The organism is Microscilla marina ATCC 23134, from assembly GCF_000169175.1.
Lineage (GTDB): Bacteria > Bacteroidota > Bacteroidia > Cytophagales > Microscillaceae > Microscilla > Microscilla marina.
On sequence record NZ_AAWS01000006.1, the window covers coordinates 230,687 to 288,357 of the forward strand.

General features: G+C 38.0%; 49 protein-coding genes (2 of these 49 running past the window's edge). 26 read left to right on the forward strand and 23 right to left on the reverse strand.

The genetic code is table 11. The features are described 5' to 3' along the window. A protein-coding gene (locus M23134_RS07075) for a hypothetical protein (protein ID WP_045113147.1) crosses the window boundary here: on the forward strand, window positions 1–650 show its 3' portion. The gene continues 4 nt to the left of window position 1, outside the view; the window shows 650 of its 654 coding nt (coding positions 5–654); its start codon lies beyond the left edge, outside the window; its stop codon occupies window positions 648–650. A 46-nt stretch (window positions 651–696) separates the two neighbouring features. On the opposite strand, the gene M23134_RS07080 is transcribed toward M23134_RS07075, so the two are convergent. Further along, window positions 697–1,581, reverse strand: coding sequence for a MerR family transcriptional regulator (locus M23134_RS07080; protein ID WP_002694925.1), 885 nt, complete (start codon window positions 1,579–1,581; stop codon window positions 697–699). 189 nt (window positions 1,582–1,770) lie between these two features. Then, on the reverse strand, window positions 1,771–2,193 hold the full coding sequence (locus M23134_RS07085; RefSeq protein WP_002694926.1) for a Fur family transcriptional regulator: 423 nt from the start codon (window positions 2,191–2,193) through the stop codon (window positions 1,771–1,773). Between the two features lie 431 nt (window positions 2,194–2,624). On the opposite strand from M23134_RS07085, the gene M23134_RS07090 reads away from it, so the two are divergent. From M23134_RS07090 to M23134_RS07110, 5 genes are all read left to right on the forward strand, one after another. Further along, window positions 2,625–4,013: an ammonium transporter gene (locus M23134_RS07090; RefSeq protein WP_002694928.1), complete on the forward strand. Its 1,389-nt coding sequence runs from the start codon at window positions 2,625–2,627 to the stop codon at window positions 4,011–4,013. A 450-nt stretch (window positions 4,014–4,463) separates the two neighbouring features. Next, window positions 4,464–4,964 (forward strand): RNA polymerase sigma factor, encoded by a 501-nt coding sequence (locus M23134_RS07095; RefSeq protein WP_002694930.1) that lies wholly within the window; start codon window positions 4,464–4,466, stop codon window positions 4,962–4,964. Then, window positions 4,951–5,541 (forward strand): hypothetical protein, encoded by a 591-nt coding sequence (locus M23134_RS07100; protein ID WP_002694932.1) that lies wholly within the window; start codon window positions 4,951–4,953, stop codon window positions 5,539–5,541. The genes M23134_RS07095 and M23134_RS07100 overlap by 14 nt, the downstream gene beginning before the upstream one ends. 44 nt (window positions 5,542–5,585) lie before the next feature. Then, window positions 5,586–6,104, forward strand: coding sequence for a hypothetical protein (locus tag M23134_RS07105; protein ID WP_002694934.1), 519 nt, complete (start codon window positions 5,586–5,588; stop codon window positions 6,102–6,104). A 1-nt stretch (window position 6,105) separates the two neighbouring features. Further along, window positions 6,106–6,618: a hypothetical protein gene (locus tag M23134_RS07110; RefSeq protein WP_002694936.1), complete on the forward strand. Its 513-nt coding sequence runs from the start codon at window positions 6,106–6,108 to the stop codon at window positions 6,616–6,618. Window positions 6,619–6,916: 298 nt separating this feature from the next. Here the strand turns inward: M23134_RS07110 and M23134_RS07115 are convergent, their stop codons facing one another. The 5 genes from M23134_RS07115 to M23134_RS07135 all read right to left on the reverse strand — a co-directional run bounded on the left by M23134_RS07115 (window position 6,917) and on the right by M23134_RS07135 (window position 13,866). Next, on the reverse strand, window positions 6,917–11,494 hold the full coding sequence (locus M23134_RS07115; protein ID WP_002694938.1) for an AsmA family protein: 4,578 nt from the start codon (window positions 11,492–11,494) through the stop codon (window positions 6,917–6,919). A 136-nt stretch (window positions 11,495–11,630) separates the two neighbouring features. Beyond that, on the reverse strand, window positions 11,631–12,212 hold the full coding sequence (locus M23134_RS07120) for a hypothetical protein (RefSeq protein WP_002694940.1): 582 nt from the start codon (window positions 12,210–12,212) through the stop codon (window positions 11,631–11,633). A gap of 35 nt (window positions 12,213–12,247) precedes the next feature. After that, a complete protein-coding gene (locus M23134_RS07125; protein ID WP_045113148.1) occupies window positions 12,248–12,622 on the reverse strand; it encodes a DUF1987 domain-containing protein in 375 nt (124 codons plus the stop codon). A gap of 21 nt (window positions 12,623–12,643) precedes the next feature. Beyond that, on the reverse strand, window positions 12,644–13,183 hold the full coding sequence (locus M23134_RS07130) for a SiaB family protein kinase (protein WP_002694942.1): 540 nt from the start codon (window positions 13,181–13,183) through the stop codon (window positions 12,644–12,646). Between the two features lie 356 nt (window positions 13,184–13,539). Continuing rightward, entirely contained in the window at window positions 13,540–13,866 is a 327-nt protein-coding gene (locus M23134_RS07135; protein ID WP_002694944.1) for a 2Fe-2S iron-sulfur cluster-binding protein, read from the reverse strand. Window positions 13,867–14,034: 168 nt separating this feature from the next. Here M23134_RS07135 and M23134_RS07140 point away from each other — a divergent pair, with 168 nt between their 5' ends. Continuing rightward, a complete protein-coding gene (locus M23134_RS07140) occupies window positions 14,035–15,111 on the forward strand; it encodes a hypothetical protein (RefSeq protein ID WP_002694946.1) in 1,077 nt (358 codons plus the stop codon). Between the two features lie 170 nt (window positions 15,112–15,281). Here the strand turns inward: M23134_RS07140 and M23134_RS07145 are convergent, their stop codons facing one another. The 4 genes from M23134_RS07145 to M23134_RS07160 all read right to left on the reverse strand — a co-directional run bounded on the left by M23134_RS07145 (window position 15,282) and on the right by M23134_RS07160 (window position 22,149). Then, window positions 15,282–18,779, reverse strand: coding sequence for an efflux RND transporter permease subunit (locus M23134_RS07145; RefSeq protein ID WP_002694947.1), 3,498 nt, complete (start codon window positions 18,777–18,779; stop codon window positions 15,282–15,284). 85 nt (window positions 18,780–18,864) lie between these two features. Beyond that, window positions 18,865–20,094: an efflux RND transporter periplasmic adaptor subunit gene (locus M23134_RS07150; protein WP_053337263.1), complete on the reverse strand. Its 1,230-nt coding sequence runs from the start codon at window positions 20,092–20,094 to the stop codon at window positions 18,865–18,867. A gap of 47 nt (window positions 20,095–20,141) precedes the next feature. Then, the gene (locus M23134_RS07155) at window positions 20,142–21,527 is read right to left on the reverse strand and encodes a TolC family protein (protein ID WP_045113149.1); all 1,386 of its coding nucleotides are present in this window, start codon (window positions 21,525–21,527) and stop codon (window positions 20,142–20,144) included. Further along, on the reverse strand, window positions 21,520–22,149 hold the full coding sequence (locus M23134_RS07160) for a TetR/AcrR family transcriptional regulator (protein WP_157558378.1): 630 nt from the start codon (window positions 22,147–22,149) through the stop codon (window positions 21,520–21,522). Before M23134_RS07160 ends, M23134_RS07155 begins: the two co-directional genes overlap by 8 nt. Window positions 22,150–22,663: 514 nt before the next feature. Between M23134_RS07160 and M23134_RS07165 the strand changes: the two genes are divergently transcribed. Then, on the forward strand, window positions 22,664–24,247 hold the full coding sequence (locus M23134_RS07165) for a polyamine aminopropyltransferase (protein WP_232296782.1): 1,584 nt from the start codon (window positions 22,664–22,666) through the stop codon (window positions 24,245–24,247). 355 nt (window positions 24,248–24,602) lie between these two features. Continuing rightward, on the forward strand, window positions 24,603–25,103 hold the full coding sequence (locus M23134_RS07170; protein ID WP_002694955.1) for an NADH-quinone oxidoreductase subunit C: 501 nt from the start codon (window positions 24,603–24,605) through the stop codon (window positions 25,101–25,103). Window positions 25,104–25,123: 20 nt separating this feature from the next. Here M23134_RS07170 and M23134_RS07175 read toward each other — a convergent pair whose 3' ends face one another. From M23134_RS07175 to M23134_RS07190, 4 genes are all read right to left on the reverse strand, one after another. Further along, window positions 25,124–26,089: a DUF1152 domain-containing protein gene (locus tag M23134_RS07175; protein WP_045113179.1), complete on the reverse strand. Its 966-nt coding sequence runs from the start codon at window positions 26,087–26,089 to the stop codon at window positions 25,124–25,126. A 168-nt stretch (window positions 26,090–26,257) separates the two neighbouring features. Further along, window positions 26,258–27,610: a right-handed parallel beta-helix repeat-containing protein gene (locus tag M23134_RS07180; RefSeq protein WP_002694957.1), complete on the reverse strand. Its 1,353-nt coding sequence runs from the start codon at window positions 27,608–27,610 to the stop codon at window positions 26,258–26,260. A 121-nt stretch (window positions 27,611–27,731) separates the two neighbouring features. Then, the gene (locus tag M23134_RS07185) at window positions 27,732–27,977 is read right to left on the reverse strand and encodes a hypothetical protein (RefSeq protein ID WP_045113150.1); all 246 of its coding nucleotides are present in this window, start codon (window positions 27,975–27,977) and stop codon (window positions 27,732–27,734) included. Between the two features lie 326 nt (window positions 27,978–28,303). Further along, window positions 28,304–28,831 carry a hypothetical protein gene (locus M23134_RS07190; protein ID WP_002694961.1) on the reverse strand — a complete coding sequence of 176 codons (528 nt, stop codon included), beginning with the start codon at window positions 28,829–28,831 and terminating at the stop codon, window positions 28,304–28,306. 428 nt (window positions 28,832–29,259) lie between these two features. On the opposite strand from M23134_RS07190, the gene M23134_RS07195 reads away from it, so the two are divergent. The 7 genes from M23134_RS07195 (at window position 29,260) to M23134_RS07225 (ending at window position 37,781) form a co-directional block, all read left to right on the forward strand. After that, window positions 29,260–30,675: a hypothetical protein gene (locus M23134_RS07195; protein WP_045113151.1), complete on the forward strand. Its 1,416-nt coding sequence runs from the start codon at window positions 29,260–29,262 to the stop codon at window positions 30,673–30,675. A gap of 279 nt (window positions 30,676–30,954) precedes the next feature. Further along, window positions 30,955–31,944 (forward strand): aminotransferase class IV, encoded by a 990-nt coding sequence (locus M23134_RS07200; RefSeq protein ID WP_002694967.1) that lies wholly within the window; start codon window positions 30,955–30,957, stop codon window positions 31,942–31,944. A gap of 719 nt (window positions 31,945–32,663) precedes the next feature. Continuing rightward, window positions 32,664–33,116, forward strand: a complete 453-nt coding sequence (locus M23134_RS07205; RefSeq protein ID WP_002694970.1) for a TlpA family protein disulfide reductase — start codon at window positions 32,664–32,666, stop codon at window positions 33,114–33,116. Window positions 33,117–33,652: 536 nt separating this feature from the next. Further along, window positions 33,653–34,690 carry a hypothetical protein gene (locus M23134_RS07210; protein WP_045113152.1) on the forward strand — a complete coding sequence of 346 codons (1,038 nt, stop codon included), beginning with the start codon at window positions 33,653–33,655 and terminating at the stop codon, window positions 34,688–34,690. After that, on the forward strand, window positions 34,668–34,892 hold the full coding sequence (locus tag M23134_RS07215; protein WP_002694974.1) for a hypothetical protein: 225 nt from the start codon (window positions 34,668–34,670) through the stop codon (window positions 34,890–34,892). The genes M23134_RS07210 and M23134_RS07215 overlap by 23 nt, the downstream gene beginning before the upstream one ends. 261 nt (window positions 34,893–35,153) lie before the next feature. Continuing rightward, a complete protein-coding gene (locus tag M23134_RS07220) occupies window positions 35,154–36,527 on the forward strand; it encodes a PcfJ domain-containing protein (RefSeq protein WP_002694979.1) in 1,374 nt (457 codons plus the stop codon). A 420-nt stretch (window positions 36,528–36,947) separates the two neighbouring features. Then, on the forward strand, window positions 36,948–37,781 hold the full coding sequence (locus M23134_RS07225; RefSeq protein ID WP_002694981.1) for an SDR family NAD(P)-dependent oxidoreductase: 834 nt from the start codon (window positions 36,948–36,950) through the stop codon (window positions 37,779–37,781). A gap of 60 nt (window positions 37,782–37,841) precedes the next feature. On the opposite strand, the gene M23134_RS07230 is transcribed toward M23134_RS07225, so the two are convergent. Next, window positions 37,842–38,381 (reverse strand): outer membrane beta-barrel protein, encoded by a 540-nt coding sequence (locus tag M23134_RS07230; RefSeq protein WP_002694983.1) that lies wholly within the window; start codon window positions 38,379–38,381, stop codon window positions 37,842–37,844. A gap of 460 nt (window positions 38,382–38,841) precedes the next feature. On the opposite strand from M23134_RS07230, the gene M23134_RS07235 reads away from it, so the two are divergent. Beyond that, on the forward strand, window positions 38,842–39,300 hold the full coding sequence (locus tag M23134_RS07235) for a hypothetical protein (protein WP_002694985.1): 459 nt from the start codon (window positions 38,842–38,844) through the stop codon (window positions 39,298–39,300). Here M23134_RS07235 and M23134_RS37670 read toward each other — a convergent pair. Both M23134_RS37670 and M23134_RS07245 read right to left on the reverse strand, forming a co-directional pair. Further along, entirely contained in the window at window positions 39,290–40,756 is a 1,467-nt protein-coding gene (locus M23134_RS37670) for a leucine-rich repeat domain-containing protein (protein ID WP_002694987.1), read from the reverse strand. The two genes, M23134_RS07235 and M23134_RS37670, sit on opposite strands and share 11 nt — an antisense overlap. Before the next feature lie 31 nt (window positions 40,757–40,787). Continuing rightward, window positions 40,788–42,689 carry a leucine-rich repeat domain-containing protein gene (locus tag M23134_RS07245; RefSeq protein WP_002694989.1) on the reverse strand — a complete coding sequence of 634 codons (1,902 nt, stop codon included), beginning with the start codon at window positions 42,687–42,689 and terminating at the stop codon, window positions 40,788–40,790. Window positions 42,690–43,035: 346 nt separating this feature from the next. Here M23134_RS07245 and M23134_RS07250 point away from each other — a divergent pair, with 346 nt between their 5' ends. Beyond that, a complete protein-coding gene (locus M23134_RS07250; RefSeq protein WP_002694991.1) occupies window positions 43,036–44,598 on the forward strand; it encodes a SulP family inorganic anion transporter in 1,563 nt (520 codons plus the stop codon). Between the two features lie 67 nt (window positions 44,599–44,665). Here the strand turns inward: M23134_RS07250 and M23134_RS07255 are convergent, their stop codons facing one another. From M23134_RS07255 to M23134_RS07265, 3 genes are all read right to left on the reverse strand, one after another. After that, a complete protein-coding gene (locus M23134_RS07255) occupies window positions 44,666–45,664 on the reverse strand; it encodes a glycosyltransferase family protein (RefSeq protein WP_002694993.1) in 999 nt (332 codons plus the stop codon). 131 nt (window positions 45,665–45,795) lie between these two features. Next, window positions 45,796–46,635 carry a UDP-2,3-diacylglucosamine diphosphatase gene (locus M23134_RS07260; protein ID WP_002694995.1) on the reverse strand — a complete coding sequence of 280 codons (840 nt, stop codon included), beginning with the start codon at window positions 46,633–46,635 and terminating at the stop codon, window positions 45,796–45,798. Window positions 46,636–46,794: 159 nt separating this feature from the next. Continuing rightward, window positions 46,795–47,364, reverse strand: a complete 570-nt coding sequence (locus M23134_RS07265; protein ID WP_002694997.1) for a Uma2 family endonuclease — start codon at window positions 47,362–47,364, stop codon at window positions 46,795–46,797. A 112-nt stretch (window positions 47,365–47,476) separates the two neighbouring features. Here M23134_RS07265 and M23134_RS40985 point away from each other — a divergent pair, with 112 nt between their 5' ends. From M23134_RS40985 to M23134_RS07280, 3 genes are all read left to right on the forward strand, one after another. Further along, on the forward strand, window positions 47,477–47,641 hold the full coding sequence (locus M23134_RS40985; RefSeq protein ID WP_002694999.1) for a Lacal_2735 family protein: 165 nt from the start codon (window positions 47,477–47,479) through the stop codon (window positions 47,639–47,641). Between the two features lie 97 nt (window positions 47,642–47,738). Further along, a complete protein-coding gene (locus M23134_RS07275; RefSeq protein ID WP_002695001.1) occupies window positions 47,739–48,308 on the forward strand; it encodes an RNA polymerase sigma factor in 570 nt (189 codons plus the stop codon). Beyond that, entirely contained in the window at window positions 48,305–49,144 is an 840-nt protein-coding gene (locus M23134_RS07280; protein ID WP_002695003.1) for a HEAT repeat domain-containing protein, read from the forward strand. The genes M23134_RS07275 and M23134_RS07280 overlap by 4 nt, the downstream gene beginning before the upstream one ends. Window positions 49,145–49,181: 37 nt before the next feature. On the opposite strand, the gene M23134_RS07285 is transcribed toward M23134_RS07280, so the two are convergent. Beyond that, window positions 49,182–50,390, reverse strand: coding sequence for a proline dehydrogenase family protein (locus tag M23134_RS07285; protein WP_002695004.1), 1,209 nt, complete (start codon window positions 50,388–50,390; stop codon window positions 49,182–49,184). Window positions 50,391–50,533: 143 nt separating this feature from the next. On the opposite strand from M23134_RS07285, the gene M23134_RS07290 reads away from it, so the two are divergent. Then, entirely contained in the window at window positions 50,534–51,115 is a 582-nt protein-coding gene (locus tag M23134_RS07290; RefSeq protein ID WP_002695005.1) for a hypothetical protein, read from the forward strand. Window positions 51,116–51,412: 297 nt separating this feature from the next. Then, complete coding sequence (locus tag M23134_RS07295) at window positions 51,413–53,608, forward strand: peptidase domain-containing ABC transporter (RefSeq protein WP_002695007.1); 2,196 nt, start codon at window positions 51,413–51,415, stop codon at window positions 53,606–53,608. Window positions 53,609–53,714: 106 nt separating this feature from the next. Here the strand turns inward: M23134_RS07295 and M23134_RS07300 are convergent, their stop codons facing one another. After that, complete coding sequence (locus tag M23134_RS07300) at window positions 53,715–55,130, reverse strand: HlyD family efflux transporter periplasmic adaptor subunit (protein WP_002695008.1); 1,416 nt, start codon at window positions 55,128–55,130, stop codon at window positions 53,715–53,717. Window positions 55,131–55,315: 185 nt separating this feature from the next. On the opposite strand from M23134_RS07300, the gene M23134_RS37675 reads away from it, so the two are divergent. From M23134_RS37675 to M23134_RS07315, 3 genes are all read left to right on the forward strand, one after another. Next, a complete protein-coding gene (locus M23134_RS37675) occupies window positions 55,316–55,753 on the forward strand; it encodes a DUF4199 domain-containing protein (RefSeq protein ID WP_002695009.1) in 438 nt (145 codons plus the stop codon). Between the two features lie 120 nt (window positions 55,754–55,873). Further along, complete coding sequence (locus M23134_RS07310) at window positions 55,874–56,899, forward strand: glycosyltransferase family 2 protein (protein WP_002695011.1); 1,026 nt, start codon at window positions 55,874–55,876, stop codon at window positions 56,897–56,899. A 7-nt stretch (window positions 56,900–56,906) separates the two neighbouring features. After that, window positions 56,907–57,671, forward strand: the 5' portion of a protein-coding gene (locus tag M23134_RS07315) for a glycosyltransferase (protein WP_002695013.1). 213 nt of this gene lie beyond the right edge of the window; the window shows 765 of its 978 coding nt (coding positions 1–765); it begins with the start codon at window positions 56,907–56,909; the stop codon falls past the right edge of the window.

The following is a 57,671-nucleotide window of genomic DNA, read 5'->3' on the forward strand; positions in this document are numbered from 1 at the left end:
CAAATTTATTATTACCAAGCGATATAAGTTGGCTTACTATAAAACACCATTCTTTAGAAGATATTCTTCAGACCCTTCAGCTAACCGATCCTATGCCGTTATCCTGGAATACGGGCGTGTGTACGATTCTATCTGATTATTGGGACACACGCCAAACCCCTGACAGCACACTTACCCGTGTTTATGTTAGCGCCCCCCTTGATGGGTGGGTTTTTGTTTTTGGTGACGGTATTTTTGTCAAAGATATAGAACACCCTATCATTGCTACTGAAGACCGGTCTGATATTATTCAGTCATTGGCTCAGCAACTCAGTACTGTATATGGTTCTGTAGCTTATTTTACATCACAACCTCGTCGCGATTGGTTTGAGTGGATGTGGTTACAAAAGGGAGAAGTTAAACGATACTTTGAGTGGAATGATGGGGACCTACAAGTACAAGGATCCCCCATTTTAGACAATGAAACAACACTTATCGAACAAGCTACTGCCAACGACTCGGTATATTGGGAGGATGTGGTGTTTGAGGTTTTAGAGAAAGTTTGTATAAATCCTGAGACAGTCAATCAAAGAGTAACAAAGGGTGTGCTTGCTACTACACCTTATGGCAAAAAAGTGGGAGTACCTCCACAACCCGTACTTGATTTATAGTCAATAAAAAAGGTGAGCGTTGACTCACCTTTTTTGGTATTCATATCTATTGGTTTTCTTCTATAAAATCTATCAAGTCAGCCATTTTCTTAAAGACATATACGTTTTCTGGAATGTCTAAAGGTTGGGCTACTACTTGCGAACCACTCAATAAAATGGTTTTATCTGAAAAGTCACTAGCCAGCTTGTCAATGTATTTTTGTACATCTTTACGAACGGGGTAAGAAGTAAAGATACTGACCATATAATCTGGCTGATAGTGTTCTGATGTTGTTATTAGGTCATCGTAAGGTAAACTAGTACCCAGATAAATTACTCTTTGGCTACGTACCCTCACCAAATAATTTGCAAATAATAACCCCAATTCATGGTTTTCATTATTGGGTAAAAACATCAAGTACTTCTTTGCATTTTTGTCAGTACTATTGATTTGTCCATCAATTGCGACAATGGTTTTTTGTCTAATCAAGTTAGAAATAAAGTGCTCTTGGGCAACATTGATAGAGCCCGCTTGCCAGAGTGCTCCTATTTTTACTAAAAATGGGTAAATAATGTTGACTACTGTTTTTTCAAAACCAGCCTGAAGAGTACTTGTGGCAATGATTTTTTCGAAGCGCTCTTCGTCCATATCTATCATTGCTAGTGTAAGCCCCTGTATTTGGTCTGTATAACGGTCGCTTTTTTGAGTAATAGATAAGACCTCCTCTTTAATCTCATCTTTCTGCATTTTGGCAATGGTCGATATTTTAAAACCATGCTCTTTTAGCAGTGAGACATTCAGAATAAGCTTTAAATCATTGTCGTTATAATAACGAATATTGGTATCAGTTCGTTTGGGTTCTACCAGTTTATAGCGCTGCTCCCATATACGTAGCGTATGCGCTTTTATACCTGATAAATGTTCAAGATCTTTTATTGAATAATGAATCATGCTGTTATTGTATCTTCTGTGAAATTCAAATGATAAAATGGTCAGATACACATAAATATGATGCGTGATCTGATGCCTCAAGGTTAGAATAGGAGGCAGGTGTGCTTATTCCATAAAAAGAGATGAACTATAAAAAGATGAAGTTCTTGATAGGACAACAATAAAGCTAGGGAAGTGTTTAAAAATTGCTTAATTTTTTTGGCAGTTCTTGCAAACTCCCTGCATCAAAATATTTACTTCATTGGCTTTATAACCTTTGGGTAAGCTAATTTGTGGAATCTTAATTTCCTCCAAACAAGTAGTGAGCCCACAGCTTACACACTTAAAGTGAATATGTTCGTGATTATGGTCTGTATCTTGGCACTCATCACTACAAAGCGCATAGCGGGGTGTACCACTGTCATCTAGTACTTTATGAATAATGCCTTTATCTACAAAAGTACGTAAAGTCCTGTAAACGGTTACCCGATCGTGTTCCTCTGATATTTCTTTTTCAATCTCTGCGTTTGACAAAGCATAGCCTGAATCTAAAAACAATCCCAGAATCTCACTTCTCGAATGTGTACTTCTTAGCTCGTTACTTTTTAATATGCCTCTAATAACCTCTTTCATAGCAAAATCAAGTCTATTGTTTTTAGTTAAAGTTACAAACTCTTACCTAAGTACGCAAAATATTTAACTGCTGGTTCATTTTTTTTACTTACCACACTCCTCTATGGTATGCTTTACTATTTGTTTGTTGTTGGGTTTTTTATTTGAAATATTCAATTTAATGAATGCTTGTTGTTTTGTGTGTCTTGGTTGTTTTTTTAGCTTATTATTTGTGAAATATATCGAATTTATTGTTTGATAGTTTATATTTAGTGCCATTTTATGGTTTTTTACATTATTTTATTCTTTTAATGATTTTATTTGAAGGTAATATGTGTTATAATTGTTATAAATATGTTATTGATGATTATTAGATAAGTACATTTATTACTTGATAGCAGAGAATATTATTACCCAGTTCAATATTACAAGACTTAAAAAGATTATCAGAGATGAAAGAAGCACTTTTTACCGTCCATAACCTGTGGATGATGATTGCCACTATTTTGGTATTTATTATGCACCTTGGTTTTGCCACTCTCGAATCGGGTCTCACCCAATCTAAAAATACGGTCAATATTTTATTTAAAAATGTATTGATTATAGCCATTGGCTTGCTTACCTATACCTTCATTGGTTTTAACCTCATGTATCCAGGAGAAGCTTTTTCAGGAATGTTTTTTGGTTTTAATGGCTTAGGGGTAGCGTTGCCCACAGGGGGGGACACAGCTCAATATGGAGCAGGTCATTACACTTATTGGACAGACTTTATTTTTCAGGCAATGTTTGCTGCCACTTGTATTACCATAGTGTCAGGGGCAGTTGCCGAACGAATCAAACTAGAGGCTTTTCTTTTGTTTGCGGTATTTTTTGTAGCAATCATATACCCTATGGTTGGTATGTGGAAATGGGGAGGAGGATTTCTCGAAACATTGGGCACCGATAAAGGTCTTTTTACTGGTCTTTTAGCAACGGTTGAAAAAGGTAAAAATGTAGGTACTCCATTTTATGATTTTGCTGGATCTAGCATTGTCCATTCGGTAGGAGGTTGGGCTGCCTTAGCTGGAGTGTTGCTATTAGGAGCCCGTAAGGGTAAATATACAGACGGTAAGATCAATACCATTCCCGGTCATAATATGCCATTGGCAGCAATGGGAGTATTTTTATTGTGGTTTGGTTGGTTTGGTTTCAACGGTGGATCAGTACTTTCAGCAGAAGCTGGCAATGTTTCCAGGGTTTTTGTTACTACCTCGCTGGCGGCTGCGGCTGGGGCGCTGGGAGCATTTTTCACTTCATTTTTCATCCTCAAAACACACGACCTTACCATGAGCCTCAATGGTATACTAGGGGGCTTGGTAGGTATTACTGCCGGAGCTGATGTGATGTCTGTGTCTGATGCCGTCTTGATTGGGCTTATTGCTGGTATTTTGGTAGTGCTTGCCGTATTATTCTTTGACCGCAAACGTCTTGACGACCCAGTGGGTGCCATTGCCGTTCATTTGGTTTGTGGGGTATGGGGCACAATGGCAGTAGCTATACTTGGAGCCAAAGCCGGATGGGGGCAGTTTGTGAGCCAATTGATTGGCATTAGTGCCATTGGCTTATTTTCTTTTGGCTCTGCTTATGTTGTTTTTTATATAGTGAAAAAGACCGTAGGCATTAGAGTATCGGAAACTGAGGAATTGGAAGGGTTGGATTTACATGAACATGGAATGAGTGCTTACCCTAATTTTACAATGACCACTGCTGCTTCAGTTGCATCACCTGAACAACATCAAGTGGTTACCAATGCTACCCAAACAACAAATCAAACCAAAGATATTGCTTTAATCAAAACCTAAAATATTCCATTGTACTTGTTGCTACTTATATACGTAGTGATTTTTCTGATAAATTCGGAAAGGAGTTTGGCAATGCTGAACTCCTTTTTTGTTAACCTAAACTTAAGGCTTGCAGCACTATCCATTGTCATAGGAGAGAGGTATTTATTATCGAATAGTTGATAGAATATTTTTAAAATTCTGATAATCAGTTGGTTATATTAATTGTTATAATAAATACCTGAGCTCAGCGTTCTGAATGAAATAATGAGTAATATATATCATTAGCCATATTTAGTTACCAATCAAAACCCTCTTATACATAGATTGTAGGCGGGTTTTTTCTGTTTTATCTCTCCTTACTAACTACCTATTCACGAATCTGACCTAGGTTTTACAACATTTTTTTTTGAGGGGTGTAAGTTTTACGCCTTTGGGTATACTTATAAATAAAACAATGGACTACCAACCTTGGAACAAGTATTCACAAAACTGATCACCGAAAATCAAGGAATTATACATAAGGTTTGCAATATATACTGCAAAAATGAAGGAGACCGTGCCGACCTGTTTCAGGAAATTATATTGCAGTTATGGAAATCTTATGGATCTTTTCAGGGGCGTTCAAAAATAAGTACCTGGATGTACCGAATTGCTTTAAACACTGCCATTACGAGTTTTCGAAAACAGAAGAAAAACAAAGTCCAACAACAACTTTCCATTCAAGAATTTCAGATTCCTGATGTGCGTCCTGACGAAGATTTTGAAGAAAAACTAGCTACTCTATATCAGGCCATCAGGCAACTCTCCAAGGTAGAGCGCGCTGTGATTATGCTTTATCTCGAAGACAAAAGCTATCAGGAAATGGCTGAAATATTGGGTATCTCAGAGTCAAATGTAGGAGTAAAACTCAACCGGGTTAAAAAGAAACTTAAAAAGATTATTAAGCCAGAATTATATGGAGTTAGATGAACTAAAATCTCTGTGGCAAAACCAACAGCTAGTAGGAAAAGCACATAGCGAGCAGGACATTCAAGCCATCCTGAAGCAAAAGACAAATCCAATTTTAAAGAGAATTTATGACAAGTTTTTTCTTGAAATGGGTATCTCTTCAGTGATCGTAGCTTTTATAACAGGAGTATACATCTACCAGCAAGACTATGCATTAGCTATGATGTCTATCTTAGTTTCTGGGCTTATAGGAAGTGTTTATTGGCTGATCTACAAACAGGTAAATATTAATTTTAGCCTTGATAGCCTTAAGGTAGCTCTTTCTAAAATGGAACGATTGTTTAACATTTATGACAAGCTCCTCAAATATGTCCGCTATATGTTAGGCATAGGGTTTTGTATTGGCATTACAATAGGTTATTTCATCAATAAAAAACCTTTTGAGTTCAACCTTAAGTTTTTTGTTTTGTTGACCACCATTGTACCTGTAAGCATTGTTTTGTCATATCCTATGAAATGGCTTATTGACTACATGTATGGGCAACATATCCAAGAGTTGAAAGGGGCTTATTTAGAACTGAATGATTTGGAAAAGTAAGGGGCCTCAACCCTTTGTTTTATCAATAATAATTTGTTAGCACTATGAACATTATTAAAAAAATCAAAGCTTTTTACCAAAGACACAAAACTACAATGAACAGTGTATCGCCAGAGGATGCGATAGTTATTGCTCAAAGTCACCAAGGACGCCTTACAGCTGGACAGTTGGCTCGTAATAGCTCATTAAACTATTTGCAGGCTTCGCTCAAGCTACATTGTTTGAGCCAAAAAGGGTACTTTCGTACTGCCCTCACCGACGCAGGAGAGGTATACTTACTAAAACAAGGAAAAGAAGCAGGTTCATTGAGTCATTTCTCCAAAAAACACCTTCATCTCACCGATGCAGAAGTACTCAGTGCTGCAATAGAGCATAGTGGAAGTTTAACCCCAACTAGGCTATGTGTGGCTACAGGTAGTAGCATAGATGTAGCCCAAAAAAAGTTAGAGGAATTGCACCTAAAAGGTGTGTTTGAACTTGAGGTAACCAATAGCGGAGTCATTTTATATGTTTTAAATGAGACTGATTGGAGAGAGGATTCAAGCACTAAAAAAGTAGGTTAAAATGAAGATTTTTAGAAAGGTAAAAGAGGTGTATAAAAGACATCAAAAGGCTATGCATAGTATGTCTGACGATGACATACTGACCATTATCAGAAACAATAATGGGCGCATAACCGCCACTGGCTTAGCACGTCAAACAGTACTTACTTATATACAAGCTTCGCTCAAGTTACAAAGCCTTTATGACAAAGGCTATTTAAAGATTACTTACAGTAATAGTGGGATGACGCAAATTATGGTGTTAAAAGCACAAACTTTGCCTACTATAGCATCATCATCTAAATTAACTGATGCAAAAGTACTGCAGGTTGTTATACAAGCAGGTGGTAAGATCACCCCAGCAGCTTTGTGTGTGGCTCTTGAGTGTAGCATTGATGAAGCGCGCAAAAAACTTGATGAACTTCAAATGAAAGATGTTTTTGATCTTGAAGTAACTGATAAAGGCGCTATTTTATATGTGCTCAATGATATAGATTGTTTTCAAGATTCAAAAGTCAAAAATTTACCTAAATAATATTATTATGTTAAGTTAAATGTTTTTAAAACTCTCCATCTTACGTCATTGTAAGTAAGTGTGTAAAAATAAAACTTTAAAAAAGTAAGTACATTATTTGATTGTAGTGGCAGAATAGATGACTTTATAAGGCTACCAACAAGATGTGTTTTAGAAGCTGTTTACAGCAACCTCAACCTTTGGACATTTTGGGAGAAAAGCCTTATATTGTTTGGTTGTAATTTTGTAGCAACAAAAATAGTGGAGGTTTTATCATTCTATTATTACCTTTTGCTTACCATTAATTTGAGCATCTACCTTATTTAATGGTATCAACCAAACCAGTAGATAAAGCCCGCCAAAGTATACCAATAAAACCGTTTTTGTATTCCCCTTTTTTTCTAAATTGATACCTTACCTTACCTTTTTTATATCGTTTTTTTGTAAGATTATTGGTGTGTTTGATAATCAGGTTGGCAATAAAAGTAATGAACCCACGTTTTCGCTGATGATTTTTCTTACGTAATACCTGTATCCTTAATTTGCGGTATCCCGCCAGTAGTTGACCAGTAGCCCAATTATCTTTAATAACTACTCGAAACTTCACTTTACGAATTCGCCCTCGTTTTATAAAAATATGGTCATTGGCTGTAATCATCGTATTAAAAAACTTTGCGTCCATCTCTCCCATTTGCCCCCGGTAGACACATTTAAACTCTGGATCTAATAATGGAAGCTTAATGGTCGTTTCTAAGAAACCTCTGCCCATCAAACGAGTGTTTGCCCTGATAGTAGTCATGGTATTTTTGGAACCTCTTGACTTTAAGTTGGTAACCCTGGCATTAATTGCTGAGAAAAAAACTTGCCCAAAACCTATTCCGCCAGGCACTTTTTCGCCATACATTACAAAAGAGTTAGCCATTTTGACTGTATCCACTGTCAATAAGAATGGTATTCTCTTTATTTGTTGATTGGGCATGAGTACTTTGCGTGGATTGGGAGGCTCACGACGATCACGAAAAATGTCCATAAACATTCGTTTAATATTAACCGACTGTATTTTCACTTGTCCATGGCGAATTAAATGATTGTATGCTATATTGTTAAATTCGACTTGATCAGTATTGATTTTAAAGCGGTCTTGTTGTACTTGGTAGTGGTCTTTAAACTCTTGTTCTGTAAGTGGTGATTTCAGTGTGATTTTATCTAATATTAGGTTTTTCTTGAAAGTAGATCCACTAATTTGTTTTGCACTGATGTTGTAGACCTCATTGGGAGTTTTTGTACGATAGTTATTTAATTTGAATGCTACATCATCTGCAAACAATACTTTTTGAATTGCTGGGTTGTTTCTCAACGCTTTATTTACCCCAAAGTTTCGTATTTCCAAAGATATGCTATCTGCCTGATGCCGTAAGATTTTATCCTTTTTAATCAATCGTAAGTTTACTGATGAATTGCGTAATGTAAATGAATCAATAGAAATAAAAAACGGAATTTGAGCAATGAGTTGCTGTAAGTTTTTGGGTTTTACACCGGCTTTTCTGGGTAGGTTATTATTTTGATACAAATCTAAGTGTAACTTGTTGAGCATCAATTGTTTCATAGCAATACCTTCTCCATCAAAAAGGCGACGAAAATCAATGTGTTTGGCATGAAAAGTGGCCAGTTCAGCATCAGTACGTAGTGCTCTAGATTGTTTGATACTATCAAACAACGCCTCAGATACCCTGGGCTTCATGCTTAAATGATTGATTTGTAATGATGAATCGTTGAGAGCTGCTTTCATATTATGGAAGGAAATCTCGTGGATGTTATCTGGTGTAATAAAACGGTATTGAGACATTTTTACAAATATGTCCTTGGTAAACAACAAATCTTTTGATTTACTGCGCACTATCAAGTCTTCATCCAGTGTAAACTGCTGGGCAATCACACTAATATCTTGCGCCAAGTGATGACTCTCCCCCATTTTGCCTAACTCCCTCATTTTGAAATTGGCATGATAAATCAATACTGAGCCTATATGTACTGGAACAGGTGTTTTTTGTAATGTTTCATGGATAGTTTTGCGCACTTTAGTCGTATCTTTTGTCTTTAGTTTGTTTACATACATATCTATATTTGGGCGGTCAAAGCTTAAGGCATTCAAGTCTATTTTGCGCTCAAATATCAGTTTTTCCAAGTCTATTTCACGCGCACGAATGCTTCTTAGATCAATTGTCCACAAAGGTTTGCGAAACTTTTGTCGTTGGTCAAACTCCTTTTGAGTTATCAAAGGCTGTAAGCGCACATCTTTTATTAAAAGCTGAGAATCAATAAACGAGCTTTGCACATTTTTTAGAGAAAACTTATAAACACTGTTTTTTTCTCTAAATTCATAATCATCCAGTTTTACTACAATATGAGGTGAATAAAAATCATACTGAATAGAATCCTTTACCGATGCTTTACCCAACCTGATTTGTGGAATCATACAATTAAATTGCTTGACCTGATGAGAGTTTACACCAGTAGCATGTTCTGACGCATCTTCTATCTGCTCACGGTACGACAAACGGGCATCTTTGATAGCAAATGTGTCTATTTTGATAAATAAAGGTAGGTTTCTTAATGCTTTTTGCAAACTAGTTGTATCCAATATTGCAAGTGTATTAGTCAGCAAAGTAGTATCTGGTGGGTCAAGTTTTGGTGCTGGTTTTTTGGGTTTACGTTTGTCCACAAACACATCCAATATTGGTTGGTTCAGGTACAATTTTCCCCAATCAATTTGCTGGTAAAGCAATAACTTATCAAAATTAACCTCTTTGGCCTTTAGGTTTGACAAAGCAATGCTTAATAAAGGCTTGCGATAAGTAGTAGCATGTACAAATGCAGAGTCAGACAATAATGGTTTGAGTAACAAACTATCTATTTCTATTTGTGCCTTGGCTGATGACACCTCCAAATCATTAAAGTGCAACTCATACAGCCCATCGGAGGTTTTGAAACGATAGTTTTTTACACCTACACGCAGACTTTTAGTGTCTAGTTCTGCCAATGCTGAACTTCTCAAGGCTTTGCCTAACTGAATGCTTTGTACCAGTACATTCAACTGGTTGGCAGTATGTGTTGCTAAGCCGTTTCCTGTCAAAGCATCTTTAGGTTGTTGTTCTACATACTCTAATGAAGCATCTTTAATAGCAAATGTGTCTACCTCTATGTGTAAAGGCAATGACTGAAGCATTTGCTCAAAGTTTTGGTATTTTTGCTGGGGACGTTTGGGGCGCCGCTTATCTGAGTAAGCTTTAAAGCGAGGCTTGTTGATATATAGCCCTCTCATAATGAACCTCTGATGGTAAACCAGACTTTCAATGTCGAGATTGGTAAAGTTTAAACTCTGTACTTCGGCGTCTACCATTACTGCTTGGTAAAACTTTCGAGTTGTAAACTCTTGACGGGAAGTTAACGGTTTTAAGGAGGCATTTTGAATAGACACTAACGACTTGCGTGAAGAAAAAAAGGCTTTATCAAGCGATATTTTATACAAGCCATCAGGAGTCAAATGCTGGTAATGATGCATTTCAATATCAACACTTTCTGAGTACAACAGCTTTTTTTTGGTAGCAGAGTCTGCTGCTTTGCCCAAAGCCACTTGCCGTAAATATAAGTAAATACTATCGGCCTTATGAGCTACATTGTGAGTATTGTTTTGTGCGGGTAATTTTTGTTTGTAAACAAAAGAGGCATTTTCCAGAGCCAAGGTATCTACTCGGATATATATTGGTATCTTGGCTAATAACTGTTTCAAGTTTTGCTTTTTCTGACGAATTTGGTGAGGCATTCGCTTGTCTTGAGAAAGTTCAAGCTGTAAACGGCGCATAAATACTGCTCCCAAATCAATCTCTTTTTGGGTAATCAAACGAAAAAAATCCACCCGGTTTGCCATCAAACTATCCAACCTTACATTCACAAAGGTTGCTTTATGAGTTTTTAAGTTAACTAATCGGTTTTCTTCAGCAAACTGAGGAGTAACTTGCACACCAACAAGTTGCAGGGTTGAATCGTGCGAACTTAGTTTGAGCTGTTGTAATGCTATTTCATATACTTGATCTGGTGTGGTAAATCGATATTTGGTTGCACGAAAACTAAATCCAGCTACTTTGATGGCTTGACTATCAGGTAACTGTGGTGTAGGATTCAAGCGTATTTGATCAATCTGAATATCAATCTTAGTAGCCTGATGTCGTGCTGTCCCCTTTCGTTGTTTATGCAGCAAGTCAATTTGCCCATCTTCTATCTTTATTTGTTCTACAACTACATGAGTAGCCATTTTTCGAAGGGCTTTTTTCAATGCGTGCACAGGTTTGAGAGGAGGTTTTTTGTACCGTGCTTTTTTCTTTGGCTTACCGCGAAGCTTGATCTTGGGTCGCTGAAATATAATTTTCTTTATTTTTATTTCGCTGGTTTTTAAAAAATGAAACCAGCGAATACCTGTAATCTTAAACTTATCTAAACGAGCATCTATATCCAAATAAGTAGAATCAGGATAACGCTGCCGAAACCTCGCCCATTTATCACTATTTTTATATAGGTGTGCTTGTTTTAATTGAATCGATGAAGTGAATAGGTTGACCCCAATATCGTGTATTTTTAGTGTATAAAGACTATCCGTTTTTACACTTACCAGACGAACCATCTCTTTACGTAAATAAGCATTAAAGTAAAAATAAGCGATTAAGTAGATGATGCCTAACAAAACCCCTAGTGTAAAGAACAACCGCCCGAAAAAACGAAACCAAGAGAATTTTCTTTTACGCTTTTTATGTTGTTGCGCTTCCTTGCCTTGTTTTTCAGTCTCCTTGCTTATATTTTTATCCGACAACTTTCGCTGAGGGTCAGTGTTTTCCAGAGACATGGGTATGATGATTTTACTTTGGGGTACTTACTAATGTACCAGACTTCTAAAAATACTAAAAAAAAAGGGGAATCAAAAGAGGGTTGTTTTATACAAACAGTTGACTTTGTCTAAAGCAAAAACTGCCAGTTAGCATTTAACTGGCAGCTTTTGTTTTTTGTTGTATTTCTTGTACTGCTTCTTGTCTTTCTTTTTTTCGGATAGCTTCCCGCTGTAAATATCGTTCTATCAAGTACTCAATGGGTTTGAGTAACAATGCTATAAAACCTTTGAATGCAAAACTAATCCAATTTGCGTGGTAATCAGCTTTTCGTGCTTGCTCTTCAATGATAGGCTCAAGCAAGCCTTCAGATAAGATGAATAAAAGCATGGCTGCTATAATGGTGATGGTAGCAGCTCTTCTACTTAACTTAGTTTTAGTAAGCTCATCTATAGTGTTTTGTAAAACAAGATTTTGTTCATTGAGTTGGTCATTGATCGTTTTTATTTCTTCTGAACGCTCATGAAGTACATCATTGGCTCGGTTTAGTTTGTTTTGTAAACGATCACTAATATTAGTTATTACTCTTGTGTCTCCTAGTAGGCTTTCATAATGTGTACAAAGTTCCACAAAATTTTCTTTTGAGACTACATCAGAGTCACCAGTTTGTTCAAGGATTTCTTTTGCTTGATTAAGTGCTTTTAATTCTCTTATAAAAACATTAGAGGAATTAGCCATGTTGAATATTTTCCCTGTCTAAACTTGTGCATTTTTTATTTCATAACTAATTCAATGTCAAGATTTATTAGTGATTTGAAATCGTTCCCAGACTCTTCCATATCTTCATCTCCTTCATCGAAGTACCACTTAATTTCAGTAGCGTTATTCGTATCTTTAAGTGTTTCAAGTTTTCGCAACAAATCCAAAATACACTTGGAAGAACTCGTATTGAAGTATTCCAAATTAAAGATCACAGTAGTGTTATCTTTAGGACTTTGAACGTAGTTGTCAACCCAGTCGAATAGAGGCTTGTAAAATGTAATTGAATTTTCAGGAATAGATCTTCCTGAGATTTCTAATTTACCTGCCTGGGAATCAAATGAAACGTATGGGGTTCGACCTGTCCCTTCTAAAACAATGTTTTCCATTTATTTAAAATGAAATCAGATTTATGCTAATACTTTTACTTGTAAACTATAGAAACAATGGCTTTCGCTTACAGAATCAAAACTGTAGTCGATTTTCTGTCCGGATTTTCGAGCCATGTCGATAATACCCAGACCAGCTCCACCGCTTCCTGTAAATTCTTCTTCATTTAGTACTTCCTTGTAAAACGCTTTCAGTTCCACAGGGGACAATGCATTTACTTTATTCAGCTTGTTTCTCAACTGAGGTACCTCCGTGTTAGACATATAGTTGCCTGTTACAATATGGTACGCATTATCAGTTTTTTTAATCATTAAGATCGCTGAATGATAGCGTTCATTGTCAAATTCTTTCTCTTGATAATAGTTGTAAACATTTTGAAGACATTCTAAAAGAATAGAAAAAACTTTTCTTTTAGTTTTTATAGCTTCGCTTTTTCGTTCTAACTTATCATCTATCAACTGTAAAATGGAGGTAAGCAAATTATTAGTAATTTCCCCTTTGAAGTAGAGAATAATGCTTTCATCTCGCATTTTTTTGAAGTATTGATATACATCAAGCATTTTTCATTCAAATTAAGATGATATGACGTTTTTTAAAAACTAAAGACAAACAAATCTACAAAATATTTACAAGTTTTATGCAAATTATAAGGCTATACATATAAAACCTGGTTTGATTATTCAATAAACTCAAGATTTGTGTGTAGTCCAAGCTATAATACAAGTTATAGTTTGAATTTGCAAATAATTACAACACTCAAGAAATATTTCGCATTGTTAATCATGTCTTTATGTTATAAAAATACAGTTCAAAATATGAACCAAAAATTTTTATAGATAAATATATCTTTTCACCAAAACATGATTCAATTAGTATCCAAGTTTAAAAAAATAAAAGTAAACTAACAAAGTATGAATCAATTATCTGAGTAATTTACGTGTGGTAATTGATATTTTTCGGGTGTACTTATTACAATATCGCCCGAAGCGACACACTGACAAGCAAGTCTTTGGTTTGAATTTAACCTGCCCAGGTTTTTGAATTTTTCTTCGGCAGCTGTCAATACATTCAGGTATTGTGTACCATTGTGGACCACCATCGCACAAGTAGTACAGCGCCCTTTGCCCCCACAGGCTTGCATCCAATCTATGTAAGCCTCCCCCAAATGCTGTAAAACAGACTTATTAGGGTCATAAAGATCAACTTCTTGGTTATTTAGGTTTTTTATGGTTATTTTAGGCATGTCACATATATCGTTTTGGTATATAATTTTACATTCTATATAATCTAATACACAAAGGTTTAGTTTTATTTATCTAAAAACTAAATGCTTTTATATTAGATTTAAACAAATGTTGTTTGATTTCGGTATTATCTGAGATACAGAAGGATTTCTTAAAAAAATTGCACAATGGAGCATAAGACAAAACCTATAAACCAATCGGTGTTGATGCAATACAGCCGTTCGTTTGCACAAAAACTATCTGATTATTTTTTCATTGATCACCAGGTAATAGAAGGAGAAGATATACTGAAATTTTGTGATATCAAACAAGTAAACCTATTGGTGATAAAGCTTTTGTTTGAGAAATGGCAGGAAGAAACTCAAAAGCTTAAAAACCCTTATTTTAACTATGAGCATCCTGATGTAAAAAAGGCGCTGAATACCTTTATGAATATTTTATCTCAGCATATATCTATCCGCAAGGATGATTTTTATGTGTTGGTATATGAAGCTACCAAAGATGCGTTGATGTTGGCACTTGACCCTCATCATTACTTTATTACAGAATTTAAAAAGCCTGTCAATGCCAGGATGTCGGTGCAAAAACTCAAAGAATCGGCACGTTACATTCAGTTCAATAAATTTTTAATTCAAGCTTTTATTACCCGTGTAGAAGGTATGGGTATTTCAGAGCTATTTCCGGCCGATGCCATTGCCATGTTTGAGGAAGTATTTGCTCAACAACAAGAGCATATAGAACCTATGGACTGGCGTTTGAAGAGCTTTTCAGACTTATTACCGTTAGACACTGATGCACTGTTTTCGGAGGAGGTAATTCCGGCAACCCCTGTATCTACTGAATCGCCAGTAAATTTTCAGCCCGAATCTTATGAACGTACCGATTTTGGGTTCAGTACTCCTAATTTGAGCGAGACTGCTATGGAAGCTGTAATTGATGAACGTAATACGCTCAACGAAAAACACCGCAGTGACAATACCCCACTGGTAGAAGAATTTAAGAATGCACGCATTGATAACCTGAGGGCAGCAATTCCTTTGAATCAGAAATTTCTATTTATCAACCAACTATTCAAAGGCAATAGTATGGCTTTTAATGAAACCATTGATCGGGTAGAGTTATGCAACTCTTATGATGAGGCTCGTACATTAGTAAAAAACGAATATGCGGTGCAGTTTGATTGGAACCTGGAAGACGATGTAGTGGCCAAGTTTTTTGATATTATCAAGCGTAGGTTTGAGTAACCACTCTTTAAACCATTGTTACAAAAAATCCCCAATGTCTGAACAGACATTGGGGATTTTGATTTTAGTATATAACTTCTATCTACCGATTTTATAGAAAGCTGATTTTTAGCGATTTATAAAATCAGTAATAGGCTTGAAGAGCGACCCAAAGCTTGAGGCTGTAAAAGCTATGCCGTAACAGTAGGGCTTTCGCTCTCACTTTTTTTATCTGATATGTGTTCTTCTTTCACTTTTTTACCCCCCAACCCAAATAGACGTCTGAGGCTGAACTTAAGCCTGTCTGTCAATAAATACATTACAGGTACAATTACCAAAGTAAGGAAGGTGGCAAAGGTTAAACCAAAAATTACTGTCCAAGACATTGGACCCCAGAAAGCAGTGTTACTACCACCAAAGTAAATGTTTGGCTTAAATTCAGTGATATACCCAAAGAAGTCGATGTTGAAACCTACCGCCAATGGGATCAGGCCTAATACTGTGGTAATAGCTGTAAGCAATACGGGGCGTAAACGTTTTTTACCAGCCTCAGCAATGCATTGCAAAAACTCTGAATTAGGTAGATGATCTTCTTCGTCCATCCCAAGTTCTGCTTTACGACGGTTACGTAGCAGGTTGGTGTAGTCAATCAATACAATGGCGTTGTTTACTACTACCCCCGCCAATGAAATAATACCAATACCTGTCATTAAGATTACAAACTCCATACGGAATATTACCAAGCCTAAGAACACCCCAATGGTACTAAACAATACCGATGACATAATTACCAATGGTGCCGATAAAGAGTTGAACTGGGTTACAATAATTAGAAATACACCAAATACCGCAAGTAAAAGTGCCATCATCAAAAATTCCGCTGATTTTTGTTGCTCTTCCTGCTCTCCGGTAAACTTAGGTCTATCAATGCCATCAGGAATATCATAATCGCTGATCAACCCTTTCATAGTAGCTACTATCTCATTGGCATTGTATCCTTCCTTTACGTTTGAAAAGATAGTGATCACCCTGTCCAGGTCTTTACGTTTTACTGAACCTAGCGAAGACGTATCATTCACCGAAGCAACTGAACTTATCGGGATTTGTCTTATTTGTCCTTTATTATTTCTAAATGTAATAGATTTATTAAGTAATGCTCCCAAATCGTAACGTTGCTCATCTTTAAGACGTACCTGAATTTTATAATCATCTTCTCCATCTTTAAACTTAGATACTTCTGCCCCAAATAACGCAGTACGTATTTCACTGGCAATGGCGTTGGTAGACAAGCCGATGCTTCGAGCTTTTTCACGATCAATATTTACTAGCAATTCTGGTTTACCTGTTTGCAAGTCAGACTTTAATTCTTCAACTCCTGGTATATCCTGCTTGATCAGGTATTTTCTAAGTTCCTCAGAAAAATCAGCCAGCTTTGCGTAGTTTTCGCTGCTGATTTCTACGTTAATTGGTGGTCCGTTATTTGGTCCATTGGCATCCTTGCTTACGGTAATCAATGCCCCTGGATACTTTTTCATTTCGGCACGAATTTCTTCCAAAATGTGGGATGTTTGTACCCCACGACGATCCTGGAAGTCGGCAAACGATACGGCTACTTTTGCTTTGTGAGGCAATGAACCTTGCTGAGGACCTTCGTTGGGGTCACTGGTTCCTTCGCCTACTTGAGCAATAATGGCATCTACCATAAAATCATAGGGTTTCATCAGGCTCATGATGCGATCTTCCACTTTTTTGGTAAACTCATTGGTCGTCTTTATATCGGTGCCAATTGGTTTTTGAATAAAGATATTGACATAGTTAGGTTCGTTATCAGGAAAGAAGCGGACTTTTAATCCTGATATGCCCACTAACATGATAGAGAAGACAAATAGAAATATAGTGCCTACCAATAAAATGTAGGGCATGGCACCCCCCAAAGCAAAGCGAATAATACGTGAGTAGCCGTTTTCTAAGACCACCAGTGCCTTGTTTTGGAACCAACGCGACACAGGGGTAAGTACAAACATATTGAGCAATATAAACGATCCTACAATGCCCAGCAGGTTGGTAAGGGTATAATTGCCAACAAAATAAGCGGGAATTGACAACACCACTAAAACTATAGCAATAATTAGCCAACGTTTATTGATGTGGTTTTTGCCATCATCTAGTTTGGCAAAAATCATAGCAATTGCTGGGTTGATCACCAAAGCTACAATGAGTGATGCAGAAAGCACTACAATCAGGGTGATAGGCAAAAAGCGCATAAACTGCCCCATAATTCCACCCCAGAAAGCTAAAGGTAAGAAGGCTATTACTGTGGTGGCAGTAGACGCAATAATAGGCAGCGCGATCTCCCCCACTCCTTCTTTTACCGCCCGTTTAAGTGGATAACCTTCTTGCAACAAACGATAAATATTTTCTATTACTACAATACCATTATCTACCAACATACCCAAGGCAAGAATCAATGAGAACAACACCATCATGTTCATCGTAACCCCGGCTGTACCAAGTAATATAAAGGAGATAAACATAGATAAAGGAATGGCTATACCCACAAACAAGGCACTACGTAAACCCATAAAGAATAACAGTACTGCCACTACCAGAATTACCCCAGAAATGATACTGTTTTGAAGGTTACTTACCATTGACTTAATATCGCGTGATTGGTCGTTGGTAATAGAAATGTCTAAGTCGGCAGGTAATTTCTTTTTATCTTGGGCATCTTTAATGATTTGTTTGATTTCATCAGCGGCAATCAACAAATTTTCTCCACTTCGCTTCGAAACGTTGAGGGTTACTACAGTATTACCTGATGAACGGGCAAAACTCGTAGGTTCCTTATAACTATCACGTACTTGGGCAACATCTCTAAGATAAACAATGTTACCATCTTCGTTTTTGATAATTACATTACGAATATCATTCATCGACTCAAACTCATTGACAATCCGGATAGATTTACGAAAGTCTTCTGCCAAGAAGTCACCGCCCGAAACCGTCACGTTTTCCTGACGAATAGCATTGGCAATATCGTTGAAGTTCAACATTCGCCCTTCGAGCTTAAACAAGTCAACATCAATACGTACTTCGCGCTCTTGAATACCTTTAATATCTACTTTTGAGATTTGAGACAGTTTCTCAAATTCATCCTCCAGGTATTCGGCATATACTTTTAGCTCTTCCCTTTTATATTTTTTGCCCCCTTTTTTGCTGGCAACATTTACATACATAATAGGTAAGTCAGATAAGTTAATGTCCGACACGTTGGGGTCTACAGGCAAATCAGTAGGTAGCTCACTTTTTGCTTTATCTACCGCATCTTTTACATCTTGAAGGGCTTTGGGTATGGCTACATCAGGGTTAAACTCTACAATTACAGTAGAGTAACCCTGAATAGAAGTAGAAGATATTTTCTTGACACCAGTCAATGATTTTAGTTCCTTTTCGATAGGGCGTGTCACCAGACTCTCCATATCATTGGGCGAGTTGCCAGGGTATGGGGTACCTACATAAATATTAGGTATTACAATCTCTGGATAACTCTCCTTGGGCATTTGTACATAAGAGATTAGCCCAAAAATAATGATGATGATCGCCAGGATCATTACACTGGTACGATTATCAACCGATAGGCTAGTCAGCTTAAACTCTTTATCTAATTTATTGTTTTTTTCCTTGCTCATAATGTTCTGTATAGTTACATCTCAAGAAAAGCTCATCAGGTAGTTGCATTCATTAGGGCTGAAACAAGCGCCTGATAGTTTATGTTTAGTTTTTAACTTTTACCACTTTCTTGTCAGTGCTGTCTGTTTTGGTACCTTTAGGTTGGCTATTGTTGGTTACTTTCACCAAACCTCCTGAAGTTACATCTTTGAAACCTTGCTCAATCAACATTTCGTCACCTTTGAGTCCGCTTTCAACCAATGTACGGTTTTGAAAATTCCCTCCAGTTTTGATCAATGCTTTCTTGGCTGTTGCTCTACCGTCTTCTTTGCCCAATATATATACAAAGTCTCCTGCCTTGTCACGTTGAATCAAATTAGTAGGAATTACAAGTGCTTCTTTTTTAGTAAAATCTTTTAATTCTAATACTGCCTGCAAGTCGGGCTTTAAAGCACGGTTAGGGTTGGCAAGCTGAAGTTCTACTCTAAAAGTACGGTTGTCAGGGTTAATAATTTGCCCAATAGTTTTAATTGCGGCTACCTTCTTAATATCTAGTGAAGGAAACTTAACCTTTACCTTATCTCCTTTGTTAATTCTACCCAAGTAAGCTTCAGATACATCGGCTTGTACTTGTACCTGATCTAATGACACCAAACGCAATATTTGATTCATAGGACCTACATTTTGCCCCTTCTTTACAAATATTTCGTCTACAACACCACTAAATGGAGCAGTAATACTTGATAAAGCCATTTGGGTTTGAATGGTTTGAATTTTACGTTCCAGCGATTCTTTATTGCTTTTTGCTTGTAAGTATTGAATTTCAGTACCTATTTTTTGTTTCCACAATTTGTCTTGACGCTCAAACAAAGCATTCGCAAGTTTTAGTTGCGTTTTTACTTCCTCAAGGTTACTTGCCAATACGCTGTTTTCCTGAGCTACCAGTGATTGTCCTGCTCCTACAAACTGCCCTTCCTGTACTGCGATGTAGGTCACCAAACCTTGAGTTTGGGCATTTAAGATTACATTCTTGTCAGAAGTAACTTTTCCTCTCACTTCTACAAAACGAGTAAAAGGTTCTTTAGACACAGGAAGCGTAGTTACCAAAGTAGTTTTGGCTTCAAGCTTTTGTTTGGCATACGATGGGTCAAGCTTTTCCAGCTTTTTTTCCAGTTTGGCAATGTCTGCACGTAGCTTTTCAAACGTTTTGCGTTTTTCAGCAAGTTTGGCTTTTACTTCCAGAACATTTCCATTTTCTCCGCCTTTGTCACCTCCTCCGCAGGCAGTAGCCAATACCAATAAGGTAATAACTATAAGATGTGTTTTTATATTCATGATATGGTGTTTAGTCTTTTATTGAAAGAGATTATGAATATGGATGTCTATTTATCAACTACTAGTTTACCCATTGCTTTATTTAAATCTATTTTGGAAATAATAGCATTATATAAAGCATTATAATAATTAGTTTCGGCTGTTTTAAATTGGTTTTCAGCGTCTATAATATCTAAGTTTTTGCCTGTACCACTCTGAAACTTGATATTGGCTACCCGGCTTACTTCTTTGGCAAGATCCATATTTTGTTTTTGAATTTTTAGGTCTTGCAAGCTGGTAGACAAACTCTGGCGAGCCTGTGCCACCTGAAAATCATAAGTACGCTCAAAAGCTTTGAAATCTTGCTCTATTTTTTGCATTTCAATCCTGGCTTTTTCTACTTTAGCCCTATTGCCTAAGCCCGAAAAAATAGGTACACTAAGGGTAAAGCCGAAGATACCATTGCGAAACCAGTTTTGATTCACATAACCTAAGTCAGACAAGTTGCTTGAGCCAGCGTTAGAACCATAATTGATAAAAGCCACCAAACGTGGATAGTAGGCTGCTTTTTTGTTTCTGATATCTAGCCTTGCCAGATTACGTGATGTTTCTAAAATAGAATACTCCACCCGTGATTTATAAGAACTGCTTTCAGCTTCCTGCGCTGTAACTTCGCTCAGCTGAATATCATTGATGCTACCTGACAACATAATAGAGTCTCTCACAGGCATTCCCATTTGAAATTTAAGGGCTTTAGCCGAAAAATCCAGCAACGCTTTGGTTTTATTAATTTCAGTCTGAATATTATTCAATGAAACCTGCAAACGGTATACATCTATTTTTTCAGCAAACCCATTTTTTTGCATTGCTGCGGTACTTTTATATAAAGTGTCTATGCGGCGAAAGTTATGCTCCAGCAACTCTATGCGTTCTTTGTTTAACAATACAAGGTAGTAAGCTTTAGTTACATTACCTGCAATGTCTATTTTACTTTGTTTGATTTGCTTTTGCGATAACTCTTTGTACACACGAGAAGCCCGAAGCCCAACCAAATAAGAGGCGTCAAATAACAACTGAGTAGCTGTAACAGTGACTGAAGCCGCATAACGAGGCTGAAACTCTACTGCGATAGGACCTGGAGGTCCCCCAAACAAACGTCCATCTGGTAAAATAGACTTAGGTATGATATAAGCATTACTAAATCGTGCTTCTGCGCTTACCTGAGGCAAGCCAATAGAACGTGTTTCTCGTACAGTTGCCTCCGATTTTCTTATTTCGAGTTGGTTTTTCTTCAATGCCTCTGAATGCTCATAAGCATACTTTAGGCAAGCATCCAACGAATAAGTTCCAATAGCGGGAGTATCATCTGTAATCTGCGCCTGTACCTGAATAGCCAATGCAGTGAGCATCCACAATGCGCAAAATGTAAGGCTAATCCTTAATTTATTAGTCATGGTGTTTTTGGTTTTTATACATTTCCAACAATTGAAATCCTTGCAGGGTGACTAAACCCCTGATAAAATGGTCTAAAAAAGCTAATTGTACTTTTACTAAATCGTATTCTTCATTTGAAAACTTTCTTGCATCAAAGGCGAGTTCTACTTGCTCCATACGCAATATAGCAAGGTATTCTATAGGTAAGTCCTTGCGGTATAACCCATCTTTTATACCCCAATGAATATTTCTTTTAATGCTGTTTAAAATACTGTCACGGCGGCTTTGGTGTATTTCCCAGGCTTCTGGATGGTATTTTTTAGTATCTAATAACAATGAAGGGGTAAGCTTCGAGAAGCTTTTTGCCATAAAGTCTGACACTTTGAGGAGAGCATCTATAGCATTCTCTGAACTTGACTCAAGTTTGCTCATTTCTTTCATTTGCTTTTGGTGCTTTCGTTCCATTACCAAGCAAACAATTTCGTTTTTATCTTTGAAGTACTGATAAATTGTTTTTTTTGATACAGCCACCTCCCTGGCAATCTCATCCATGGTAATACTGCGGATACCATAGCGCCAGAACAAGTCAGTTGCTGCTTGCAAAATTTTATCTTTAACTTCTGTATTTTCTTTCAAATCCAATGACTTCAATCTTTGTTTTGTACCACAAATCTACAAAACATAAACTTAGGAAACTATAAAAAGGTTTAAAGTTTCCTGAGTTTTTTTAAATATTTTTTTTACTAAAAAATACCGTAAGAAAGAAAGGTTTAATATAAAGTTTGGTTGAAAAAAAGGAAAACCTCTTGGAAGAGAAAAAAAAGAAAAACTACAAAATATTAAACTTGAAATTAAGACAAACCCCAAATATTAGTAGAGTACTACTTTTATGGAAAAAGCAGTATTTATTAGGATATAAACACTCTGCTGGTAGGATTGTTAAATTCGTGTAAGACAGGTCAAAAATAAAAAGAATAATCATGAAGGTTGGGTAATCTTTTTAACTTTGTAATTTGGGCAAAATGTGAAATTATAGGAATTATCTCGGCTTTTTAGATGTAAGCAAGGTAAGTTCATACGCATTGACATAATCACCAGCAGGCAACCTTTAAAAACACTCAATACAAAACAATCAAAACTTAATTATAATACGCGAATGAATATGGAAGCGACTGTGCAACCTACAAATCAGAAAAGAAAATCTGCAATTCTCAAAATTGCTTTATTTGCCACTGGACTTTCAGGCATTGTGGCTGAATATATACTATCTACTTTAGCTACTTATTTTTTGGGTGACTCCATCTTACAATGGACTTTGGTGGTGTCGTTTATGCTATTTGCTATGGGGCTAGGTAGCCATCTGAGCCAATATTTTAAAGGCAAACTTCTCGAAACTTTTATTATTATAGAGTTTACACTTACCATGTTAGTATCATTTTCGGCGATATTGGTATATACAATACACGCCTACTCAAGCTATAATGGTATTTTTATCTATGGCTTGGCTATTTTGGTAGGTATGATGATCGGGCTGGAAATTCCCATTGTTACCCGTTTGAATCAAGAGTACCAGTCTTTGAGAGTAAATATAGCCTCAGTAATGGAACAAGACTATTTTGGTAGTTTGCTAGGTGGGTTGTTCTTTGCTTTTGTGGCTTTGCCATATTTGGGGATGACTTATACCCCTTTTATTTTGGGTACGGTAAATTTCACAGTAGCCATACTGCTTTACTTCAAGCTCAAACACTTGATTCAACCCAATTGGCAGTTTAGGCTCAATGTGATGATGGCTTTTGTATTTTTAGCAATTACCCTAGGTTGTATTTATGCCAAGCCCATCATTGTCTTTGGAGAACAAAAAAAATACAAAGACAAAGTAATCTATGAGTTTCAGTCTCGCTACCAAAAACTGGTGATTACTCAATGGAAAAACCACTACTGGTTATTTATCAATGGCAACCAGCAATTGAGTACACTGGATGAAGAAATGTACCATGAACCTTTAGTGCATCCAGTGATGACGTTGTCAGCAAATCCACAAAATATACTGGTGTTGGGAGGAGGCGATGGTGCCGCAGTGCGCGAAATATTAAAATACCCACAGGTAAAAGACATTACATTGGTAGACTTAGACCCAGCAATGACCCAACTTGCCAAAACTCACCCCGTGTTGACCCAATTAAATGACAGTGCGTTTTATGACCCTAAGGTGACTATCAAAAATATGGATGCCTTTATTTATATGGATCAAACCAAAAAGTTTTTTGATGTAATCATCATTGATTTGCCCGATCCTCGCACGGTAGAGCTAGGGAAGCTTTTTAGCAAAGAGTTTTACCAGTTATGCCGCCGTCATTTACGCCCCAATGGTTTGATGATTGCCCAGTCGGGCAGCCCTTATTATTCTACCCGTGCGTATGAGTGTATCAACAAAACTATGCAGGCAGCAGGGTTTGGTACCACCAAAATACACAACCAAGTACTTACGTTGGGCGAATGGGGTTGGGTGATTGCGTCGAAAAGCCTAAAAGATAATCAACTCAAAGAAACTTTGCGAAAGCTGAAGTTTAAACACGTAAAAACCAAATGGATTAATAATGAGTCGATGCTCTTGATGACTTCTTTTGGTAAGGATACTTATTTTAAGAATAGGATACCTGACAGCACAGTCAGGGTAAATACTATCCATGATCCTGTGCTGTATCGTTATTATTTGCAGGGCAATTGGGAGTTATACTAAAGAATGACAAGTTTCAAGGGGATTTTAGTATACAATGCTCCGCAGTGATTTTAGTCAAAGTTGTTTGCTGGTTCTCAGTTATTTACGAATTTAAAAACTATTTAATTGGGTGTTTGGGCGTAAAACCGACACACTTTTAAAAATAAATTGAGTAAGCAATCTTAATATAAAATACTGGTTTACAGCATTTAACAAGGTAAACATTTACTCGAATCAGCTATCGACTATCGACTAAATACTATGGACTATTGAGTATATACAGCAATGTAGTTAACCAAAAAAGGATAACCAACTGAGTGATTTTATAGCTGTATGAAGTGAAGTTGAACATTGAAATTACTAAACAATATACATCATGACTTTTCAGGAAATCAAAGATTTATTAATACAAGCATTGGGCAAGGAGGTAATCATAGAAGCCAACGAAAGTGCCATGCAACCTTTTTTTACGGTGCAAACCGATCAAATAAAAGAAGTATGCACTGAATTATATCAAAACGAACGTACCTACTTTGATTTTCTGAATTGTATTACTGGCATTGATAATGGCGAAAAAATGAATACAATGGAGGTGGTGTATAACCTTACTTCTATTCCGCATAACCTAAGGCTTACGCTAAAGGTGGTGTTGCCTCGTAATATCACAGGAGAAGCAGCCCCTCAGGTGCCTTCGGTGTGTGAGGTGTGGCGTGCTGCCAACTGGCACGAACGTGAAACTTATGATTTACTGGGCATTGAGTTTGTTGGTCACCCCGATTTGCGGCGTATCTTATTACCTGCCGATTGGGAAGGACACCCACTGCGCAAAGATTATAAGCAACAAGAACGTTATCGTGGCATAAAGGTAGAATATTAACAGCGGTTACAGGTACTCAATTAAAGTGGTATTCCTTTTTTGGGTTTGCGTTCTATGCTGTCTATAAACTCATTGATGCCCTTCATTAGTCCTACAAAGGTTTTGGTATTTTTGATATATTCGAGGTGGCGAATTTTTGGGGCAAGTACATCTAGCTTAAAGCTCCAGTATTGATACATCAGCGGGTTGATAAACAGCTCGCTTTTTTTGGTGCGTTCCATCACATGATAATCGCCAAAATGCCCTTGTAAGGCGCTGCCTATAGAGTTTGCTACAATGCTGGGGCGGGCAGTTTGAGCATTCGAAAAAGCGATTAAATCTAAAAAATGAGCTACCTCTTCCATTTGGGGCACCAATGACAATACTCCCAAAAAACCTCCATCTTTAGATAACTCAGCTACGTTTTCTAAAAAATGATAGTGAGAAATGCCGTGAAAATGATCCACCCCAAAACCCAGGCAAGTCAAGTATTTGGCTACCTTGGGCTGGGCATACACTGCAGCAATAGAGGCGCTGTCTTCCATAGGGCTACCCAAACTTGGCTCTAAACCCAACATGAGGCTGTCGGTTCCCCCATCTACCAAAACTACTGTATCTATATTGAGCAGTTCTATCAGGTGGGCATAAGCCTGAGTAAGATAAACAGCCCCAGTGCGGCTAAAGGCGTATACATCCAGGTTTTCACCAAAAGTTTTTTTGTACCAAAGACTTAAATCTTTTTCAGGAAAATAGGCAGGTTCGGTAGTGGCAACTGGCTCTGAAGAATCTACCCTCCAACAAGCCCGACAAACTTTAGTAGCGCGGGTTTCGCCCAAGGCGGCAAAAGATAAATTGGCTAAATGTACCTTTTTACCTTGGTTTTGTAGCGCAAGAAATAAGGGCACTCCGCTAAAAATATCGAACCCACCCCCTGCCCCGGCAAGTAATATATTTTGGCTGTTTTTTAGTTCGTCGAATAAGGGGATACGATTGAGTGTAAAGGACATGCGTTGAATGGTTAAGTAGTGGTAAGTTTTGAAACCGATGTATATCAATGCTACCAACAGCATAATCAAAACCAACCTATTCACTTGAATGTTTTACCTAGTAGAGCTAAAATACATTTTTTTTATCCGATTCGCAAGCAAGTATTTACTTCACTAACCATATAAACCTCACTTCTCTACAAACTCCAGTGCACCTATGTCTGGGACAGCATCACGGCTGGTTTTGATCAGGTCAAACATAAAACCAATGGGCAAAGCAGCATCTTTGGCTGGCGAGTCTTTGGTGAGGTTAAAGTCTCCGATGTTTTCTTTGACAAACTCAGGGTCTTGGTTTAATAAATTATTGTTGCCTTCAAATACTTCGAGGTCAGTCTTTACAATGTTGTAGCGTGCTGTAAGTTTAATATTACCCAAAGGTTCTATAAGTGCTACTTCATTGGTTTTGTTGCCCCATAAAATATTATTGGTCAACTCTACCGTAAAAGGGTTGGCTGCTTCATTGCTAAATAAAATAGAGGGCGTTTCTCTGATAAACTCAAACTCATAATTGGCAAGTGTACAATGCTTTAATGTATAGCTCCCTCCATTGGTTACCCCAAGCGTGTTGCCTATACAATTGGTGATCAGACTGTTTTCGAGCAAAACATCAGCATTGTTGGCATTGATACCATGCTCAAACATATTTTTAATAGTGGTGTTTTTTACTATCAAGTCGGGTGCTGTGTCGGCATCGTTGCCAGTTATGGCAATGCCTGTATAGGCGTTTTTTATGAGTGCATAGCTTATATCGACCCCAGCTCCTGCTTCCATGACTATACCCCGCCACTGACCCAATTGTTCTTCAAACTCTATCTCACGCCTAATGCCAGTAAAAGTAACAATACTTCCAGTATCCCCTTTGACTATCAAGTTGCCTTTTACGCGAATGAAGGCATTTTTGTCGAGCCCGTAAACACGGGTACTGTCTCCTATAGTCAAAATAGCCCCGGCGGCTACCGTTACCGAGTCTTGAATGATGTAAGGTTTTGTTTTGTCCCAGGTTTCGTTGCCAGTAATCGTGTAATTTTGTAATACATGGGCATTTTCGCTCCAGGCAATCAGTTTTACCTGTTGTTGCTGTTGATTGGTGGTAAACAGCAATGAGTCAAAGGCGATGACTACTCCTGTTTGACTGTTGGCAGGCACATTTATTTCTACCAATACCAACAAGCTATCTTTGCCCAACAATTCTACATCAGTAAATACAGTGCCTTTTTCACCTTTAATACTCACACTGTAAGGAGAGTTGGCCTTGCCACCTATTTCTATACGATTGATACGTATGGCGTTTTTGTCAGGGTTATACACCCGCAAACGTTGGGTAATGCTACGGGTATTGGTAAAGAGGGTATCAAACACAATGGCTTTATCAGAAAAACCTAAAGTAACAGAATTATTGGTAAAGATCTCTTCCTGTGGGGCACAGGCAACCAATTGAGCAAAGGTGAGCAATAACAAGCTCCATACAAATAGTTTTTTCATCAGAGTAAATCTGGTTAACGTGGTGCAAATATAGCATTTCTTATACTCAAGTATCCAGCAAGGGAGGTTTTATTGGTGGTTGTAGGGCAAGCCCCAACTCAATAAGTTGGGGCTTGGGGTGTTAGCTTTGCGTAATATCTCGCAACATTTTGGCATCGTTGAGCAAGTGGCTTAGTTCTATCAGTTTGAGCTCTAGACTTTCTACCATATCCACCACATCCCGCTTTTGGGCTTGCTCTATAAGTGCCTCGGCATTGAGGGCAAACGCCTCGATACGGCAACGAATGCCTTGCTCGAACAATGATACATTTGCCTTAGGAGAGCTTGACTCGTTTTGGGCAACCAAATTTAATTCCGTAAATTGCATACTGTTATACTGTATATGTTTAACAAAAGCCCTTGAGGTAGACTTCCAAATCTTTGACCTCTTGGGCTATCTTTTAACCCTTAAAAGACAATGTAAATATAACTAAAAAATCGATTTTTTGCAAAAAAATAAGGTGTAAAATACTGTAAATCAGATAGTTGATTTTCATAAACATTTACTCTTCAAGCAAAAAAATGTAGCCCCTCCTCCAGAAAGAACTACACCCATTATTCAGCTATAAATAACATTTTGATTGCTGACCTTTTGCAGGTCAAAAAAGCTTTTTGTAATTGGTTATTAGCAAACAGTGTGAGGCTAATTACGACTTATTTAAACTTTCCCATTACCTCGTCAAAGGCAATAACAAAAGCGTCGTGCAAACCTTTCATTGCTAAATGTTTTTCTTTCATTTTATGATGCTTCACACGCAATGCATGGTGGGCTTTATGAAACTCAACATCTGTCATTTGTTTGTTGCCATGTTTGGCTGTTACATCTTCATGCTGTTTGATCAAAGTAGCATGTTCCTGAATAAGTTTGGCGTGGTCATCTAATAGTTTTTTGTGATCCTTAGCATCGCTTTCGTAGTCTTTTTCACGTTTACCGTTGTGAGCAGCTTCATACTTTTTGTCCATATCGGCAAACTCTTTTTCTAACGAGGCATGCTCTTTTTCCATAAAAGCGTGCTCTTTCATCATGATGTCATGCTCTTTTTTCAAGTGCTCCGTCAGCTCAGCACTATTACCTGATTTTTTAGTGTCTTCTTTAATTTTTTCTGTGCTTTTTCCGCCTCCACAGGCAAACATAAAACTAAGCACAAATACTACCATTAGGTTGGTTAATATATTCTTCATTGTTTAATAGTTTGTTACAATAATGTAGTTGTGAGTTTTTAACTCTAACGCAGGCCTGAAGTATTGCAAGAATACCTGTACTGCTTTGAGCAAAAATACCTTTTGGGGTATAACAAAGCAAACCTTCAGTGCATAAACCCTCATAATATTTTTTAGAAGAGCAATTTCTGCAAACAAAAAACTGCCTGAAACGAAAAAGTTGATGAATATGTTTAAAAAATTATAAAATTTGCATTAACTTGACGTTATCAATAGGCAATTAACTTCTCTCTTTTTTCAACATTTCACTATAACTTATTGAAACCCTAATGTTTGGAATAAGGGAAGAGGTATGTCTAAAAGGGGCAAGAACAAGGTTTTGTATGTCAAAACGAACTATGCATTGTTTTTAGCCCTGTTTATTTGTGTTATTTGAAAAACATCATTTTATGAAAAGAATCTATTCAGGTCTGCTTGTTTTTGCATTGTTTATAATTACTATATCAGAAAGTATAGGGCAATATAGCTCTAAAAAAGTAGAGATTGCAAATGATAAATATTATGGAACAGTGGAAGTTTGTCAAGGATGCGACGGGGTAAAGCCAGTAGCAGGGCAAACTTATGTTGGCTTAAGCAACAACGAGATCCAGATAAGCGAAGGTAAAATTATGGGCAAACCTTTGCACGGAACAGCCAAACTATTTTTTAAAGAAAATAAAAAACCCTACCTCCAAGCCTCTTTCTTTGCTGGACAGTACCATCAACAATGTCAGGAATGGACCGAAGATGGAGAGTTTGTAATGAATGCGCACTACAAAAAAGGAGTAAAACACGGCAAAGTCGTGAATTATGTATTTGGCAGCATTGAAACAGAAGATGTGTATGACAATGGTCAGGTAGAAGCCACTACTTATTTTGACCCTGAAAGCAAAAAGCCCATCTCAAAAGTAAAAACCCTGAGCCAAAACGGGAATCAAAAGCGCTCTAAGGTAACATATTACGGGCTACTCAACACGCTGGAGGCAGAGCGTCAAGAAACTTGGCAGGGTGGTCAATTAATGGCAGCTTATTACGATGGCAGCTTTATTAATAAAAACCGAAAACCTACTGTAGAAGTAGTAGAAAAAGGTCAATATAAGATGAATCAAAAGGTAGGCACTTGGCACAAGTTGTATGACAACGGGGTAAAGGCTACTATTGAGTACGACCACGATAAAGTGAAAAGCGAAAAGTTTACTAAAGATGGCAAACCTTTTACTGGGGAAGTTATTTTTTCGGTGTATTTTCCAAAAAAGAAAAAAAATAGGGTACATGCCAAAATACAGGTAAAAAACGGCGTACGTGATGGCAAAACCACCTATATATGGGGCAAAAACGTCCGTAGTATTCAATATACTAATGGTAAAGTTGAAACAGCTAAAGACTTTTACACCTTTATGAAAGGGCAAACGGTAGCAAAAGAATATACTTTGAAAAAACAATGCGATGGACGAGGTAGAGGGTTGTATGTCGAGAAGGTACAGCTGACTAATAAGCATACGATTGTGTACTGCCATTACCGTAATATTATTTTGCCCACTGGCGCCGGACTTGCTACACCAGCACCAGGTAAAAAGGACGGGTTTACTATGATAGATACCCAAACCAAGAAGGTAAACAAATTACTGAAATCTTTCTTTATTCAAAATGATGAAACCCGACAACACGTATATTATGGCGAAATGATTCATTTTGTGTTAGTATTTGACAAAATACCCACTACCACCAAAACCGTAAGTTTTGTAGAAGGTGACGAAGCGTATGTGATTCAAAAAGATGGCTCTGATCTTTATAAGTGGGGGTGTTATGATTTAAAGTTGAAATAATTTTTGACGATTCTTTGTAAGAGGCAACCTTATTCAAGGTTGCTTTTTTATTAAGGTTTATTTAAAGTTGATGACAACTTGAGTGCTGCTTTGGCTAATGTTACCATCGTTGGAAGTTTTGATACATTAGAACCTATATATAATTGAACAAAAACGAAACTAATCCACAAAAAATAAAGTATGGGCTCGAAAGAATTGGACTTATTCCTAATTTTGTAATCGAATTAATTATATCTTGTTGTAGATAAACTTTCTACTCAACAGCATAAATCATTTTATATGGATTCAGGAAGAATAATTTACCTAAATGGAGAGTTTCTCCCCGAAAAGCAAGCCCGCATTTCGGTATACGATTCAGCTTTGATGTTTGGTGACATGGTGTTTGAGATGACCCGCTCATTCAACAAAAAACAATTCAAAATCCGCGAACACCTAGAGCGCCTGTATCGTTCTATGGACTACCTCCACATTAAAATTCCTCATACTATAGACGAATTAGAAAAGATATGCTACGAAGTACTTGACCGCAACGACAAAGTATTTGCCGAGCACGATGAGCACCGCTTGATGGTAAATATCAGCCGTGGACCGCTGTCTTTCTATTCTGAAATTTTTGATGGCAAAGTAGAGCCTACTGTAGTAATTACCGACTTCCCCTTCAAGTGGACAGTAGCCACTATGGGACCTTTGTTTGATACAGGGGTAAATGCCGCCATCCCTTCACAAAGAGCCATTCCTGCATCTTTGCAAGAGCCTAAAGTAAAAAACCGTAGCCGTATGTTTTACATGATGGCCAACATTGAAGTGTCTAACATGTCGGGCGACCGCAATTGGGCGTTATTGCTTGATCCAGATGGATTTATTACTGAAGGTACAGGTAGTAACTTCTTTATTATTAAAGACAATAAATTGATTTGCCCTGAGCCTCGTAACATTTTGCGTGGGGTAAGCATGGAGTATGTAATCAATGAGTTGGCTCCTGCTTTAGGACTAGAGCATGAGTACCGCAATATTGAGCCTTATGATGTAATGAACGCTGACGAAGCATTTTATACAGCGACTCCTTTTTGTATGGTGCCTTGTACTTCTATCAATAATTACAAGATTGGCGATGGTAAAGTAGGGCCAATTTATACTAAATTGATTACTAAATGGGGTGAAAATGTAGGGGTAGACATTATTAAACAAATTAAAGATTATGGCGAAGAAGTAAGCGACTTGCGCGCCAAGCAAAAAACAATGCCAAGCACTTATCAATTTGTGAAGTAGTTATACAAAAAAAAATTAGAGTAATTTTTGAGCCCGCGAATTTCGCGGGTTTTTTTATGCCTGTTTTTGAGGAAAGCAAGATAGGTGTAATAAAGCATAGGTTTTTTAACTATTTATTTCAAGTCACTTTTTCTCGATAACCAACCTGCTAATTGTATTTAATGAAGAGGTTTTTTTAGCTAATATATACCTGTTAACTCAGCTTGAAAATACCTAAAAAACTAGTTCAAACCTTGTTTTTTTATACTTTCAGGCTTGTTTTTGAAACCAAATAATATGCTTTACATCATTTAAATCAGATTTAAATAAGAAATTTTTTTTACTGTTTTAACCGATAAATGTTTGGTTTATGAAACAAAATAGCTATAATTGCGCTATAATTAGAAAATTATGTGGAACAGAAATAAAAATATAGGATAGTTCAGTGAGAAAATTCAGTCTTACATATTGTATGAAAGAAGCACCAGTTTTGGTGCCACACTCACAAAAAGTTAATATTGACTTTTTAGCGAAGGGTACGGGTATACCTCTACATCCTATCTGGATTGATATATAATTATTCCAAGATATAAAGGTAGCCCGAACCCAACAAGGTTCGGGTTTTTTTGTGCCTTTTTTTGCCAAATCCGCAAATAACACACCGCCGTGAACACCCGCAAGGGGAAAGAAATAACACTAAATTCAAGTATTTCACACAATTTAAATAACACATAACAAAAATGTTTAGCCTATTTACCACCTCCAAAAAGGGGCAGCCTAGTGTGGTGAAAAAGCCCAGTAAACCTAGGTTTGCTGCCAGATTAATAATTGTAAAACGACATGCCGACTGGTGTGCCGCAAGTAAGGTGATGACTCCGGTTTTCAATGATTTGAAAAATCGTTTCGACGGTAGAGAAGTGTTGTTCGTGGACTTTAATTACACCAATAATACCTCCCGTTATCAGTCTGACCTTTTGGCTACTGCCCTCGGAGTTGACCGCAGTGTTAAAAAGCATGCGGGCACTGGGTTTATCTTGTTGATAGACGCCGAGACCAAGCAGGTAATCGAGAAATTTACTCGTAGACAATCGTTCGAAGAAATGGTAAACTTAGTAAAAGACAGACTTTTAGAGAGTTTGGAGCGGGAAAAAATGATTGCCCAACTACAAAAAGAAGCTGGCAAAGGCAAATAACCTTTTGTGGTTTCGTTGGGCAACAGGTGTACACAACCCTGCATGGGGTTGTGGTTTTCCCCAACAAACACCCCTTTAAAATTTAAACAAATTTATTAGATGAAAACGTGTAGCGTCGAAACCCATTCGGCGAAAAAAGGACTTGATTGTCCAGGCTATGAATGGGTTTATTTATATCGTATAAATACGATATTTTAGATTTGTTTATTCACCTATCACAGGTGGAGCAAAAACCGCATAGGTACTTCATTAAAACCTGAGCAATAGGGTAATGCTCTGTTGCTCATAAACCTAAAATAACAATGACAAAATCAAAAATGATATTACGGAATGTTACTGTATTCAGTAGTAACAATTTTATACTCCTGAAGGAGTTTGGTTCTTTTCTTTATTCTAATACTTCATGAAGCTTTGAGCGACTTGACTATAGTTTGCCTGACAAATATAAATAGGGTAAGTTATTGAAAAACAGTTGTTTAATACCTAAAAAAAACACTTGGTCGCTTGAAGCTTTGTCATTGAAAACTCTTATAGTGATGAGTTCTCGACTAAAAAAAGCGGACTTGACAAAGCCTCGCAAAACATTGGAGGCTTTGTTCCGCAAAAAGCTTAAACCAGAAAATTTAGAAGAAAATTCGCCTTATAAAGCCGTAGGGCAATTGATCCGTGGTGACTGGCAACGCACACGCCACGAGAAAAAAGCATTTTATCATTTTTTAGATAACATAGCCCGACGTAAGGGGTATGAGATTTACCGTGAAGCTGAGGCTTTGCTCGCCGTATTTGGTCAGGCAAGCCAATGGTTGCGTTTGCCCAAAGGCTGGATGCCTACCCAAACTGAAGATACCCAAACGGTATTTTCTGATTTGGTACATTACCTATTTGCACAGTATGAGGTACCCCAGTTTATGGACAATGCCTGGCACAAAGGCAATGTGGTACATATCGACTGGTTTATACATTTGGGCAAAGGGCAAAATATCAGGACTGCCCCTAATATGTATGCACATTTGACTAAAAAAATGGCGCATCATTTTTTGCAGGCACCCGCAGATTATACCATCGAAGAAGCCTTGACATACGGACAAGTAACTGCCTTAGGGGGCGATGATTTGTTGATTAAACAATTGCTGAACAGCCCATTGTTGGGTATATGCCAAGACCAAGGTTTTTGGTTGTCGCTATTACAATTCTTCCTGAACAACAAAGAGCTGGCTCAAGATAACCACATAAAAAATATAGTGGAGTTTATCAACATCAAACGAATGACTGATGTGGTAGTAGATGATTATGGACAACTTACAGGCAAAGTAGGCAGACCTTATTTGCTTAAGCAAAAAACGGCTGTTTCGATGATGCGAGAGGTAAGGGTTTGGCAACAAAAAATGGCGAATAGTTATAGCTATGACCAGCTCACTACTTGGGCACCTGTCAAGGTGAATAATTTCTTGAAAAAAGGCAATGGTATCACTTATCGCATTATGCAACTGACCAACAATTTTGCGCTCTTGCGTGAAGGCGAAAAAAATGAGACATTGTGTGGGCAGTTATATGCATCGATGCCAAATAGGTGATGTATCTATTTGGGCATTGACCGCTACTTCGGGTTCTTCAGTAAAACCACTATTAACGATAGAACTCAAGCAGAACAATACCATTGCACAAGTAAGGGGAAAGGTAAACAGAATGCCTGACCTGGAAGAAGCTAAGTTGATAAAACAATGGGCTACCCGTGAACAACTTAAGGTAGCACAGCATTGTGAGATTAGTGATTAATTAATTGTTTAAATAACTGATAATGAGGATTATATTTAAATATTTAGCGATATGCGAAACCATATTTTAGATGGCTTAGAAGATAGCGATCCTCTTGCTGAGAAAGCTATTTTCTTTCCTCTCCCTTCCTGAAAAAGCCAAAGAAGTAAGCTTGTTTGGGTAGGGTAAGACGACCAATGCTATTGTAGCATACCTTCATAACAAAACAATTACTTCTTGTATTGGGGTGGGTAAAATATACCTGCCCACAATTTGGCAATCATGAATAGACGACACTGTTCAAAATCTCACCGCAAAAACCGTAAATCACTCAAGATAGAGAAGAAAAAGCGGTTTCATAAAAAGCAAAACAAAAAATATCTCAAAAAATTAGTGTGGTCGGCTTATGCCAACACCATCAATGGTTTGCACCAACTTTATCATCAAGAAGTCAAGGCAGAAAATGCGTCTTTGTTGTTGCAAGGTATAGGAGATGTTTTACAGAATAACCAGCAGTTGGAGGGAGGAAAACGCATCAAGTTTTTAAACTTCTTAAAACAAGTTTTACGACCTGAAACCCTCCCGCTTTTGTATGCTCCTACTGCCTTATACAACACCTTTCGCTTTCGCAAATACTGGCTCAATACTCTAGAGAGTTGGCAACCTGTCAAGCACTGGAACCCTACCCATAAAAGCGGGGGTTTTGAGGTGTATGAGGCAATGCTGAAAGATTTATTACAACATTTGTTTGTGAAGTATGCGATGCCTGAGTTTATGTATCCAGTCTGGCAAGCCCAACATTCTACCCATTTATGGTGGTTTGTTCACTTGGGCAAAGGGGGCAGTATTAAAGATGTGCGTTCATTGCCTTTTAAGCTGAATAGTAAAATGGCGCATTATTTTACCCAAGCCCCCAGACACTACTCAGTAGAAAAAGCTTTGCTGTATGGGCAAGTAGGTGCACTAGGTGGCACTGAGGCTTTTTTTGAACAATGGTATGCTGCCCACTGGAAACGGATTTATAAAGACCCCCTGTTTTTTAGGCAAGTTATACAGTTTTTTGCCCGCTATCCTGAGCTCACCAATAACCGAGAAGTAGCACAGGTCATTAGTTTTATCAATGCTCACAAATACGATGGACAAAAAATATACACCAGAGCTAAGGGCATTGTACATGAGCCACCTGTTGCCCCAAGTTTTAGCCTCAAGGGGAGGACTGACCAATCAATCATGCGATTGGTAGACGAGTGGTTGAGTTCGCCTAGAGTATTGAGTAGTGTGTTTGATGATTCGTTACTTACCTGGACTCCAGACCCTACCAGCGACTTTGAATATTGGGATGCTGAAAAACAGGTATTGTACAAAATCTCGCAATTGATTAACAACTATGAGCTATGGCTAGAGGGCAAAGTTATGATGCATTGTGTAGGTACCTATACCCACAAATGCATGGGGGGCTATAGTACCATTTGGACAATGACCAAGGTAAATGCTCAGGGCAAAGAGGAGAAGTGTGTGACTATTGAGATGGGCAAAAAATGGAGAGTTTGCGAAATAAAGGGCAAGCGAAACCGTGAACCTAAGCCACAAGAGGTGGAAGTGGTAAAGCAATGGGTAAATAAAGAAAATCTGGCTTTGTCGATTGATTATTTATAGTAGTTAGTCATCACAGAGTTTAGTCATTTAACCATCCCCCCCTGTTTAACTCCGTTGAGAGATTACTGTATGTCGTCTTATTTGGGCAGTGGTGTATCAGGACACTGTTCTATTTGGTGTTTGTTAATAAGTACAATTACTCTAGGAGTAAATGATAGTACAAGCAAGAGGGATATATAGCTATATGCTTGACCATAAAGAGACGGGTATGCTGAATGCTTGAGCAGATGCTCAAGGTTTGATTTATGATGTGTGTTGATACATTGTAAACCTAAAAATCGTGTGTGAAATGTAAGCTTAAGAAAAGTAAGCTAATTTGGAACAGGTACGTGAGGTTTCGCGCTATCTATTTTTTTTGTGTAGAAAACTGAAGTAACTTTAATCATCAAATTTTTGAACTTATTATGAAATCTTAACATTATGAATCCTACTGTATTAATTACAGGTGCGTCGAGTGGTATTGGAGCTGCTTTGGCGTATGTTTTTGCTGCTAAAGGCTACAATACGGTGTTGGTGGCACGTCGCGAAGACAAGCTCAAGGCCATTGCCGAAGATATAGAACATCGGTTTGAAACCAAAGCATGGGTGAAACCACAAGACTTAAGTGTAGCAAATGCCGCCCAAACACTTTATGAGCAACTCATCGAGAAAGACATTCATATCAATGTATTGATAAATAATGCAGGTTTGGGCAATATAGGTAAACTTGCTGAACAAACTACTGCCAATAGTTTTCAGATGTTACAAGTAAATGTGACGGCTTTGACTGAACTTACTCAAGTGTTTGTCAAAGATATGTTGGTACAAAAAGAACGAGACCTAGCCAATGGAGTAGCAGCGCATTACAAAATAATGAACATAGCTTCTTTGGCAGCGTTTCAGCCTGGCCCTAATATGGCGGTTTATTTTGCTTCTAAGGCTTATGTTTTATCATTTTCAGAAGCTATAGCCGAAGAGTTGAAAGAAGCTAACATAGGTGTTACTACTGTATGTCCTGGTATTACCCGCACCGATTTTTTGGAAAAAGCTCATTTGGCTAAAGAAAACCTTTATACCGAATGGGTAAGCCAAAGTGCCCAAGAAGTAGCTGAGGAAGCTTATAAAGCTTTATTTGATGGCAAAAGAGTGCATATTACCGGAGGAGTAGTTAATAGTATTTCAGCGAAAGCGGCAAGTATAGTACCCAACCGTTACCTCAACCCTATTACGGGTTGGTTGATAGAAAACATAGGAGGAGGCAAAGATGTGTGGTGATATATAAATAACACAATGGAGAAGTACTTGTGGCGTCTCTCCATTGTGTTTTATATTGGGTTATAAGAAAACCCTTAATCCTAATCCTAAGTTGATTACCCTAGAAACATTTTCTGACGAACTTACAGAGTTGGTGTCTCTGGTATACTGGTAGTATAGTCCTGGTTCAAGCGCTACATTAGGTGCCAAGAAAAACGAGTAACCTACGCCTACTTGCCAGTTAAAATTACTTACCTCAGTATTGCTATCCTTCACATTGGTTTGTCCCCAGCCTACTCTTCCAGCAAGAAACAAATCCTTTACCACATAACCCCGTACCCCAGGCTGAAGGCTTACTGTGTTGGCTACATTGCTGAAGTTAAAGTCGGTATTAAGTGTAAGGGCAAAACCTGGGGTGATAAAATAACCTACCTGTGGTGATATGTTAAACACATTTTGTGTGCTTGAAGTAGTTACCCCATTGATAGTGTTTTCGAATGTTGCGTTTACGAAAGCAATATTGCCGCCCAACATCCACCTGCCTTTAGCATAATGGTTATTTTGTGCCTGTAGGTTGAGGGCAACAAATATGAGGACGACTAGTAAAGTTAACTTTTTCATAAATAGTGTTGTGTTTAAGCTTTGAACAAGTTCATTGATAAAGCAACAAACTTACTTGTTTTTTGGGGTTTTCTCAAATACTATTTCTCAAACCATTTTTCACAAAAAATACACAGGTAGGTTTTAAAAACTTGTCAGACCTGGTTAGCATTTAGAAACCTCGACAGGGGTAAGTCGCTAGATGCCGATGCATATCGGTGCTTTAAGCAACAAGCTGCAAGTCCTTAGATACCGATGATGGTGCCCCGCAAGCGGGATGTCGGTATAGCCTGCACCAGGAAAACCCTGTTTAATTCCTCTTTGGCGTATTTACTATCTTGTGTTTGTAAGTTGTAGGCAGTAAGCGTGATTAATGTTAACAAGAATAATTTTTTCAGGGTGAATAAATATTTACTTTAATGAACCACTAAATGAGCAGGAATGTAGTATTTCTGAATGGCTCAACAAATGTTTTTTTCTTATGTCAAATAATATTGTAATACAATCTTCTAATGGTACTAAAATAGGCGAACTTGTACTTAAAAACTATTACCAGCCCACGTGGTCACCGTCTAAGGCTGACTTTTTTTTGGTCTATTACAACCTTGATCTTCATGGCGAAAAAAAGACTAACAACCGATACTTCACCAATAAGTATGTGATCAACGAAAAGTACCTGGCACTTCAAGAGTTTGTTGTCAAGGCAAGTGAAAAAGATTTGGATAATCAAAATACGCAATTGGTTGTGATAGATTTAGAACATAAACAGCAAAGTATAATATCCAGGATAGAACATGGGTATGTTACGCCAGTAGAGTTTACCACTAACGCTATTTTATATACAAAAAGCAAGGTAGGACAAGGTAGCCTACACAGCCATTTTGAAGCAACCCTAGCAGACATAAAAAACTGGGAGCCTATTGGCCTGACTAATAAATGATAGTATGAGGCAAGGCTAATTTTAAACGTTCTATTTCTTGAGCTTTTATAGGATTTCCTGCAAGCAGTAAAGTGTGCAAGCGTGGAAAATCTCCTTGCGTTACAGGAAGAGATTTGAGTTGGTTGTTTTCCAGTATCAGTGTTTCTAAATAATGAAGCTGACCAATGTTGGCGGGCAATGAGCTTAGTTGATTGTATCCCAAATGCAAAAAACGAAGCTTTTTTAGATTGTTGATAGTTTCCGGAATTTTGAGTAACCTATTTCCTTCAAAATTAGCTTCCTGCAACTGCTCCAGTGCCCCTATGCTATCAGGCAGGTCTACCAACTGGTTATAACTCAAATCTATACTCTTTAATTTTTTAAGGTAAATCAGGCTTTTGGGTAAAACGCTGATGTGGTCGTGCTTAATAGCGAGTTGTTGTAGTTGAATAAAATCTCCTATCCATTCAGGCAATGCTTGCCACTGTGTGTGTTGTATAACGAGCGTTTCTAACCAAGGTACTTTAGAGATTTGCAGAGCCATTTGGTGAATGTTCCCCCCTCCCGTTTTCAATGCTTTCAGGTTTTTTAGTTGACTAAAACCTTCTGGTAAATATTGAATTGGATTATTGATCAGGTCAAGCTCTTGTAAGTGAGTCAACCGAGATAGGGACGCTGGCAGAGAAGTAAGTTGATTATCAGCTAAATATAATGCATTAAGCTGTAGCATATCTCCCAAGTGGGCAGGCAAACTTTGGAGTAGGTTATGGTTCAAGTGTAACTCTTCAATTTGCCCAAGTTTTGTGATGGCAACGGGTAAACTTTTTAGGCGATTGTAAGACAAATACAAGGCTTTGAGTTGAGTAAGCTTTCCTATACTTTCGGGGAGTTTGAAGAGTACATTACGGCTTGCCACAAGTTTTTGCAAAGAGGTAAGTGAACCTAACTGACTAGGCAAAGTGCTTAAATTTAGGTCTGATATAGTGAGCAGGGTTACCTGCAAACGCTGTAATACCTGCCATTGCCTAATCAACAGTTGTAGTTCCCGTTTATGTACAAGGGTCAGGCTAGCTAATGTAAGGTTTTGTGCCACAGCAAGCCAATCTAATTTATGCTCCAGGCAAAACAACAAGGCTGTTTTTACCTTACAGTAAGGGTTATGAGTCAGTAGCATTTTCAATAGTTCCACTCCGTCAACCTCTGGGTATTTTATAAGCCTTTTGAATATGCGAAAAACTTGTTTGGGATCTAAAGTACTGTACAACGATTCTTGACTAAATTTTTGATTTGCCAGCTTGTCAAAAAATAGCCTGGCTTTGTTTTGAATGGTAGCATCCTCGTGAAAATAACTCAAAAACAATAAAGTAGAGGTGAGCTCAGGTGCAGGCGAATAGGCAGGTAATAGCTCAAAACCTAGCAGAATATTAGCACTTTCGCTACTTTGTAACAACTTCTTTAAGTTACCTATGGCAGTCATTTATTTCCCTTTTTCTGTTTGTTAAAAGGTACTAAAAAGATACTTGTGTTTGGGGCAACCAATCAGTGATTCGTTGTTTTTCGTGTGTTGGAATAGGGTTTTTATCCAATAATAAAAAACGCAACCCCCGCAGTTTCTGTATAGTCTGGGGCAGTTTAGTAAGCTGGTTGTTTTTTAGGTTGAGCGCATACAAACTGCGCATATTACCTATGCTTTTAGGCAATTGGGTAAGTTGATTTCCTTCAAGGTTCAAATGAACTACTTTACTTAATTGCCCTATACTTTCAGGCAATTGGGTAAGTTGATTTCCTTCAAGGTTCAAATGAACTACTTTACTTAATTGCCCTATACTTTCAGGCAAAGCAGTTAATGCGTTATAGTTCAATGACAGTAAAAATAATTTTTTCAAGTCATATATGATTTTGGGCAATTCAGTTAGCTTATTACCATCCACACTTAATTGATGTAAATTTTTAAGTTTGCCCAGTGACTTAGGTAATACTTGTAATTGATTGTAACTCAGGTTGAGCAAGCTAAGTCGGTGAAGGTTACCTATCCCTGGTGGTAGGTGAGTAAGTTTATTACCATCCACACTTAATTGATGTAAATTTTTAAGTTTGCCCAGTGACTTAGGTAATACTTGTAGTTGATTGTAACTCAGGTTGAGCAAGCTAAGTTGCTGAAGGTTACTTAGCTTTGGTGGTAGGTGAGTAAGCTTATTATAGGTCAGTTTTAGCTGAGTTAATGTTAATATTTGAGTAACCTGTTGGGGGAGACATGACAATTGATTTTGTTCAAGGTTTAACTCGCGTAGCTCGCTTAGTTTACCTATAGTGGCAGGCAAAGCGTCCAGTTGGTTGCGGGCAACCGACAATACCATCAGTTGAGCAAGATTGCCTATGCTGTCAGGTAGTTTTTTCAAGTGATTGTTGCTTAAACTCAAGTGGGAAAGCTTACGCAGATTGCCTATACTTTCTGGCAAATGTTTTAATTGATTTTTCTGAAGTTTTAAATATACCAGTGACGATAACTTGGTGATTACAGCTGGGAATTTTTCTATTCGGTTATTGTCGAGTGCCAGTTTTCCTATTTGCTTTAGTTGCTGCATAGACTCAGGTAGTTGTTGTATACGACAAGACGAAAGGGTAAGGTTTTGTAAATTGCTCAAGGTTCCCATTGTTTCAGGCAATGCCTTGATCCGATCTGATTTGAGAGTAAACGTCACAAGTTTTGAAAGTTTGCCTATATTGACAGGTACACAATGAAACTTATTACCACTTAGGTTGAGTGATTTTAGAGTGGTAAGGTGGGTTATTGCCAAAGGAAACTCTGTCAGTTGATTATTGTTTAGGTTGAGTTCCTGTAGGTGGGTTAATTGGTTTATTTCAGTAGGTATTTCAGTCAAACGGTTGCTTTGCAAGCACAGAGTTTGGATTTTTGGGATTTGAAATACCAACGGAGGTAGTTTTTCCAATCCAAACTCCAACAAGTTGAGCGTAGAAGATGACAACACTGGATGCTTAAGGTTTTGTATGTCAATGAGATTATGCTTCAAACCAAACCTATAGCCTCGGTTAATGTGTGCTATGGCAATAGACACAATCTCTTTGGCATTTACTAAAGGCGATTTACAAAACTGATTTAAAAAGTCAGATACGTCATGTTCACCCGAATAATGTTGGTAATGCAGCTTTTTAGTAAAGCGCGTAAACCCTAAAGAAGCATGTTCAGCAAACACTGTTTTCATTATTTCCTTTACTACGTTGTTTCGATGAAATAGCGATAAAACATAAATATAGCCCAACATAGACAAGGGTACCCCATTACCAGCCATAATTTGAACTGCCTGCCCTATGTTTGTCAGATCGTTGCTGTTAATCAATTGCTTGAGCTTTTTTGTATATATGCTTTTGTCCAAAGTTCCATCCATCATAGTATTATTAAAGTATGCTTGTTCAATAAGTGTAGTAGCTCTGTTCTATCTTTGAATTATATAATAATAAAAAAATAACTAAAAATAAGGCGAAACAGGCAGGTTATTCATTTTGGATAAACCACCATTGATACTTAGGGTGATTTTTTTTACTTTTTGGCAAAACAAATTTACAATTAAATTGTTATTTTTGTTGTGCCCTCCTCATTTTCATAATAAATAATCTACTTTTTACTTACATAAAACCCTGAAAAGATATGAATTTTACTATTTTTGTAAAACTCAATACTTACTATTTAAAATTACTCTTCATTGATAAGAGAGTTTTAAAGATTCAACGCATTATATGGCAAAAAAACACAAACATGTCCTACACAAAGAAAACTATCTAGGGAATTTACAATTTGACTTACCCGCTGGCTTAGTAGTTTTTCTGGTAGCTATCCCCCTTTGTTTGGGCATAGCACTAGGTTCACAACCCAAAGATGCCGGCTTAAGTTTCCCTATTTTCGCTGGTATTATTTCGGGTATTATTGGTGGCATCATTGTTCCCATTCTTAGTCAATCGCAACTGAGTGTAAGTGGTCCAGCTGCCGGGCTTACTGCGGTTGTAGCTGCTGGTGTATTTACTATTGGTTCATTTAATGGCTTTTTAGTAGCAGTATTTCTTGCCGGGCTTATTCAAATATTACTAGGTGTTTTACGTGCAGGTTTCATTGCTTATTATATTCCCTCCTCTGTCATTAAAGGAATGTTAGCAGCCATTGGTATCACACTTATTCTCAAAGAACTCCCCCACGCCATAGGTTACGACCCCAAACAATTTTCTCTTGCCTTTCATGACAACAGCCACGAAAACACATTTACTGCCATTGTACACGCTACTGAGCATGTAGAATGGGGAGCATTGATTATTACAGTTATTTCGCTCATTATTATGATTACCTGGGACTACAGTCGCTTAAAAGACTTTAGATGGGTGCCTAGTGCGCTTATTGTAGTAGTATTAGGAATAGTATTAAACGAAGTAGTATTAAATGGTGCCTTGCCTGCGTTGAAGCTTAACAACACACACAGGGTAAGTTTGCCTACCGAAGGCATTTTGAGTGGCTTATCGTTTCCTAATTGGGATTATTTATTTAAAAAAGAAGTGTGGATTATAGCAGTAACCATTGGTCTGATTGCCAGTGTTGAGACCCTTCTTACTGTAGAGGCAGTAGATAAATTAGACCCTTATAAACGGAAATCGCCCTTAGACAGAGAGCTGATTGCACAGGGATTGGGTAACACAATCGCTGGATTGATTGGAGGCTTGCCTATCACATCTGTAATTGTACGGAGTTCAGCAAGTATCAATGCTGGAGGACGTACCAAGATGGCTGCTTTTTTCCATGGGTTATTTTTGCTTATATCAGTGTTGTTTATCGCCCGTTACCTAAACCTGGTTCCATTGGCAAGTTTGGCGGCTATTTTATTAGTAGTAGGCTACAAGTTGGCAAAACCTTCAGTGTTTAAGCTTATTTATAAAAAAGGTTGGGAGCAATTTATCCCTTTTCTTATTACGATTGTTTCTATACTCCTGACCGATCTACTGGTAGGAGTCACCATTGGTATTGTAGTAGGACTGTTTTTTGTAATTCGTTCTAATTTTCATTCTTCTATTTCGGTTACCAAAGACGGCGATCATGTATTGGTTCGTTTCAACAAAGATGCTTCTTTCCTGAACAAACCTTTGCTGTTGGATGCCCTCGAGAGCATAGAAGAGAACAGTCACGTAGTGATAGATGGCACTCGTGCCCAATATATGGATAGCGATATATCCGAACTACTGGATGAGTTTCAACAAGAAGCCAAACTTAAAAACATTAAAGTTGAACTACGCAATGTCACCAAGTTGATCCCTGTGTAGTCTTCATCAGGAAAACATAAAAACCAAGCAATAATATCAGGCAACCTGCCTGATATTGTCGCTTTTTTTATAGCATTTCTTTTAGTTTTTCTGTAAAAATATAGTCAAGAATTTGTTGGGTTTGGTTGGGGTAATCTTTATGTACTATGGGAGTGTGAGCTAACCAATCTTTGAGTGTTTCGCTAAAGTCTTTGTTTATTTTTCGTACTACTTTTATTCCTAAACGTCGCATTGCTTCAGCATTACACCATTGTTCATACTGTCCCAAAATAGGCAAAACCAATAGTTTTTTGCCTAAGGTAATGGCCTCAGCGGGACCCTCAAAACCAGCCCCAGTAATCATTCCTGATCCACTGGCAAGGCTTTGCATGAATGCCTGCCCGTCTATAGGGTGCAAGGTTACATTTTTATGTATTTCTTTGTGAGTACAATGTTTAGAGAATAAGTCAAAGCGTGTATCGGTAACTTTGAGCAGGTGAGGCACTACTTGCTGGTGATGGTAGTGCGATAAATAAATAGTATAGTGGTTTTGCTGATCAAAAGGAAGAGTATATAACTCTTTACGTAAGATAGGCAGGAAAATATTCTGGTCGTATTTATCAAAGTGTAAGCCTACATAATGGCTTGCTGGGGCATAACGTTTCAATACTGCTTCACCTATCAGGTCAAAATGCTTAGGGCGTGGTACAGCCTTAGATTGAAACGATGCTTGATGCCCAAAACCCAGGCAAGGTTTTTTTTTGAGACGACAAGCCCAGGCAGTAATAGGTTCAAAGTCATTGAGTACCACATCATACTGTTCTATTGGAAACTGTCTCATTTCTTTGTATGCCCTGCTAAACTGCAGCTCACGCAGGGTAGTCCAATAAGCAAGCCCTCCTTTTTTGGTATAGCTAAAAGTAATGCCTTTACTTTTATACTTAATATCATAAGGTATTTTTACCTGTGATTTGTTGCCACTCAAAAACACATCAACCTCCCCGTACTGTTGTAATAAAGGAATAAGTTCTATGGCCCGGCTTACATGCCCATTGCCTGTGCCTTGTACTGCGTACAAAATTTTCATTGGTTTTTGGCTTGCTTAATAACCATCAAACCTACAAAGCGTTTGCCTGAAACCCAAATGTCACTTCTTGAAACCAGGTCTTATACAATGTTATTACAGCAATTCCCTGGTTTGTATACAGTTAAAATTATTTAAACAAACACTGTTTCGTGAATTACTTTTTCTATGTGAAAATTTTCTTCTTTAGACTTCATCTTTGTTTGTTTCTTATCTTTTTTGACTTGTGTTTCATCGTATTGGTACAACTTCCAGGTACCATTGTTATACTCCAACGACGTTAGGTTTTCTATCCAGTCTCCGCTGTTTAAATACAATACCTCTCCTTGTTTTTGGGTGTTTTGCATTACTTTTATCTGTGGTTGGTGAATGTGTCCACATATCAAATAGTCAAAGTTATTCTCAATGGCAAGGTCAGAAGCTACCTGTTCGAAGTCTTGAATATATTTGATGGCACTTTTTACACTATTTTTGATCCGTTTGGAAAGCGACATCTTCTCTCTGCCCATTTTGGTAAGCACAAAATTAACTAAGCTATTGAGCATAATAAGTAAGTCGTAGCCAATGCCTCCTAAACGGGCTAACCATTTGGCGTTTTTCATTGTTGCATCAAACACATCTCCGTGAAAAATCCAAGCTTTTTTATCGTCTATAGTCAGTGACATCTTGTCTAACAAGTGAAAGTTGCCAATGCTGGCGTTAGAAAAACGGCGTAACATTTCGTCGTGGTTTCCAGTGAGGTAATATACTTCGGTGCCATCCAGCAACATATTGATTACTTGTTTGATTACGGCAAAGTGAGTTTTAGGCCAAAATCGTTTGTTAAACTGCCAAATGTCTATAATATCACCGTTGAGAATAAGCTTCTTAGGCTTGATGCTTTTTAGGTAGCGGGTAAGTTCTTTTGATTGGCAACCATAGGTGCCTAAGTGTACATCAGAAATTACTACAATTTCTACATCTCTTTTGTTCATAATGTATGGAGTATGGAGTGTAGGTCAAATGTAGGATTTTTTTAAGACGAATCGGTTAGCGCAAGGTCAAGCTTATTTTATCGAAAAAGCAAGGATAGGAACAAATGCAATCTCCAGACAACCTTACCTTAGCACTGACTTAATACTAAGGTAACTTTTTTAAAACTTCACCTTCCTATAAATATCTTTAACCGTTAGATGGAGGTTCAATTGTACAAGTGTGATGGTATCTTCAGGTTGTTGATAGGTGGTATATTTCCAAAAACCTTCTTGTCGTTCGTATACTTCTACAAAATACTTGTATTGATCGATGAGTATATAATAACGCAAAGAAGGTATGCGCATATAAGTATTTTGCTTTTGGTCTTTGTCATATTGCCGGGTAGACTTAGACAAAACCTCTACCACCAAAGAGGGGGATGTGATCTTGTGATCTTGCCCATCTTCTAAGTCTTTTGGGGCACAGGTATACACTACATCTGGGTATACATAATGGGTATTAGCTAATATTTCTACTTTGATGTCGCCAGTGAAAACATCGCAGTCATCAGAAATTAAGTTGTCGATAAGGTGATGAGTATTATTGGCAATACGGTTATGATTGATTGTACCGCCTGACATGGCAAATACTTCTCCATGATAGTACTCATAACGTGTACCGTCGGTTTGCTCCAAATCAAGGTACTCTGGGTAAGAATAATGTGTTTGTTTAGGTTTTGCTTGTCCCATAATATTTTGCTTTTGTCAAATATACATAAAATTCTTCATAACATTTTACCCCCACGGCTAGTTTAGCAGGCAGTGTAAAAATTGTATTTTCACCCAAAAAACATTCATTATTATGTTAGGAATATTTAAGAAAAAAACTGCCAAACAAAAATTAGAAGCCAAGTACCAAAAATTACTCAAAGAAGCTTATGACCTATCAACGACCAATCGTATGGCAAGCGACCAAAAACAGGCTGAAGCAGCAGAAGTGCTTAAGCAAATAGAGGCAATGGAATAGTAGGGGGGCAAGCTTTTTTTGAAGAAAAAATAAAAATTGATGTAACCTTCTGTATTTGCTGAAGTTACCCCTACTAAATGACTTAATAAAACAGGAGGTGCACTTGGATGCTATTTCAGACAATGGATTGATGCTTAAAGTAAAGAATGGCGATGTAGACAAGTTGGGGTTGCTTTTTGAACGCTACAATAAAGCTTTGTTTGGCTTTTTTTATAGAATGACCCAAAACGCTAAAACCAGTGAAGACCTAGTACAAAATGTATTTTTGCGTATACTCAAGTACAAGCATACTTTTACTGGTGAGGGTAAGTTTACTACCTGGATGTATCATTTGGCGCGGAATATCAGCATAGATCATCATAAAAAACAAAGTCGTATGGGCTACAAAGATGATCTCAGCCAATGGGAAAACCAGTTACCTGAAGAGGTAAGCACAGAAGATAAGATGTACCAACAAGAAGACATTCGCATGCTAAATGCTGCTTTAGGGCGGCTATCGCCTGAAAAACGTGAAATATTGATTTTGAGCCGTTACCAAGGACTTAAATACAAAGAAATAGGTGCATTGATGGATTGCAGTGAGGGAGCTGTAAAAGTGCGGATTCACCGGGCTTTGAGCGACTTAAAGGACATTTACAAAAAGCTTGAAAAGAACCAACAACTATGAAGAAAGAACACTATCAGATATTAATGACTGAGTACCTTAATGGTGATATTCAACCTGAGCAAGAGGCAGAACTTAAGGCATACCTTGAGCAAAATGAAATGGGTAAAAATGAGCTGTTTGAGCTAAAAGTACTCAATGATCAGTTGGAACAAGTACAAGTGCCTGAACCTAGTGCGCAAATGTCGGCAAACTTCTACAGTATGCTTGAGGCGCATAAACAAGATCAAAAAAACAGCGATAGTTTGGGGGCAATGCTCAAAAACTGGTGGACACACCTAAACTATCGTCGTTTTGCCTATAATTTGAGTTACAGCATTGCAGGTATATTGGTAGGAGCATTGGGTATGTATTATTTCAGTCAATCACCTCACCGTCCTCAAGGCAAAGAAAATGAAAATGTAGGATCACTTGCCGTGATTCAAAAGAAACTGAACAAGATGGAAGAAGATCAAAAAAGGTTGATTTCTTCTTTGCTGGAAAAGAAATCTGCCAGCGAAAGGTTAAGAGCGGTAAATCTTACCAGCAACATTTCTGTGGTAGACAATAAAATTACCAAGGCATTGCTCAAAATTCTTAATAGTGATCCTAATGTAAATGTACGCTTGACTACTGTAGAAACTTTAGCTCAATTTGCTGCTCGTCCAGAGGTACGTACTGGTTTGATCAAGTCTATTGCCAAACAAGAGTCTCCTTTGGTGCAAATAGCACTGATTGATGTAATGATTGAACTACAGGAAAAAAGCTCTGTAAAGGCACTCAAAAACCTGCTTAAAAAACAAGACCTTAACGAGGCTGTGAAAGGCAAAGTAGAACAAGGCATTCAGGTTTTGCTTTAAACGATGTCCACTCAGACAATAAGTTTACCTGAGTGACTCAAATGCCTGCTGCTTTTCTTCGTTTCAACTCTTTCTTTATCAATTCAAGCTCTCGATTGCTCTGCCCGGTAATGGCAGTATTCTCTTGTGCCCGCCTAAATAAATAGGGCATCACTTCTCTTACTTTACCATAAGGCACATACTTAACTGCATTGAAACCTGTTTTTGCCAAGTTGTAAGTAATGTGATCACTCATTCCATAAAGTTGCCCAAAAAACACCCTGGGGTTATTAGGAGCTATGTTCATTTGCTGGCAAAGCCGGGCGATGTGGTAACAACTGGTTTCGTTATGAGTACCAGCAAACAACGCAAGGTGCTCTATGTTTTCGAGGCAAAAAGTGGCTGCATCATCAAACATTTGATCAGTAGTAGCCTTATCTGGATTCAACAAGTTGGTATGTCTGGGTTTTTCTGCCTGTTGTTGTTCTTTTACTACATAAGCTCCTCGCACCAGTTTTACTCCTAACAAATAGTTGCCTTGTTTTGCCAATGCCAAAGAGTTTTTTAAAAAAGTAAACCCTCGCTGCAGATACATTTGGTAAGTGTTATAAACCACCACCCTTCCTTGGTTGTATTGTGCCATCATTGCTTGAGCAAGCTCATCAATAGGGTCTTGTATCCAGGACTCTTCAGCATCAATGAGTATTTTTATATGATGTTCATACCCAGCAGCACATATTGAGTCTACCCTGTCTTTGACCTTATGCCAGGCATATTGGTCAGTATCTGAAAGTTTTTCACCATTATGAATTTTTGCCAGCAAATGAACCGAAGCAAGGGCGCTTAGTTTAAATGCTGCAAAAGGCAGTGCATCTTGTGGAGCAGCAAATTTGATGTATCGGATTATTTCAGCGGTGGTTTTGTCATATTCAGTGTCGTTGGTTTTGCTTTCTACCGAGTAACCCAGCATAGTATGTACCTTAGAGGCATAGAGTTTCTCGATAAAACTCTGACAATCCTGCAAAGTTTCTCCTCCACAAAAAACTTTGTAAAGGCTGTTTTTCACTATGCCTCTCACTAACTTCAGGTGGAGGGTATGGTCAATAAAACGAGTACCATTGCGTACCAACCAAGGAGATTGCATGAGAGTAAAGGCACGTTTCATTAGCTGGAGTTCTTTGGTGCTTTTAGAGGCAAAGGCAATGGCTGTATTATCAAATGAGAGTTGGTTGGTGTGTGCCTCATTTGTATTAGGATAATTGGTCATAAGCTCGTGTTTAGGTTTCCAACAAAAATAATATTTTGGATGAGATAACCTATTGTCAACCTTCAAATCATTGTTTGTCACAACTTAAAAAATGCTTGCGTGTATATATAAGTTTATTGTCACAAGAGCAAAAGAGGGAATTTATGAACTATCATAAAGTATTGAGTATTAGCCCCAATGCTACACCAAAAGAAGTTGAGCAACAATACGACAGTTTGCTTGCTAGGTATGTAAACGAAGCTGAACGATTACAAGAAGTGAAAAAAGCTTATCAACTATGGCAAAAAGCCCAAGGTAACCCACCACAAAAACCAAAAAAAGACTACACAGCTTTCAAAGCTATCTCATTTGCTTTGGGGGTTTTCGTTGCATTGATTATACCAGTAGTATTAATTATGTATTTCGATGATAGCAAATTTGCGGGAATGTATATAGGGTATGCCATTATGATGGTGATAGGGGCAATATTGCAAGTAATAGTAGGTGCAATCAAATTTGGGTTAGAGCGTGACCCTAGCCCTAAACAAGCTGCTAGTGTACAAGATAAACTTAACCACCGTCGTAATATTTTGAGTGGTGTACTGACCCTGTTGTTGTTTGTGATTATATTTTTGTTAGCCTACTTTTTTGATGAAGACAAAATAGTATTGGGTATTTTGATTGCTTCGGTTGTGCTACCCTTTATTCGTACAATTTACCACATGTATAAAAATATCAAAGTATAGTTGTTAGGTAACAAAACTTGCTTTTGAGCAAACCCTGTAAAAAATAAACCATTTATAATCTACTGACTTTCAGTATAATGCTAGTATTTTGTGTTTAGCCAATAGCTGCCAACTATTGGCTAAACACTATAGACTGTTGATAAGAGTAAACCCTCAATAAACTTGCTTTATTTCATTCAAATATCAAATGAGTTATACAAATCCCAAAGGTTTGCTAACTTTGCAGCCAACATTACGCAAAACATAATCAGGTGGCTGACATCAAGGTATCACCCTTAACTAACACATAGAGTTCTAATGGCGAAGAAGTTTCCTTCCTACATACAGTTAGACATGATGGATTGTGGTCCTTCATGTGTAAAAATCATTTCAGAACATTACGGCAAACGTTATTCGCTGCAATACCTCCGCGAACAAAGCTATATTACCCGCGAGGGGGTTTCTCTTTTGGGGATAAGCGATGCTGCTGAAGCAGTAGGCTTTCGTACCATTGGGGTAAAAACCACTTTTGAACAATTAGCTGATGAGGCTCCGTTACCTTTTATTGCCCACTGGAACCAGCAACACTTTATAGTAGTACACAAAATTACCAAAAAAAAGGTGCACGTGTCTGACCCCGCAGTAGGTTTGGTGACTTACGACCGTGAGCAGTTTATGAAACACTGGGCGAGCACCCGTGAGCAAGGCGAAGACAAAGGCGTGGCATTGTTGATGGAGCCAACCCCTGAATTTTTTCAGCGGGAAAGTGACGAAAAGCTGAAGAAAACCAGTTGGAAGTTTTTGCTGGGATATGTGTTGCGTTATAAAAAGTTTTTGGTACAACTATTTTTAGGGTTGTTGCTGGGGAGTTTGCTTAGTATGATTTTCCCCTTCCTTACCCAATCGGTAGTAGATATTGGAATTAACACTCGCGATCTCAACTTTATTTATATTGTATTGCTGGGGCAGTTTATGCTCTTTTTTAGCCAAACTGCAGTAGACTTTATAAGGCGATGGATTTTACTCCACCTCAGTACCCGGATTAACATATCGCTCATTTCTGATTTTTTGATCAAACTTATGAAGTTGCCCATTGGTTTTTTTGACACCAAAATGATTGGCGACCTTTTGCAGCGGATCAATGATCACCACCGGATTGAACGGTTTTTAAGTACCTCAACCCTTACTATCCTATTTTCTTTTTTTAACCTGATCGTTTTCGGGTTTGTGCTTGCGTATTACAATCTGTATATTTTTCTTATCTTTTTGATAGGCAGCGTTTTATATATTGGCTGGGTGTTGGCATTTTTGAATATACGTAAAAAGCTTGACTATAAGCGTTTTCAGGAAATGTCACGTAATCAAAGTAGCTTGATTCACCTTATCAATGGCATGCAAGAGATTAAGCTAAATAATTGCGAAAAGCAAAAGAGGTGGGAATGGGAGCGTATCCAGGCAAAGATGTTTAAGATCAACGTAAAGAGCGTAACTCTGGAGCAAACCCAGCAGGCAGGTAGCTTATTTATCAATCAAAGTAAAAATATCTTGATTACTTTTTTTGCGGCTTATGCGGTGGTCAATGGAACAATGACCCTGGGGATGATGCTTGCTGTGCAGTCAATTATTGGACAACTAGACGGCCCTATTACCCAAATGATAAGTTTTGTGTATGAAATGCAAGACGCCAAGATAAGCTTGGAGCGTTTGGGCGAAATACATGAAAAAGAAGAGGAAGAAAGCAGCGAAGGAGATCAGGTAACTATATTACCTGAGGGCAAAAATCTTCATTTAGAGAACATTACTTTTCAGTATGAAGGTCCCCACTCTCCTAAAGTTATAGATGGAGTGACTTTGACTATTCCTGAGGGTAAAATTACAGCCATTGTAGGTACCAGTGGTAGTGGTAAAACAACCTTGCTTAAGCTATTGCTAAAGTTTTATCCTGTGACTGAAGGTGAAATAAAACTGGAAGGTGTTCAACTCAATAACCTGAGTGGGCGTTTGTGGCGCGAACGCTGTGGAACAGTCATGCAAGACGGCTTTATTTTTTCTGATACCATTGCCCGCAATATTGCGGTAAGTGACGAAATCATAGATCAACAAAGGTTGCGTCACGCGGTGCAAGTAGCCAATATCCAAGAGTTTGTAGAAGACCTGCCACTAGGGTATAATACCAAGATAGGGCAAGATGGTATAGGTGTAAGTGGAGGACAAAAACAACGAGTTTTGATTGCCCGTGCGGTATACAAAAACCCTGAGTTTTTATTCTTTGACGAAGCTACTTCAGCGCTGGACGCCAATAATGAACGCATTATTATGGAAAACCTGGACGAGTTTTTTAAAGGCAAAACTGCCGTAGTAATTGCTCACCGTTTGAGCACCGTAAAAAATGCTGACCAAATCATTGTACTCGAAAAAGGAAAACTGGTGGAACAAGGCACTCACAAAGAGTTGACGGCTAAAAGAGGCATCTACTATAACCTGGTAAAGAACCAGTTGGAATTAGGTGGGTAACTGGTATAAAACCTTATAAACAAGCTAAAAACCCTCTCTTAGTTGAGCAATGAACAGAGAGGGGAGGTAGTGAATTCAGTGCAATGGTGAGTTACTTGATGTAGCCCTAAAACTGATCAAACAATTTTGCGAATTGATTAAAAATACGCTCAATCAGACGGAGGTCTTTGGTGATAATATCGGCTTGTCCTTGCATTTCTGCCTTGAACTCCAGGTCTTTTTTATAACTCGTCTTCAACCCGTTGGGCAGGCTTACATTGATCGTGTACATAGATCCTTTTTGTGGGTCAGCACTTGCTTGTGCTATCAACGATATGCGTTCTACTTTCCCCTCTACCATGCCAAACTCATCGGCGGGGTAGTTGGCAAAACGAATGTTTACCACTTGTCCCACTTTTACTTTACCCGACCCGTTTACTGGCATATTAATCTTGCCAATCAAGTTCTTGTTTTGTGGAATTACCGCCATGACCGTTTGTTCAGGCTTTACAAACTGATTATCGCTCCAATAAGACAAAAATGAGACCTTGCCTTCCACAGGAGTAGTGAGTATGTAGCGTTGTATCCAGATGTTTACCTGGCTGCGTAAGGTTTGGAAAGCGTTGTTAGTGGCAAGTAAATAGGTTCTTTCCTGTTCGCGAAAAGTAAGGGTAAGTTCTCCAATGTTGTTTTGTAATTCATTAATCCTAATTCGGTTATTAATGATACTGGCCTCTCCATTTTTCAAGGCCCTGCGTTGTTGCAACAAACTGGCTTTAGTTTTGTCAAATTCAAGCCTTGCCATTAGTTTTTCTTCGGCAAGGGTGGAGTCTGCTTTGTATTGATTATTGAATATTTTGAATTCTTTGCCTAAAATCCTTTGTTGAGAAAGTAGGTTTTGGTTGAGCTTCTTGTATTGGATAATCTGCGATTGCAGGTTTTGAATTTGGTTTTCAGGTTTCGACAACTCATAAAAAAGCAATAACTCTCTAAAAGTTTTAGCAAACGATTCGTAGGCTCCTTGCAACTCGCCCAGCTTAAGGTTTTGTTGACTTATTACTTTGTCAAAAGCCAGTAAATCTTGGGTGCCTCTTTGGCGGTTGTTTAATATTTTTTGAAATTGAGTAATTTGTTTTTTCAATACTTGATAGTCTTCAAAAACTGTGGGGTTTTGAATATATCCCAACACCTCTTGAGGCTTTACATTTTGCCCATCTTTTACCATCAACTTTAATGCTCCCGAACTACGCGCCAAAATGCGTTGGGGAGGGGTTTTGGTAGTAACCATAATGCTGGAGTGAATAATATCGGGATATTTCATAAACCATGATACTGTCAGCAATACCATAAAAGTGAAAAATACTATAGTAATGCCCCAGCGAATAATCCAATGAGGAATATAGCTGAGAATCTCTTGTACTTCATCACTTCTTAACTCTAAGTCGGGGATCTCTTCTGCTTTTTGGGTAGGTGTATGAGTAGAAACTATAGTGCCTGTAGGTGTACTATGGGTATTGTTTGGTGTCTCTTGTGCTTCTGGCATTGTGAGTAATTAATGTTTTGATGGACAAAAATACAAAAAAACAAGGGGATTACTTGGCTATTGTTGGGTGTTATTTTGTGGGTTTGCCAAAACCAAAGATGATTGCCGTATTGAAACGCTCAAATCCTGTTTTAAATTACTAACTTGCACGTTTTATAATTGCTTGATTAAAAACAGATAAAATAATGCTTAGAAAACCTGCGCCTACAACGTCTACTGCAAGGGTAGCCCTGCGCTTTGGCGTAATTACAGGACTACTCCTGAATTTGTATAACACACTATTGCTTTTTTTGTGGTTCAACGCCCCTTGGGACGTAAAAATGATGGGATACGTTATTTTAGCTGGGGGCATTGTATACGCCATGCGTGAGTTTAGAGCTTACAACAAAAAGGGCATGAACCTGATTCAAGGCTTAGGACTAGGTACTATGCTATCGGCAGTAGCAAGCTTGGTGTATGGGTTGGTCAATATGGTCATTATAGCATTGTTTGCTCCAGCAAGCGCCCAATCAGGGGCAGTCTCTATCTTGTTTATCAACACCATTGTTGTGACGGTAATGATAGGAGTGATTATATCATTGGTGGCGTCACTTTTTTATAAAACAGATAATACTGTCAGCTAATACAACAGCGCCTGTTTATAGTCAAAAGTAAGCCTGAGCAATATTAAAGCGAATACTTATTCTGAAAACGTTGCTTAAATTTATAACTTTGTTTGTCAAACAAAACAAAAGTCAATAGTAGTGTCTAAAACAAACCTGGATATTTCGGTAGTAGTACCTCTGTTAGATGAAGAAGAATCTTTACCAGAGTTGTGTGCCTGGATTGAGCGAGTGATGCAAACTAACAAGTTTAGTTATGAAGTGATTATGGTAGACGATGGCAGTCGCGATAAATCGTGGCAGATTATAGAAAAACTCGCCGCCCAAAACCATTGTCTGAAGGGCATTCGTTTAAACCGCAACTATGGTAAATCGGCAGCTTTGAATACTGGTTTCAAAGAGGTACAAGGGCGAGTAGTAATTACTATGGATGCTGATTTGCAGGACAGCCCCGATGAGATTCCGGGATTGTATAAAATGATTGTTGAAGACAAATATGATATGGTGTCGGGTTGGAAGAAAAAACGTTATGACCCTATCACCAAGACCCTTCCTACTAAGGTATACAACGCTTTTACCCGCTGGTTTTCGGGGATCAAGTTGCATGACTTTAACTGTGGCTTAAAAGCTTATGACTATCAAGTAGTAAAAAGCATAGAAGTATACGGTGAAATGCACCGTTACATTCCTGTAATAGCTAAATCGGCAGGGTTCAAAGAAATTGGCGAGAAAGTAGTGCAGCACCAAGCCCGTAAATATGGTAATACTAAGTTTGGAGGCATCAAACGTTTTATTCGCGGACCGCTCGACTTACTATCTATTACTTTTGTTACCCGATTCAGGAAACGCCCTATGCACTTTTTCGGAGCCTTTGGTATTATCTTTTTTTTAGTAGGTTTTGCCAGTGCTGCCTGGCTTATTTTAGATCAGTTCATTGCCACTTACTTTGGCACCGAAATGGGCTCGCTGGTTACCAACCGCCCATTGTTTTACTTATCGTTAGTCACCATTATTATTGGAGTTCAATTGTTTTTGGCAGGTTTTCTGGGCGAAATGATGGTGGTTAACTCTCCTCAAACCCACGAATATATAGTAGCCGAAAAGTTGGGGATTAATCATAGCAAAATGACAGCCTCTGATATAACAAAAACCGACTCCAACACTTAAAAAACCTATGAAGTACTCAATCATTATTCCAGTATACAATCGCCCTGATGAGGTGCAAGAGTTACTGGATAGCCTCACCCGTCAAACTTACAAAAACTTTGAAGTGATCATTGTAGAAGATGGCTCTACCAATAAATGTGATGAAGCGGTGGCACAGTTTGTCGGTATTCTGGATATACACTATCATTTTAAAAAGAATGAAGGACAGGGTTTTGCCCGTAACTATGGTTATGCACATGCCGTAGGTGATTACTTCATTGTGTTTGACTCTGATTGTCTGATTCCAGAGAAATACCTGGAAATAGTCCATCACCGTCTTTCTGAAAATTTTCTTGATGCCTTTGGCGGCCCTGATAAAGCCGCTGACTCGTTTACCAATGTGCAAAAAGCCATTAGTTACTCCATGACCTCGCCTATGAGCACAGGGGGCATACGTGGCAACAAAAAACGTTTAGGGGGAACCTTTCATCCGCGAAGCTTTAATATGGGCATATCGCGTGAGGTATACGAAAAAACCAAAGGCTATATTTTACCCCGAATGGGTGAAGACATAGAGTTTAGCATTCGTATCATTAAAAATGGGTTTACCACAGGGCTTATTCCCGAAGCCCACGTATACCACAAACGACGCACTAACTTTAAACAGTTTTATAAGCAACTTCATTTTTTTGGGCGTGCCCGTATCAATATTAACCGTTATCACAAAGGACAAATCAAACTTGTACACCTGTTTCCGGCAATATTTACATTGGCAGCACTGTTATTACCCATT

Coding starts and splice junctions, on each gene's coding strand:
- M23134_RS07235 (WP_002694985.1), top strand. CDS start 38,842: ATGTCAAATAATATTGTAATACAATCTTCTAATGGTACTAAAATAGGC.
- M23134_RS07225 (WP_002694981.1), top strand. CDS start 36,948: ATGAATCCTACTGTATTAATTACAGGTGCGTCGAGTGGTATTGGAGCT.
- M23134_RS07265 (WP_002694997.1), bottom strand. CDS start 47,364: ATGGGACAAGCAAAACCTAAACAAACACATTATTCTTACCCAGAGTAC.
- M23134_RS07135 (WP_002694944.1), bottom strand. CDS start 13,866: ATGCCTAAAATAACCATAAAAAACCTAAATAACCAAGAAGTTGATCTT.
- M23134_RS07180 (WP_002694957.1), bottom strand. CDS start 27,610: ATGAAAAAACTATTTGTATGGAGCTTGTTATTGCTCACCTTTGCTCAA.
- M23134_RS07245 (WP_002694989.1), bottom strand. CDS start 42,689: ATGATGGATGGAACTTTGGACAAAAGCATATATACAAAAAAGCTCAAG.
- M23134_RS07115 (WP_002694938.1), bottom strand. CDS start 11,494: ATGTCTCTGGAAAACACTGACCCTCAGCGAAAGTTGTCGGATAAAAAT.
- M23134_RS07140 (WP_002694946.1), top strand. CDS start 14,035: ATGGAGCATAAGACAAAACCTATAAACCAATCGGTGTTGATGCAATAC.
- M23134_RS07220 (WP_002694979.1), top strand. CDS start 35,154: ATGAATAGACGACACTGTTCAAAATCTCACCGCAAAAACCGTAAATCA.
- M23134_RS07200 (WP_002694967.1), top strand. CDS start 30,955: ATGGATTCAGGAAGAATAATTTACCTAAATGGAGAGTTTCTCCCCGAA.
- M23134_RS37675 (WP_002695009.1), top strand. CDS start 55,316: ATGCTTAGAAAACCTGCGCCTACAACGTCTACTGCAAGGGTAGCCCTG.
- M23134_RS07295 (WP_002695007.1), top strand. CDS start 51,413: ATGGCGAAGAAGTTTCCTTCCTACATACAGTTAGACATGATGGATTGT.
- M23134_RS07105 (WP_002694934.1), top strand. CDS start 5,586: ATGAACATTATTAAAAAAATCAAAGCTTTTTACCAAAGACACAAAACT.
- M23134_RS07205 (WP_002694970.1), top strand. CDS start 32,664: ATGTTTAGCCTATTTACCACCTCCAAAAAGGGGCAGCCTAGTGTGGTG.
- M23134_RS07215 (WP_002694974.1), top strand. CDS start 34,668: ATGCATCGATGCCAAATAGGTGATGTATCTATTTGGGCATTGACCGCT.
- M23134_RS07300 (WP_002695008.1), bottom strand. CDS start 55,130: ATGCCAGAAGCACAAGAGACACCAAACAATACCCATAGTACACCTACA.
- M23134_RS07085 (WP_002694926.1), bottom strand. CDS start 2,193: ATGAAAGAGGTTATTAGAGGCATATTAAAAAGTAACGAGCTAAGAAGT.
- M23134_RS07230 (WP_002694983.1), bottom strand. CDS start 38,381: ATGAAAAAGTTAACTTTACTAGTCGTCCTCATATTTGTTGCCCTCAAC.
- M23134_RS40985 (WP_002694999.1), top strand. CDS start 47,477: ATGTTAGGAATATTTAAGAAAAAAACTGCCAAACAAAAATTAGAAGCC.
- M23134_RS37670 (WP_002694987.1), bottom strand. CDS start 40,756: ATGACTGCCATAGGTAACTTAAAGAAGTTGTTACAAAGTAGCGAAAGT.
- M23134_RS07175 (WP_045113179.1), bottom strand. CDS start 26,089: ATGTCCTTTACACTCAATCGTATCCCCTTATTCGACGAACTAAAAAAC.
- M23134_RS07150 (WP_053337263.1), bottom strand. CDS start 20,094: ATGAATATAAAAACACATCTTATAGTTATTACCTTATTGGTATTGGCT.
- M23134_RS07080 (WP_002694925.1), bottom strand. CDS start 1,581: ATGATTCATTATTCAATAAAAGATCTTGAACATTTATCAGGTATAAAA.
- M23134_RS07155 (WP_045113149.1), bottom strand. CDS start 21,527: ATGACTAATAAATTAAGGATTAGCCTTACATTTTGCGCATTGTGGATG.
- M23134_RS07170 (WP_002694955.1), top strand. CDS start 24,603: ATGACTTTTCAGGAAATCAAAGATTTATTAATACAAGCATTGGGCAAG.
- M23134_RS07190 (WP_002694961.1), bottom strand. CDS start 28,831: ATGAAGAATATATTAACCAACCTAATGGTAGTATTTGTGCTTAGTTTT.
- M23134_RS07125 (WP_045113148.1), bottom strand. CDS start 12,622: ATGGAAAACATTGTTTTAGAAGGGACAGGTCGAACCCCATACGTTTCA.
- M23134_RS07090 (WP_002694928.1), top strand. CDS start 2,625: ATGAAAGAAGCACTTTTTACCGTCCATAACCTGTGGATGATGATTGCC.
- M23134_RS07210 (WP_045113152.1), top strand. CDS start 33,653: ATGAGTTCTCGACTAAAAAAAGCGGACTTGACAAAGCCTCGCAAAACA.
- M23134_RS07100 (WP_002694932.1), top strand. CDS start 4,951: ATGGAGTTAGATGAACTAAAATCTCTGTGGCAAAACCAACAGCTAGTA.
- M23134_RS07145 (WP_002694947.1), bottom strand. CDS start 18,779: ATGAGCAAGGAAAAAAACAATAAATTAGATAAAGAGTTTAAGCTGACT.
- M23134_RS07260 (WP_002694995.1), bottom strand. CDS start 46,635: ATGAACAAAAGAGATGTAGAAATTGTAGTAATTTCTGATGTACACTTA.
- M23134_RS07250 (WP_002694991.1), top strand. CDS start 43,036: ATGGCAAAAAAACACAAACATGTCCTACACAAAGAAAACTATCTAGGG.
- M23134_RS07110 (WP_002694936.1), top strand. CDS start 6,106: ATGAAGATTTTTAGAAAGGTAAAAGAGGTGTATAAAAGACATCAAAAG.
- M23134_RS07285 (WP_002695004.1), bottom strand. CDS start 50,390: ATGACCAATTATCCTAATACAAATGAGGCACACACCAACCAACTCTCA.
- M23134_RS07165 (WP_232296782.1), top strand. CDS start 22,664: ATGAATATGGAAGCGACTGTGCAACCTACAAATCAGAAAAGAAAATCT.
- M23134_RS07280 (WP_002695003.1), top strand. CDS start 48,305: ATGAAGAAAGAACACTATCAGATATTAATGACTGAGTACCTTAATGGT.
- M23134_RS07195 (WP_045113151.1), top strand. CDS start 29,260: ATGAAAAGAATCTATTCAGGTCTGCTTGTTTTTGCATTGTTTATAATT.
- M23134_RS07255 (WP_002694993.1), bottom strand. CDS start 45,664: ATGAAAATTTTGTACGCAGTACAAGGCACAGGCAATGGGCATGTAAGC.
- M23134_RS07120 (WP_002694940.1), bottom strand. CDS start 12,212: ATGGCTAATTCCTCTAATGTTTTTATAAGAGAATTAAAAGCACTTAAT.
- M23134_RS07130 (WP_002694942.1), bottom strand. CDS start 13,183: ATGCTTGATGTATATCAATACTTCAAAAAAATGCGAGATGAAAGCATT.
- M23134_RS07185 (WP_045113150.1), bottom strand. CDS start 27,977: ATGCAATTTACGGAATTAAATTTGGTTGCCCAAAACGAGTCAAGCTCT.
- M23134_RS07290 (WP_002695005.1), top strand. CDS start 50,534: ATGAACTATCATAAAGTATTGAGTATTAGCCCCAATGCTACACCAAAA.